Genomic DNA, 42,295 nt, shown 5'->3' on the forward strand with positions numbered 1-42,295 from the left:
AGCACCATAAATAAAAACGCGATGGTTACGTAGTTCGTCACAGGAGCAAAAGGCATTTTAAATGGATGTTGGTCCATCGCCGCTCCTTTTGCTTTTCGAAAACGAATTTGACTGATAAGAATCACAAACCACGGAATCATACCTGGAAGCACGCTCGCACTGTACACGTACACAAAAACGTTTGGCGGTGCAATATAATTTAAGACAACGCCCGCCGCTAAACCAATCATCACCGCAACGGTACTATAAATAGGCACACCGTTTCGAGAAACCTTTGTAAAAAAGGCCGGAGCCTGACCGTTTACACCTAGCGTGTAAAGCATACGTCCTGCACTGAAAATTCCGCTGTTGCACCCAGACATGGCCGCTGTGATGACAACAAAGTTAATAATGCCCGCCGCTGCTGTAATTCCTACTTTAGCAAACGTAGAAACAAACGGACTGCCGAGTGAATCCAGCTCGTTCCACGGATACACCGTTACAATCACAAAGATGGCGCCGATATAAAAAATTAAAATACGCCAAATTAAGCTTTGAATTGCACTTGTTAACGTTTTTTTAGGATCTTTTGCTTCTCCTGCTGTAATTCCAATAAGCTCTACTCCTTGATAGGCAGCAATAACAAGCGACAGCGCAAAGAAAAAGCCTGACCATCCGCCTGTAAAGAAACCGCCGTTTGCCCACAAATTCGACAGGCCAAGCGCTTCGCCGCCGTTTCCAAGACCGAAGAAAATAAGGCCAAGACCGGCAACAATCATGAGAACAATCGTAACAACTTTAATCATTGCAAACCAAAATTCAAACTCTCCAAACGATTTCACCGAGATTAAATTGGCCCCACCGAGAATGACCATGGCGACAATTCCCGGAACCCACGCCGGTAAATGCGGGAACCAGTACTGCATATAAGCTCCGACTGCAATAATCTCTGCCATGCCGACAATCACCCATTGAAACCAGTTGCTCCAAGCCGTGATATAACCCGCTACCGGATGAATATATTTATGACCGAATGTCGCAAACGAACCCGTACTGGGCTCTAAATAAAGCATCTCACCCATTGCACGCATAATAAAGAAAATAAAAACGCCGCAAATAGCATACGCAAGCAGGACGGATGGCCCCGTCCATTTAATGGTGCTTGCTGAGCCCATGAATAACCCTACCCCAATCGTTCCTCCAAGAGCAATCATTTGGATATGACGAGATTCAAGCCCTCTTTTTAACTCTTTGTTTGCCAATTTACTTCCCCCTAGCCCCTCGTGATGATTTTTTCTTCTATTAAGAAATTCTTTTATTCCCCTGTCCAGATAGAGAACTATCAGCTTTTTTCTTTTTCATAAAGAAGTACGAACATACCACAAATACAGCAATCAGCAGCGTGAGATAAAACTGAGTGCGAAGTGAATCAATAAATGCCATCGCAATAAAGATACTTGTGATTGCCGCAATCGTTCCATACGTTAAATAAGGAAACAGCCACATTCTGATTTTTAATGCTTCTGGCTTTTCTTTTTCGTATTTCTTTCTCATGCGAAGCTGTGAAAAAGCAATAACAAGGTACACAAGAAGCGCTACGCCTCCCGATGCGTTTACTAAAAACAAAAAGATTTTATCAGGTGAAAGATAGTTAAAACCAACGCTGATGTAAGAAATCACGGTACATCCTACAATGGCATTAAACGGAATGCCTTTTTTATTCACTTTCAAAAACATGCGCGGCGCGTCTCCTTTTTGCGCCATTGAGTACAGCATACGAGAACTCGTGTATAGACCTGAATTTAAGCAGGACAAAACAGCAGTCAGTACGATAAAGTTCATAATTTGAGCCGCTGCCGGAACGTTTACCAGCTCTAATATCGAAACAAACGGACTTTTCATCAAGCTTGAAGAATCCCACGGAAGAATAGTCACTAAGATTAAAATGGACCCAAGATAAAAAATTAAAATACGATAAATAACGGTATTTGTTGCGATGGTGATCGCTCGCTCAGGCTGAGCCGATTCTCCAGCCGCTGTTGCGACAATTTCTGTTCCCATAAAAGAAAACATGACAATCGCCACTCCTAAAAAGACGGAGCTGATTCCATTTGGAAGAAATCCTCCTCTATGAAGAAGGTTCGACGCTCCTGGAGACTCTACTCCCGGTATTAAACCGAGGATGATCGCTCCTCCTAAAAGTAAAAACAGCACTAAACTAACTACTTTAATAAGCGAAAACCAGTATTCAAATTCACCAAATGATTTAACAGAGTATAAGTTCGTTAACGTTAGTAAAAACGTCAGGATCAGACTCACGCCCCAAGACGGTAAAGACGGAAACCAATATTGAATAATCGTTGAACCCGCAATCGCTTCAACTGCAATAACAATTACCCAGAAAAACCAGTACAGCCAGCCGATTGTGTAGCCGGCCCACGGCCCAAGCGCTTCTCTGGCATATGTGGCGAACGAGCCGCTTGAAGGATTAGCCGTAGACATTTCCCCCAGCATTCGCATAACTAAAATCACCAGCAAACCGGCAAACGCGTACGAAAAAATGGAACCAGGACCCGCTGCGTTAATGAGCGATCCACTTCCAATGAACAAACCGGCACCAATGATTCCCCCTAAAGAAATCATGGTTATGTGTCGAATTTTTAATTCTTTTTTTAACTCAGGCGGTTGATGACTCATGTTAAAATCCTCCTTATAGGAACCGTCATTTAAAGAATTACACGTTCTCCGCATCGCGCGTTAAATATGTAAGCCCTTACAACAATGTGGACAAATAACTGCTGTTTTTCTACCCTCCCTCCATCTGTACATTCAAATGAAGCCTTCACTTGACGAAAAAGATAGCTTCATTCGACAAAAATTACTTTTCGAATTATATGATAATTTATATTGAACAACTTTGTCTATTGTTTTTTTGAAAGGAAAATCATTTTAATTTACTAACGATAAACTCTTTCTTTTATCGTAATTCTTCACTTCAAAACATCTTTTCTTATACTTTACCGACATCCCTTTCTTTGCGTTTTGTTCAAATTCACTATAAAAACCATAGATTCATTGGATGTTTAAACAAAAGTGTTTATTTTTAAATTTTTTTGAACATTTTTGTTAAAAAACTATGTACAAAACTAGAATAAGGTGATTATAATACAGGTATAGGGTGTTGGAATATTAATTATGTTTAAAATTTTCTAAAAAAAGGGGTAATGAAAATGAACACAATGAATATCAACGAAATCAAACAATACAAACACGAGCCTTTCACAGACTTTACGACTGCACAAAACAAAGATGCGTTTGAATCTGCATTAGAACTTGTACAATCAGAGCTTGGAAAGGACTATCCTCTTGTAATTGGCGGAGAATTAATTACAACAGAAGATCAAATTCAGTCAATTAACCCAGCAAATAAAGCAGAAGTTATCGGTCGCGTGTCAAAAGCAGATCAAGACTTAGCAGAAAAAGCAATGCAAGCGGCACTTTCTACGTTTAATACATGGAAAAAAGAAGCACCCGAAGCAAGAGCAGATATCCTTTTCCGCGCAGCAGACATTATTCGAAGCCGCAAACATGAATTTTCAGCTTATCTTGTAAAAGAGGCAGGAAAACCGTGGAAAGAAGCGGATGCTGATACAGCAGAAGCAATCGACTTCCTTGAATACTACGCTCGTCAAATGGTACAGCTAAAAGACGGCGCGCCTGTTGAAAGCCGCGAAGGTGAAGAAAATAAATTTAATTACATTCCGCTTGGTGTCGGCGTTATTATCTCACCATTTAACTTCCCGCTAGCGATTATGGCTGGAACAGCTGCAGCAGCGATCGTAGCAGGAAATACAGTTTTATTAAAACCAGCTAACAACACACCGGTAATCGCAGCAAAATTTGTAGAAGTAATGAAAGAAGCTGGCCTTCCAGACGGCGTATTAAACTACGTACCGGGAAGCGGAAGCGAAATTGGCGACTATTTAGTAGATCATCCAAAAACACGCTTCGTTTCGTTTACAGGTTCTCGTGAAGTAGGCTGCCGCATCTATGAACGAGCAGCAAAAGTACAGCCTGGTCAAATCTGGCTAAAACGCGTTATTGCTGAAATGGGCGGCAAAGACACAGTCGTTGTAGATAAAGATACTGATTTAGATTTAGCTGCTTCTTCTATCGTGTATTCAGCATTTGGCTTCTCTGGACAAAAGTGTTCAGCAGGCTCTCGTGCAGTTGTTCACCAAGACGTATACGATATCGTTCTTGAAAAAGCAGTTGCGCTCACAAAAACATTAACAATGGGAAGTCCTGAAGATGTGAACACGTATATGGGACCTGTTATTGATCAGGCTTCTTTCAACAAAATTACAAAGTACATTGAAATCGGTAAAGAAGAAGGTCGTTTAATGACGGGCGGAGAAGCAGATGATTCAAAAGGCTACTTCATTCAGCCTACGATCATTGCAGATGTAGATGAAAAAGCACGTTTAATGCAAGAAGAAATCTTCGGCCCAGTCGTAGCATTCTGCAAAGCGCGCGACTTCGATCATATGATGGAAATTGCTAATAATACAGACTACGGTTTAACAGGTGCCCTTCTTTCAAATACGCCTGAACACATTGAGCGTGCAAAAGAAGAGTTCCACGTCGGAAACCTTTACTTTAACCGCGGTTGTACAGGTGCCATCGTTGGGTACCAGCCGTTTGGCGGATTTAATATGTCAGGAACAGATTCAAAAGCTGGAGGTCCTGATTACTTGATTCTGCACTTACAAGCAAAAACAACAAGCACAACGCTTTAATACTCAGTAGAGCAGCCCTAGGCTGCTCTATCTTAAAACAACAAGGGATTTTTTCTATAGGGGGAGATATTTATGTTAGCAGAGGTATCTAAAAATGTGTTTCTTCACGCTTCCCAAAATAAAGTGCTAAACAAAGCGGCGAAAAAATGGGGTCTTCGCTTTGGTGCAGCTCAAGTGGTAGCTGGCGACACGATTGAACATGCGATTAAAAAAGTACGGGAACTGAATGAAAAAGGACTTGTTTGCACGCTTGATCATTTAGGAGAATTTGTTTCAAGCAGAGAAGAAGCTATCGAAGCGACTCAATATAACGTCAGAACGCTAGAAGCTATGGGGCAAGCCGGCGTAACATGCAACTTATCTGTCAAAATGACGCAGCTTGGTTTGGATATCGACCGCAATTTTTGCGTTGAGAATATGCGCCGCATTGTTGAAACGGCGAAAAAATACGATAACTTTGTCCGAATCGACATGGAAGACTACGCCCACTGTCAAATGACGCTAGATATTTTACGAGAGCTTCGTGAGACGTATGATAATGTCGGAACAGTTATTCAAGCTTACCTGTTCCGCGCTGAACAAGACGTAAAAGAGTTAAAAGGGGTTCCTCTTCGATTAGTAAAAGGCGCGTATCAAGAATCACCAACCGTGGCATTTCAAGATAAAGCCCAAATTGATGAAAACTATATGCGCATTATCGAAGAACATCTGCTCAGCGGAACATACACGGCGATTGCATCTCACGACCATAATATTATTGCAAAAGTAAAAGAGTTCGCTCACAAAAACAACATTCCGCGCACGCAGTTTGAATTTCAAATGCTGTATGGATTCCGAACAGATATGCAGCTTAGCCTTGCAAAAGAAGGCTATACAATGCGCGTATACGTTCCATTTGGCAACGACTGGTTTGGTTACTTCATGCGCCGCTTAGCGGAAAGACCGCAAAACGTCGCATTTGCTTTAAAAGGATTCTTTTCTAAATAAGCAATCATTTAGTAAGATCCACAATGAAAACGCTATCATTTCTTTGTTCCCTTTGCAGAAGCATCCGCAAAGGGGTTTTTTATACGATTTCTCTTCCCTTTTCGTGTGTATTACGCTAAAATATAAATACGAACAAACGTTCTTTTTTATTCCAAACAAAAAGGAGAGTACATATGAATCCTCTATCAAAATTAGAACTGCCTCCTAAGCTAGAACCTTACCGAAAAGAAATCGAACAAACATGTAAGCCTTATATCCACCTCCATACGGTCATGAACAGTCCAAAATTATATGAAAGCAAGTTCGGCGGCAACCCTTATCTTCCTCTAGAAGCAAGTCATCCTCTAGACTCCGAGGGCAAGCCGATGCTGCTGATGGCACAAATCAATTTTTCTGAAGTTCCTTCCTATGAAAATATGCCCTCTCAAGGCATGCTTCAATTTTTCATTTGCGGAGCTGATAACAAAAACACTGGTGATGTGTATGGTCTGGATTTTGACCACCCTACGACTCAAAAAGACTTTCGCGTCGTTTTTTATGAAGATGTAACAACCGACGAAAACAAATTAACAACGGATTTTACGTATCTTGAAGACATTGACCGAGATATGTTCCCTATTCCTCAAGAAGTAGGCTTACAGTTTGAAATAAGAATCGAACCTGTTTCCCCTACTGACTATCGCTATAACGCTGTAGAACCAGGTTTTTTTGACGATGAAGAAATGGAAGAAATCTACTGGGATGAAGTTACGGGTGAGTATCACAAAATGGGCGGATACGCTTTTTTCACTCAAAGCGATCCCCGAGACTACGATGAAGCGCTGCGGGCATACAACATTCTGCTTCTTCAATTTGCCATGGACGACGACGCTGATATTATGTTTGGTGATGCAGGAGTGGCCAATTTCTTTATTAAAGAACAAGACCTTCGCAACCGTAACTTTAAAGATGTTTTGTACAACTGGGACTGCTGTTAAAAAACACCCTCTTAGAAAAGTATCTAAGAGGGCCTTTTTTATATGGCTTTTACTACTCAGCCTGTTTTCCTTGCAGCATTCAGCATTTCTTTAAACTGCTGTAACGCTTTTACATCTGCAAATGCGCTTGTAGGAATAACATATCCGCTCATTGCACTAACAAGGATAAAGATATGTTCATCGGTTTCTCTAATTTGAGTGATGCTTGACCAAGGAGTCTTCACTTCTCCTTTTGAGCTTTTCTCTACCAAGTCCTCTTCCGTAACCATCATAGTATGCTCACCCGTCAGACTGCTGTTATCTCCTTCATTTATTACCTTTACGATGTTCTTTTTAATACTTCCGTAAAAATATTTCGGATAAAATAAAAACCACAGCACCGCAAGCAGCGCAAACGCTACGAACATACCAAGTAAAAATTCTCCTTCAACCCACGAAACAAGCAAAGGAATAAGAAGAAAAATAAGCGACATCCATCGCTGAACTCTCAGCACTTTTTGTACTCTTTCCGAATGTTGAGCGTGATGCATGTTAAAAGCTACGTAATCATCTTTGGTTAACGTATAGTGATATTCCATATTAATCTCCAATTCTACTAAATAACAACAAAATAAAATATACCTCATTTGGTGTTATATGTATATAAAATTGCACTTTTTCATAAGCTTTTCTTATGAAACACATCAACTTTTTATCATTTATTTACAGATATACTTCACGTAAACTTAACTAGTACTCTACTATTTAAGGAGGAATGTTTATGACGTTTACACTGACGCATATTGATCATATTCAGCTAGCTGCACCCCCGAATTCAGAAAGCGAAGCACGACACTTTTTCGGAACCGTTCTTGACTTAACAGAAGTCGAAAAGCCGGAAAGTCTAAAAAAGCGCGGCGGCGTGTGGTTTGAGTTTGGTTCTTATCAGCTGCATATTGGTGTTGAACCTGCCTTTTCACCCGCAAAAAAAGCGCATCCAGGCTTTTTCGTTAAAAACCTCACTGCGTTAAAAGATCATCTGACTAGCTTCGGTATTTCTTTTATAGAAGACAAAAACATTCCCGGTGTCGAAAGAATTTACGTGGATGATCCTTTTGGCAACCGAATGGAGTTCTTAGAGAAAGTGAATCTTCCTGTTTCTAACTGAGTGTTCGACAAAACAAGAGCTCTTATTTACGAGCTCTTGTTTTCTTTTGGTCCTTCTTTTTGCTTTTCTTTCCAAAGCATGTACAGCAACAGCCCCAGTACACAAAATGCTACGCCAAACATTGTTAAAGGAAATAACAGTGTATTAATAAAATGATGATAAACCCATGAATCGTTCATCTAACCAGCTCCAATATGCACCGTTTTTTTATAGTATGCCCTACTATAACCTTTTTTATATTGTGTTAAATATCATGGTTTCTATCATATTTCTTTTTCTTTTTAATAGAGTAAATAGTAGATACATAACATTCTCCTCTCAGAGCTCTCATCCGCTGATTTCAAAATTTCATTAGAGGAGGTTTATTCTATGAAAAACAAGTTCACCGAAAAGCCTAAAAAGCTTTTTTGGATCCTTTCTTATAAATCATTAATTATCGCTATACTATTTGTTCTGTTAACATCTGCCGCTATTTTTACCGTCACGTATTCAACTCTTCAGCATACGCTGCGCTCGAACGTTGTCTATCAAGCACTATCAAATTATAAAGCTCAAAGCTTGTTCTACTTCATGCATACGGAAAACCATCATTTCTCTCATGCCTATGAAGAAGATTTCTCTCCGCCTCCTCTTTCTTCTGTCGCCCTGCAGCTTGCGACGAATATTCGCGTGGCGGATACAAGAAGTCTCTTTGGATCAGAACTGCCCGGCTTTTCTATTTTTGATTCTCATATTCTGTTAGCCGGTGAAGGAACGGATTATACCACGATTCCTCATGAATCAGCTCCTCCGCTCGAAAGCATTTCTGGGGAGCGTGATTTGGATCCTGCTGAAAGCAAAACGTACGAAGAAAGTAAAAAACAGTCTCAAACACAGGCCGAGCAAAGTACGGGAGACAAAAAAGTTGTGTACATCTACCACACGCACAGCTGGGAATCTTATTTTCCTTTACTTGGTATGCAAGGTGAAGCGAACGAAAATAAAGCAGTTGATAACAAAACCAACATCACGCTCGTTGGTCAAATGCTAGGAATGGAATTAAAAGCAGACGGAATCGGCTCGGAAGTAGATACAACTAACATGACGCAAAAGCTGAATGAAAAAGGCTGGGGTACGGGACGAGCCTATGCGATGTCTCGCAGCGTGGTGGAAACGGCTCTTCAGCAAAACAAAGACGTCGATTATTTAATTGATATTCATCGTGATTCACTGCGCCAAGAAAAAACAACGACTGCTATTAACGGAAAATCGTACGCTAAAATGATGATTGTATTAGGTGAAGCAAACCCGAAATTTGATGAAAATGTTAAAATGGCCAAAGCGATTCATGAAAAGCTAGAGGAAAAATATCCAGGCCTTAGCCGCGGAGTATTAAGCAAAAAGAAAACAAGCGGCAATAACGGGCTATATAATCAGGACTTATCCGACCGCTCCATTTTAATTGAAGTAGGCGGCGTCGATAACAATATGGAAGAACTCACAAATACCGTCAAAGCTTTTTCTGATGTGTTCAGCGAGTATTACTGGCAAGCTGAAAAAGTGAATGCGCAGTAAACAAAAACTAGCTACCCCAGGTAGCTAGTTTTTGTTTTTATGAGAGTCACGCTTCTCCTCTTCTTCACACGCAAAGCACATAAGCTTCCCTTCAACAACCACACCGTTTAAAAATCCCTCTAAACAGTACACGTTCTTTTGACATACCGTACAGACTCCAACGTATTCTTTCACGACTTTATCAATCCTTATATCATATTAAAATTCAAAAAAAGAAGCTCTATTAAAGAGCTTCTTTCCGTACATATGATTTTCCTTCAATTCAACAAGCGTCTCATTTCTTCAGGAGAAAGCGGCTTATCAAATATATAGCCTTGACCGATATGACAGCCTTGTTCCATCACAAACTGCAGCTGTTCTTCGTTTTCGATTCCTTCTGCAGTTAGATCAAAATTAAGTTTTTTCCCCATTTGAATAATCGTTTCCACCAGCACTTTTCCAACTTCATCTAAGTCGTCAATAAATGATTTATCAATTTTTAACGTATTAATCGGCAAGTGTTTAAGATAGCTAAGAGAAGAGTAGCACGTTCCAAAATCATCCATTGCCACTTTTATCCCTAGACTCCGCAGGCGGTTTAACACTTTTTTCGATTCTTGACTGTTTTGAATAACGCTTTCGGTGATTTCAAGTTCGAGAAAGTGCGGCTCAAGACCTGTTTTTTGCAAGATTTGTTCAATATCCACTACGAATCGCGAGGACTTCAGCTGAATAGGTGACACGTTCACTCCTATTTTACTCGCTTTTGAATTCAGCTCCGTCCATGCTTTCATCTGCTTACACGCTTCTGCCAACACCCATTTGCCAACGGGCACAATCAGACCTACTTCTTCTAAAATAGGCAAAAATTCATTAGGATAGACGGTACCAAATTTTGCGCTATTCCAGCGGATAAGCGCTTCTGCCCCTATGACATCAGACGTTTTTAAATCGATTAACGGCTGATAAACGAGCTGAAACTCATGTCTTTCGAGCGCATACTTTAACTCATTTTCCATGCTGATTGTTTTAATTATTCGTTCATTAGATGAAGACGAACTCATTTCATATGTGTTTCGTCCATTTCGTTTTGCTACATACATTGCAATATCTGCTTGCTTAATTAACCTGTCAATTAGTTCATCTGCGTCTTTTGGGACAATATGCTGCTGACATTCCTTTGAAAATAGGCTAATACCAACGCTTGTAGAGGTTAGCACTTTATCACCATCTATATAAAAAGGAAGCGACATTTCCTTTACGATCTGCTCGGTCATTTCTTCAATTTCCTCAACAGTTTTTAGTGTATGCAGCACTAAAATAAACTCATCGCCCCCGTGCCGCGAGATAAAATCAGAGGACGGAATACATTTTTTTAATCTTTCTGCTACGCGCCTAAGCAGCACATCGCCGTGATGATGGCCAAGCGTATCATTTATTGATTTAAAGCGGTCTAAATCTAAAAATAAAATAGCCAGCAGTTCTGGAGATTCTTCATCTAAAAACAGTTTTTTCAGCTGTTTGTTTAACCAGTAGCGGTTAGGTAAATTGGTTAACGGATCATAATAAGCCATTTGCTTAATTTTTTCTTCATATGCTTTTCGTTTTGTAATATCATTACGAATCGATACGTACTGATACGGCTTGCCCTGCTCATCTAAAAAAGGAACAATGGTTGTATCCACCCAGTAGTACGAACCGTCTTTTGCCTTGTTTTTTATTTCTCCGTGCCATACCTTACCGGATCTGATCGTGCTCCATAACTCCTTAAAAAACAAGCTTGAATGATGTTTCGAATTAATAATGCGATGATCTTGTCCGAGGAGCTCATGTCTTTCATACTTAGAAATTTCACAGAATTTATCGTTCACGTGATTGATGAATCCGCGGCTATCCGTAATCGCTACAATCGATGATTCGTTTAACGCAAGTTCAATATCATTTAGTTTTTTCAGCGCTTCTTTAAATTTATATTCAAAATGCCTGTTTTCCATAGCCTATACACCTTTATCAAAATTTTAACGATAAAACAAAACCCATGACGAAATGATAGAGAGGAATCGTGAATAATGAATATAAATTAACCAGCAACGGACAGCGGATTGGCTTGTCCGATTACCTTACATTATTAAAATAGTAAGCGTAGGATTGCTTCTTTTCCTCTTTTCACCTTTACAAACTTCTCACACGCAGTTTGTAAAAGAATTGATAGATAGTTTCGTTTATCCATGTCTTTTATCACAACTTTTCTATGGTACCATTAAAATGATTTTTATAGAAATGAAAGTATACTTTCTTCACGTAATTGACATACCTTTTGATGGTAAAAAGAAAAAAGAGGCTGGGACATAACAAAATAAATCCAATCGAAAGACGAACAAATGAGATACATGAGCTGGACTGCTTATGACACCGCAATTGATTTCCGTGCAAGGCTTCGCTTTCCGCGGGCGGCCGCTGAGCCTCCTCGTCGCTTGCGCTCCTGCGGGGTCTCACCTGTTCCGCTGTTCCCGCAGGAGTCTTCGCCTTGCCCTCCAATCAACTGCTAGAAGGAGCGAAACAAATAAAACGATATGCACCATCACAAAAAAAACGAACCATTCATCAAACAGGTTGATGAATGGTTCGTTTTCACTTGGGCTCAACTACTTTTGTCCCAGCCTCTTTTTCACTTTCTTCTTACGAGCTTGTCCGCGTCAACCATGGAAGAATAAGGTTTTGAAAGGTTTTGTTGTACACAACCATCCGGTTAAGATAGTACGGGTCGTTGTCTTTTGTAATAACGTGAGGGGCTAAAATAGCTGCCTGGTGAAAACCGGCATTTTTCACAATTTTAGCTACGTCATCATTTGTATTGCCATATGGATACGCAAAGTAAACAGGGTCTACTCCTAAATGTCGCTTAATCGTTTCTTTGCTTTTTCGTAAATCACGAGCAAACGCGCTGTATTTAGCAGGCGTCAGAAATAAAGGCTTGTCTTCTTCCAAGCGGTGCATGTCATATGTATGCGAACCAATGGTCGCAAGGCCGCTGTCTTTCATTTCTTTTAGCTGACTCCACGAAGCCATGTTTAAATTTTGAAAATCAGTTGCCCCCACTTGTCCTGCGATTACATATAGCGTAAACTGAATGTTTTCCTTTTTTAAAATTGGAAACGCGTTTTGATAAACAGTACGGTCAATATCATCAAATGAAATCCATACGCAGCGTTTTGGAAACGTACCTTTTTGCTGATACGTTTCAATATCTTTTGGCGTAACGAACGTAGCGTCAAGTTCCTTCAGCTTTTTCAACTGATGTTCGAAATCATTGCTGTAGACGCTGTACTCTGTCAGTTCGTCAGACTTTGTAACTGAGCTGACAACTCGATTAAACCAATTATGCTTGCGCACGCGATGATAATTTAAACCTAAGCATCCGTTCGTCTCAAGCGCTGGCTCCACGGTCGTTGTGGCTTTCGCCTTGTCTTCCCAGTTCACTGCTTTTAAAAAAACAAAAGTAACTACCGTTGCCGCTATCAAAAGAAAGAATACATATTTCTTCATGCGTGCTTCCTCTCCTTAGTATGTTTTAAAGGATTAACATCAAACTCGATGTAATGCGCACGCTGAAGTTCTTGAATTTGCTCCTTAGATAAAAGCTCAAGTCGCTCTAAATCTTTTATACTCGTATACGCCGGCTCTTTTCGTCGGTTTAAGCTTCCAAATCTCTTTTTGTTATAGGATCTCCATAAAAAGAGAGCTAGGAAAAAGAAACAAAAAATAACGAGTCCAATCATTAAAAACGTTCGAATTTCACCGTTCGACGTTTTGAACGCAATTTTTAATACCCCGCTGTAACGATCATTTACTCCCATAACAGCTGAAAGGAAAAACCAAAGAACAACAGCACAATACAGCCAAAAAACAGATGAAATAATGATGCTTATTACCAATCGAGCAAGAGGCTGTTTGGCTTGAATCATGATTTGCTCTTCGTTAAGCCGCGGTCTGGACTGCTCCATGTAGCATAGCCTCCTTTCACTCTAGATTTGATAGCACGAGGAAATGCGCCCACTACTACAATCGTATTCACAATCCAGTAAAGCGCTGGGTACCATGCAGCCCATACGTAATACCGCTTCACATTGTCGTATTTTGAATCAATTTTCAGTGCAATAAACAGCTGAATTAAGCTTGTAAATACAAGGGAAAATGACGTAAACGTAAACCAAAACAGCATGTCTTGAGGGCTGCTCGCCGTAACAAGCAGCATGATAGTCACAAACAGCCATGCCAATGACCAAAAGGTACTGATCCACTGCTCTAGGTAGACAATCCAAATTCTGCGCTGCTTCCATTTCAATAATACTTTCCAGTGGCGAAGCATTACCTCTTGTCCGCCTTGAGCCCAGCGTACTCGTTGCTTCCAAATGCCTTTTAAGGTTTCGGGCACAAGCATCCAGCACAATGCCCGCGGTTCATAGCGGATATCCCAAAAGCGCTGCTGCAGCTTCCAGCTCACGGCGATATCTTCCGTAATCATGTCACGATCCCACAGCCCGACGTCCACAAGTGCTTTCTTTCGAAAAGCTACTACTACGCCTGAGACCGTCATTACTTTTCCTAAAATTCGCTGTGTTCGTTTAATAGAACCGATAATAGAAGAATACTCAACTAGCTGAATGCGACTCAGCAGCGTATTACGGTTTCGAATGCGCGGATTTCCGGTAACGGCTCCCAGCCGTTCCCCTTTATGAAGAAAATGATGGATTAGATAATATGGAGCGTCTTGATCTAAAATAGCGTCAGAATCTAAGCAGATTAAAAACTCAGCTTTAGATGCGTGCGCACCTAAATGTAACGCGTTGGCTTTTCCTTTATTTTCATAAAGCTGAATCACACGAACTTCAGGGTGATTTCTGCTGATTTCCTTTAAAATATCAGCTGTTCCATCCGTACTGCCATCGTTAATAAGGATGATTTCTTTAGACGGATATTCTAACGCCAAAAGGTGCTTAAGCGTTTCTTCAATCGTCTCTTCTTCGTTATAGCAAGGCACTAAAAAGCTCACTAACGGCCATTCAATTGTTGAAAAATCAACTTTAGGATCTCGGTCGCGATAGCGTATGTAAATAAGCGTGCCTGCAATCCAAAATAAAGACATAATAAATGGATACCAGAATACAAAGCTCGCAAGCTTTTCAAATCCAGGTATTAATACGTGTTGCATATTCATTCTTCTGACTCCTTCACACCAATTAAAATTGCACAGAGTGACAATTTTATCACTAAATTGGTTAAATAGAACATAGTAATTTTAACCATCTAAAAAAGAGTCTTTTAAACTACTTTTATTCCTATATTATACAACCTTTATATGTAAGCAAGAAGCACCAATAAAGGATGGGCAAGTTACCTACTTAAAGAATTGACATATAGTATCTGTGTAGATTAAAAGCGTGATGATTGCAGGTAGTATACGAAAGAAACCCTTTCCCTAAGGAGGAATAACAACTATGAACGAACAAATTCAAAAGCTGCTCAATAACTTAATTCAACTTGAACACGTCTCTTCGACTTTATACCTAGCTATGTCTAACTATATGAATCGATTAAACTATAAAGGAATGGGCAGCTGGCTGCGTCTGCAGTCTGAAGAAGAGCGCACTCATATGCTAAAACTCATTGACTACTTAGTTGACCGCGGCGGAACGGTAGAATTAAGCTCTTTGCCTGCTCAGCCAAGTGAGTTTGGGACACCGTTAGAAACGTTTCAAAAAGTATTGGAGCATGAGAAGTTCGTCACGAATTCTTATCGTCAAGCGTTTCAATTTATCAGCCAAGCGAATGACCCTCAAACGTTAGTCATCGTGCAGGACTTTTTACGAGAACAAGTCGACGAAGAAGCTCAAGCTCAAACGATTGTAGACCGTTTAAAAATCGCCCAAAATAACCCTGCAGCTATCTTTATACTCGATCAAGAACTAGGACAGCGAAAAGCTGCACCAGCGGGTGGAGCAGCTGCGCAAGGTTAAAAGCGCAGAAGAGTGTAGAACAATGTGCAGAACCAATAACACGACGCCCCTTTCCTTGTTTCGAGTTGGTATTCATCACGGCTATTATGGATATCCTCCCAATGTGTATGACGCCATTCAAAGGCTTATGAATCAATATATACATCAGCTTCACCATCATCGGCCTCAATACGTTCACGTCTACTACGTGCATCCTTCTCTTATTCACTACTACCTTCACTAAGTTAAGGAAAATAGAGAATTTTGCTTCATGAAAAAATTCACCGTTTCTCCACCCTAATTCAGGAATTCCAATCAAAAATTTGGATATTTATGCTAATATAGATTTTGTTACTCATATAAAGAAACAATTATTAGCGGGGCGTCATATGGATAATCAATACGTTGTAGGATGGGGAACGCTGGCTTTAATTAATGCCGGATTAGCGCAAGGTAAAAATCGAACGGGTCTGAACTGGTTCTTATTATCTCTTGCTTTAGGACCGCTTGCTACCTTCATCTTACTGCTGGTTGAAAAACGATAAAAATTGGTTCAAAGCTCATTGCTTTGAGCTTTTTTCTTTATTTTCCAACTATGACTGCTCTCCAAAACAAGTGAAAAAAGCAACGCTTGAAATTTTTTTCTAGACTTAATATGCATAAATCTATTCATCATTTAGCGTAAATCCGGCTGCATTTTGTTAATAAAAAACCTACTCTTTAGAAAAGGAAGGAAGCTCCTTTTTAAATCTTTGTTTCTGACAATAAAATCAAAAGAAAGAAAAACGCTTTTATTCTATGCTTTTCTAATTAACAGATTAACTGTTTTCTTCAGATAATTACCTTTCACATGGGACAGCTGTGCATCTACTGAATGAGGTCAAACTTCCTGTATTTCTCAATCTGTAGGATGAATAAATACTCATTTGCTTCATTTGACAAAGAAATAAATGCTGTGTAGTTTAAGTAACATACCCCATCTAAAATGTTTTTAGAAAGGATTAAGTAGCAAGATGCGTACAAAAAAAGAAGAGTGTATAATTGACGAAATGGGAAGAGTATCCCTTCCTTCTTTGTTTATGCAACTAACAAAACTCGAGACGAACGACAAAGTTTTTTTACGGAGCTGTGATGATTGGATTATTATCGATCATCATGATGAAAATGTCCCGGTTCCTTCTCATATCTTCATTCGAACAATTGACCACATGGGTAGAATAGTCATTCCAAGATCCCTGCGAGATGACTATGAACTTAAGCCCTTTGATTATGTAGAACTATACGTGGTAGAACAGCAAATTGTTATGAAAAAAAGAGACGAAAAATCGATAGCGCTTTCACAAAAACCTGCGGCGTCTCCTCCTTATTATGCAACATTAACCGGCCGGCAGATTCAGCTCACTGCTGAACTTTTAACGTCCGTCGAATTGGATGCAAACATGGAGGTTCAATTTTTTATTAACAAAGAAAATAACATCGTGATTCAAAAATATGAAATGAGTTTTGGGAAGAAAACGACTTTAACATTTACGGCTCAATCTCGAAAAATTGATGACCGTTTTCGACTTACTATTCCTAAAAAGCTGCGAGATGATTTCTCCATCCACTCAGGTACGATGTTAAAAATTAAAACAGGTAATAAGCAGCTCATTTTAGAAAAAGTGGAGAATGAAAAAGAGATTAGCAGCGTATTATCTCAGCAAATAGACGCAGCAATTGTTGAAAAATTACCGAAATAAGAACGACGCCAAAAACAAATGGTTTCCTACCACTTCAAAGCAAAAGCTAAGAGTTATGCATAGACTGACCCTTTCTATACTCAACTCTTAGCTTTTAGACTTATCTTCCGTAAACGTGTACAAGCCGGTTACTCCACATAATAGCACTACTTCCAAAATAAAAAACTATTTCCAGATCCATCAAAATTATTGTAAATAATTTGAATATATGAGTATAATAAGGTACTTTGCATAGAGGAGGCTGATTTAGTTGAAGATCTCAACAGGAGCTGAATTTTACGATAATGACGAGACGTTTTTGGCCTATACAAAACGCCGGCAGCAAAAAGAAAATGCCAACGATACGATTGAAAAACCGGCTATTTTACAGCTTCTAGGTGATGTTACAGATGCAGACGTTTTAGATTTAGGGTGCGGAAACGCTGGATTTGGCGTGGAGCTTCTTGAACAGGGATGTTTCTCTTATACCGGAGTAGACGGCTCGATCAATATGATAAACGCGGCTCAGCAACAGGTTTTAAACTAGCCAAATGCAAGAGTGCTCCATGAATCGATGGAGCATTATACTCCACCACGCACCGAATACAATTTGGTTACTGCAAGACTGTCTCTCCACTACATGGAAGACTTAGCTTCCATTTTCACTAAAGTGAATCAAGCACTCAAACCTGAAGGAAGATTTATTTTTTCTGTGGAACACCCAGTCATTACGTCTACTCTTCAGCCTTCCGCTCTCCGCACAAACTGGACGGTGGACAACTATTTCTTCATGGGATTCCGTCAGCAGCACTGGATGGGCGGATACGTTCAAAAGTATCATCGCACGCTTGAAGAGTACTTTTCTTTGATGCAGCAAAGCGGATTCACCGTTACAAATTTAAAAGAAGCATGTCCTCAAAAAGAACATTTTGACAGCGCTGAAACTTACGAGCGGCGAATGCGTATTCCTTTGTTTTTACTGATGAGCGGCGTCAAGAACAGATAAGCGCCTAGATGAAAAGAGCATCAAAGCCTTTATTAAGGAAACAAAGCCTTTGATGCTCTTTTACACTTACTCTTCACAACAGCAACATCCGCTATGTCTCTGTTGTTTGGCGTCACTAAATCCCTCTTTCTTTCAAAAAACTATTTTAGTTAATCGTCTAACTTTTTATCAAAAACAAAAGTAGTCATCGCGACATCTTCTTCAATGTTAATGTCTGAAAAAACTCTTATAATTTTTGCATGGACAAGTTTTTCAAACTTATCTCTGAACAATCATAAATTTTTTTCACTAGTTCCGTGCGTGCCTCATGAACCATCCTTTTGCCTTCAGAAGAAGTTATCATAAACTTTTCTACATTCGTAAGATTGCCTTTCATTTCGCTAACAGCCCACGTATCTATAAAACGAGTAGTGATTTCCCTCGGTCCGTTTCCAACCTGCTCTTTACGGATTTCGCGCACCAAGTTACTAAATTCATGCTCTCTATTTCTACTCATGTTCAAATTCTCCTTTCATTATCTTCTAATCTTTTTTTCGTTAACATTAAGTAACTAATCGTTAAAGCGATAATTCCTAAAGATAAAAATAAACTTCCGATTTGATAATTGTTATTTACAATAATAAATCGTATTGTGGCAGTAATTCCAATATATAAGAGATAACTTAATGGGAAATGACAGCTTTCCTTAAAGTAAGTCATAATCATCGAAACAAAAGCAAAATATAAAAAGAAAACAAGTACTTTTCCAAGGATTTTATGAACGTTATTATTTCCTGTTAAGGCATCATTCATAATATAAAAAAGCTCTCTCAATAAAAAATAAACGAGTATAAATCCAAGGATAATCAGCGAGACATTTAAAATAAATTGATATGTCGTAATTAGATACTGCCTTTTTTTACGTAAAAATAGTTCCAACACCTTTGTATCCCTTCCTTTTATCTAACTTCCTTACATTAATTCTATTCATGTTAGCAAAACGCTCAAAAACTATTAGCCTGTTTTAGAGCTTGCTGCTTTATTAGTTGTCTCCAACATATCCACTCCTCCACAAAAAAACCCATCATAAAGAGATTTGTGCATAGCTGTACAAATTTCTTTATGATGGGTTAACGACTCAGCATTTTTCAATACTTGTTATCCAGCCCTTCATATATCTACATATAGTCAAGTCACCAAAGATAAAAAAACATATATGATGAATTTCTATCAATAAGCTTCTTTACAATTAATTATAGCGCAATACGTCAAAACTTCAAATAAAGATTTACTTAGCGTTTACACTGATATAGTTTTTAACTACTTCTTCATTTAACATTGATTGGCAGCGGAGCATAAGAAGCTACAAGCTGCTGTTCACGCATTTCTTCCCAGAAGGCTGCCGGAATTACTGTATTTAATGCCGCTTTGTCTTCAGCAATACGCTCTGGACGACTGGCGCCAGGAATAACAGCAGCAACCGCTGGATTAGCCAGTGAAAATTGGACAGCAGCGGCTTTAATGCTGATCTGATGACGATCTGCAATCGCTTTGATTTTTTCTACTTTTGTCATAATTTCTGAAGATGCTTTTTGATATTCAAAGTGCGTACCTCCAGCAAGAACGCCTGAGCTGTATGGTCCGCCGACAACAATGTCCATATTATGCTTTACGGCTTCGGGCATCACTCGCTGCAGCGCACGTTCATGATCTAACAGCGTGTATCGGCCCGCTAGCAATGATACATCCGGCTTTGCTTCTTCTAACTCCAGCATGATTTCAATTGGTTCTACTCGGTTTACTCCAAGTCCCCATCCTTTAATAACTCCTTCTTCACGCAAGCGCGTAAGCACACGAAATGCGCCCGTTCGAGCAGACTCAAATTGTCCTACCCACTCATCTCCATAAAAATCTTGCGCAACATCATGAATATACACAAAGTCCAAGCGATCTGTTTTCAAACGGTTTAAACTTTGCTCGATCGAACGAAGAGTTGCATCTGCACTGTAGTCATTGATAATTTTATTTTTACGGCCGAATTCAAAAAGTCCTCCTTTTTCTCCCATATCACGTGAAGATGTGTCTTCTAGTTCATCTGAAATGACGCGACCTACTTTTGTACTTAGCACATACTCATCGCGGTTTCTTTTTGATAGTGCTTCACCAAGGCGCATTTCTGCTAAGCCAGCTCCGTAAAGAGGGGCTGCGTCAAAGTAACGGATGCCGCTTTCCCAAGCAGCATCAACCGTTGCTATGGCCTCTTCTTCTGGAATATTACGATACATATTGCCCAGTGGTGCTGTTCCAAATCCTAGTTTCCCCTGCAGTATTTCTCTCATATTCATAAAACCTCCTGAAATTTTTATACCTCTATTTTAGAAATTAATTAGTATGAAGGCGAATCCAACGACCAATCGATTCATTAAATGTCTTGTTATCTCTGACAAAATTCATTATGAGGCATGGAAACAAGAAAAAAAAGTACGCACTTTAAAGTAATATGGGAACTAAAAAGTAACCTACTAAGGAGCAAATGAGTTTTTCAGACTCTTCTTTTATTTATGTACTTTCTACTTCTTACTCATGCAAACAAACATTGTGCATACAATAAGCAGAAAGCTACTTTATAAATGAGGTGAGAATTTTGAGAGATGAATACTTCAAAAAAATTGAAGATAAGCTCGATAAGCTTGATGAAATGGACCACTCATCAATGAAAGAGGACGAAAAAGATGAATATTTTCAAAGTTTGCTAGATGATATGGATGATTTGTTGAAAGACATGCGCCAGCGAGAAAAAGACTCGAATCATCTTGTCAGTGGACATATGAAGAAGGTTAATGACATTTTTGATAACGCAATCAAAAATTTTAAAAAAGACCGAAGCTAGCATGTAACACTTCTACTTCATTTAAATATACTGACTTTTCTGTTTTTTAAGTATAAAAATATAGTATTTCATATGTGAAAATGGTATTTTCAGTATACGCAAAAAGTAGGAGTGAAAAAAGGAATGGAAAACAGTCACTTTAAAGAACAAGTAAAAACGAAGGAAGAGCTTCGCGGTATAATCGGGGCGCCTAACAAATTGGCACATCAAAAAATAATTTCTTGTCTAGATCGACACTGCCGGGAATTTATTAAACATTCCCCTTTTGTCATCATTGCTACAGCTGATCATAAAGGAATTTGCGACAGTTCTCCGCGGGGTGATCATGCTGGTTTTGTACAAGTCGTTGATGAGAAAAGGCTATTGATTCCAGAGAGGAGTGGCAATCAAAAAGTAGATTCATTGGAAAATATTTTATCTAATCCTCAAATAGGGCTGCTTTTTTTGATTCCAGGCATAGAAGAAACGCTGAGGGTGAACGGCAAAGCTTGTATTGTCAAAGACAAAACGATGCTTGAAACAATGACGGTTCACAATAAAACTCCGCTGCTTGCTATCAGCGTCGAAGTACAAGAATGCTTTCTCCATTGCAGCAAAGCGTTCAAGCGATCAAAACTGTGGAATCCAGAATCTTGGGAAAGAGTCGAAACGCTTCCTTCCGCAGCTAAAATAGTCGCGGAACACGCAGGCTTTTCCAACCTAGAAAGCCGTACCAATCCCGAAGAAAGCAAAACTCAGCACCTCTATGAAAAAAAGCCGCTATAATGCGGCTTTTGTCATTTTACCATCAAAAAAAGTATACCTCCGGCAATGATCAGAATTGGTAACAAAGCAAGAAGCACGCCTTTTTTTGAACTTCCTATGTATTCATGATCACCATAAGCGCGGCCTGTTCTGAAATCGACTTTCACCTGAGATTCTTCTTTTTTACGTTCTTTTTTCATTCACTTCGCCTCCTAGCAGCAGTTGAGCGTCAATTTGCTTAATATGATGCTCTAAATGAGCGATATAATCTTTAGCCAACCACTGGAGCGAAACGAACTTTCCATCTTCTAATTCAAATTGATACATATGCTTTTCTGTTGGTATATGAGAAAGAACGGAAGCAATTTGCTTATTTAAACTGCGCCATAGGGCAACTATTTCTTCCATGGATATATCTTGATAGTGCTGCAGTTCTACCCATTCATTTTGTTTATAAGACGTCAGGGCCAAAGATGTTTTTTCATGCTGCACATTGATAAACAGCTGCAAATTGTGAATGGCTGAGTCACATAAGTGCCCCACAATTTCTTTTGGTGACCATTTCTTAGGAGCAGGACGGTTTGATACCGCTGCTTCAGAGAATACTTCAAGCTTTTTAGGAAGCTTTATCACCCATTCATTTAACTGAACAATCGTCGTTTCCATGTTCATTTCTTCTTTAAGCACGTTTTTATCAAAAACCTTCCCCATATAGTATTCATCGGCTAAATCTCCGTCTACAACGAGTGAACATACTTTTTTCCCTTCTATTTCAAAACCCATCTTTTTATACAGCGAAATGGCCGGTTCATTGTGTGTCATCACCGTTAACTCCACTCGTTTAATGCCGCTCTGCGCTGCCCATCTCTCCATTTCTTTAAACAACGAAGTCCCGATGCCCCGGTTTCCGTAAGATTGAAGCACGCCAACAGCTAAGTATGCGCTGTGTTTTTTTCGGTTAACGCTTCCGCCAATCACAGATAAGTGACCAACAAGCCGTCCGTCTTGTTCCGCCACTAAAATGGTCGAGTTCGGCATCTTCAAAAAAGTGGTAATCATTTTTTTCTGCTGTTCAAGTGTAGTTGCACGCTCATTTTCTTCGTACAGCATATATGCTGTTTCTTTATCAAGCTCTTTATTTAACGCTAAAAAAGCAGCTGCATCGGAAGCTAAAATTTCTCGAATCACGTTTCCCCCTACTTTCGTCAATAGTAGTTAACTAGAAAAGAACGTTAATAAACAGATGATATCCTTACACACGCGCTGAACGTTTTCCAAGAAACGCAGTGAAGATAAAACATATACTAAAAGCGACGGCGGAAACAAAAAAGCCAAGCATCCACCCTAAAGCTCGCATAAACGTATCTTCATTGGGATACAGAGGCTTAACGCTTAGCCACTGGATTACCATAATTAATGCCATTATTAAATAAAAGCTGCTTCCTGTTAAAGCCATTTTAAGACGGTTTTCAAATGACCCTGTCCCCTTTACTTAACCTTTTACAGTAAGTTTCTTATTGTCTACTTTTTATTACGGACAAACTGTATAAAAGTTCCATATTTTTTCAAATAAACGAAAAGTAATTTGATAAAACGTTCAGCTATCGATTATCATATACCTTAAAGTAAGTTTTACGATTCATAAGTGGGAGTGAACTATCTTGTCTTATAGCATGAAGGAAATGAATGAAAAAACCGGGCTTTCCGCACCGACTTTACGCTACTATGAAAAAGAAGGCATTCTTCCTTTTGTAGAGCGTGATGAAAATGGAAAGCGCCTCTATAATGATACGAATATTGAATGGATTCGTTTTATCTTAGCTCTGCGTTCAACGGGCATGCCGCTTGCAGAAATCAAGCGCTATGTAGAGCTCTATAAACAAGGCGAAAGCACGATTAAAGAACGAAAAAACATGATGCTTCAGCACAAAGAAGCAGTGGAAGAAGAAATGGCCAAAACTTTTAAATACCTTGAACAAATTAACTATAAGCTCGCTTTGTACGACTCACTAGAAGCAAAATTAACGCAAAAAGAAATTAAAATTTAAACATAAAAGTCCGCAGGTGCACCTGCGGACTTTTTATTAATACAGTGAATTTACGGTATTCAACAGCTCTTCTGGCCATGTCCAATCGCTAATTTCAACCGCATCTGTTACGTGATACAATTTACTAGCCCCGATAATGCTTGATGTTACAGCCGGTTGATTTAGCACCCATGAAAGAGCAAACTGAGACAAGCTTACTTCATTTTTTTCTGCTAACTTGCGATACTGCTCCACCAGCTGAAAGTTTCGATCTGTAAAGTAGTTTCGCAGCAGCTTTTCACCATGCGCAGCGCGGCTTTCTGGCGGCACGTCATTTGATGTTTTATATTTTCCTGAAAGCATGCCGCGCGCTAACGGACTGTATACCATAACGCCTACACCTTCAGATTGACTAAACGGCAGCAGCTCTTGTTCAATTTCACGAGAGAGAAGATTGTACTGAGGCTGAACGGAAATAAATTTTTCAAGATTCATTTTGTCACTAATATGATGAGACTTTGTGATTTGCCACGCGGCATAATTGGAGCAGCCAATATAACGAACTTTGCCTTGACGAACTAAATCATCTAGCGTGCGAAGCGTTTCTTCCATAGGTGTATGGTGATCAAAAAGATGAACTTGATAAAGATCAATATAATCCGTCTGCAGTCGTCGCAGCTGATTATCCACTTCTCTCATAATATGAGTGCGTGAAAGACCTTTATCATTTTTTCCTTTTCCTACGGCAATGCCGACTTTTGTCGCAAGCACAACATCGTCTCTTTTTCCTTTTAACGCACGTCCAATAATTTCTTCAGATTCCCCAGTGCCATATCTAAACTCTTCGTCTTGCCCTTTTCCGTAATAGTTGGCTGTGTCAATAAAGTTAATGCCGTTTTCAATGGCGCTATGTAAAATAGCCGCCGACGCTTTTTCATCAATCCATCGTCCAAACGCCATCGTACCTAGACATAAATTTGATACTTCCAAACCTGTTGTTCCAAGCTTTCGATATTGCATCGATATCCTCTCCTTTTTATGGCTGTCTTTACTCTCTCTTATCATACACCTTAACGTTCACTTTAAGACAAGCCTTAAGCGTGCGTGCATATACAAAAAACGGCTAGGAACAGGCAGTGCTTCTAGCCGTTTTCGGGTTCATTTTCCGCTTATTTTTTTGTAATTCGCTTCTTTAGTATACATAATATGGTAAGATAAATCATAGCTTACTTGTCACCGAAACTATATTAAGCTGCCGCTGTTAAAATAACGGCAATTCCATTAAGACAAGCGTGAATGATCATACTCGGAAGCAGCGACTTTGTTTTTTCGTACACCCATGCAAACACGAGACCTGATAAAAAGTTAACGGGCAAGGTATTGTACGTTGGAATATGCACTAGCATAAAGATAAACGAACTTCCCACTAATCCAAACACAATCCCTCCTTTACGTTTCAGCCACGTATAAAAAAATCCTCGGTAGATAATCTCTTCATAAAAAGGTGAGATTACAGCAGCTGAAACAAAAGCAAGTATAAATGAAAACAGCGACAGGTCATGCTGTAAACTGGCTTGTTTTTTTATTTTCATACGTCATACCAAACCATTCCATTAGCACAACAATTGCCACGCTTCCTAAAATCAGCACAAAAAGCCAAAAAAGAATGCGCGGCCAGTGCCGTTTTGAAAACGATTGAAAACCAATTTTTCTATCATCAGCCTGAACCATCAGCCCGTACAGAGCTGATAAAAACACAGCTGCCATAACAAACCCAGTAGCTGTTCCAGCATAAAGGTCATTTTTAAACAGGGAATGTAAAGCATCCTGCAATATGCCTTCAATTAAGATAGGCACACCAACAAACGTGACGACCAGCATAATTACGAATGATTTTATTGTCCATAATCCTTGATTTTTTTGTTTCAATTTACTTCGCCTCCCTTTTACATATATTCAGTGTAAAAGGTGACGTGACGTTACCTGCAAGCATTTTTTTGGAGGGGTTAAAAATGATTTATTTTTCTACTGGGCAAGCCGCTAAAAAATTAGGCCTCACGGTCCGTACGCTTCGTTACTACGATCAAATTGGCTTGCTTCATCCAACGACAAAATCAGAAAATGGAAAACGCTCCTACTCAGAAACGGATTTAGTCACACTAGAGAAAATTACTTTGTTAAAAAACTTAGCCGTTTCTTTGCGAGATATTGAACTTATTCTTCACAAAGTGAGTATCGATGAACTTCTAGCCATTCATCAGCAAAAACTTCAGCAAAAAGCGATGGAAATTCGACAAGCTTTAGAACACACCCACACTCTTCGCAACAGTATAAAAATAGAAGGTGAATTAAACTGGAAGCAGCTCCTTCCTTTAGTTCACAATCAGCCTACTACACAAAGCAGCTGGACTGATCTGCTTTCGCTTTCAATAGAAGAAAGAGAGATTCTGCAGCATGATTTGCCTAAAATGGAGAATGCGAGTGCCGATAAATGGATTAACATCATAAAACGAGTTCAGCTTTGCTTAAAGCATCAGCGTGTACCTCAATCTGAAGATGGACAGCTGCTTGCAGCAGATATTCTGCTTTTATCAGCTGAACTATTTGGGCAGCATACCGCTTTAGAAGAAACTTTTTGGGATATTCGCAAATCTCCTGAGGCATCTAGTTCACTTAATCTCTACCCTATTGACAGCGAAGTCCTTCAATTTATTGAAGATGCGATTATTTTTTACGAACAACATATAAAGGAATGAAGGTATTGAAAAAAGAAAAGCTGTTTGCTAATTCTTCTTAATAAAAAATTATTTATTTCAAGTACTGCGGCAAGCTTCGGAGATTTATTTGATATGTTTGCGGTGATGACGCTTTTTACATACGTGTGGCACGCAAATTCCCTCTGGATTACGCTTATTCCTGTCGCGTACGCTTTGCCTAGCATCCTGCTAAGTCAACCAGCAGGAAATTTAGCGGACCGCTACGATAAAGTACAGCTGATGTTTCTGTCTGAACTAGTCCGTCTTCTGTTCACATGTCTTTTATTTTTCACAAATGAACCGCTTTTGGCACTTGGGGTGCTGACGCTGCGCTCTATGAGTTCTGTTATGAAAGTGCCCGCACAGCTGGCTTACGTTCGAGAAGTGGTCAAAGAAGATCAGCTGCTGCAGGCCTCTACTTTACAAAACATTATGTTTCAAATTGCCAAAGTTGTGGGGCCGTTTCTCGGAGCCGCCGCGCTGACGATTACAACGCCAAAAGCATGCATTTTAGTTAATGCCGCAGCTTGTATGATTTCTATTGGCGTGCTGTTTTCACTTAAAAAAGCAGGTAAGAACATTCAAGGGCAAGCTGCTCGTTCTTCCCATCAAGCGAAAGAAACGTACTCAAATGGCTGGAAAATCGTTTTTCAGCACTCAATCCTTTTACGCGTCATTATGTTGTTTCACCTTTCGTATTTTGTAGTCATGCTTGTTGACGCTCAAATTAGCATCTTCCTTCGAGATGTGCTGCCTCACCATCCGGAAACGCTCGGCTGGCTGCTTTCTGGAATCGGGCTGGGAGCGCTAATAACAGGAGTATATCTTAATAGAAAAAAACAGGTTCACCATCCATTTAGACTTTTATCACTTGGACTGCTTCTATTTGGAAGTTCTTTATTTTTTATTAGCAGCTTTAACCCAGCCGTTATGTCGCGCTATTTTATCTTGATTGCTGCACCTATCGGGGGCGCCGGAGTTGGGCTTAATTTGCTGCTGTTTAACTATATCGTTCAAAAGTACAGCGACAAAGAACACCTAGGAAAAGTGTACGGATTCATTAATACCTTAACGAGTGCCGTTTTACTTACTGCTCCTCTTCTTGGAGGCATGGTCGTAAAGCTTGCAGGTGCTCAGACGACTTTTTTAACGGCGGCAATCATCGTAGTAGTCGTTGGCTTTGTGAGTATGGTAATGCCGCTGCGTGATAAACCGAAAAGAAACGTTCAGATTGACGCATAAAAAATATCTTTCCTTATTCCCTTGCAGCTGGCTGGATTTTAGGGACAATGATTTTGCTAGGAAACTCTTTTTATACGAGAAGATACTTACATAGAAGAACAGTCAAAAAGTAAATATCAGTCTGGAGCCGTATATACAAACCTTCATTCGGTTATGGTAAAATAGATAAGCAAAAACTGGATGTAAGGAGATTTTTAGTTTGAAAACGGGATTAATATCTGGCATTATATCTTTAATTATTGTAATTATCATTTCTATTACAGCAGGCAACTGGCAGTATATTTACTATATTTCAGGCCCTCTTGGCATATTACTTACGGCAATTGCACTCGTAACCTTACTGGATACATTTCGATTTGAAACGAGAGGACCTTACTTTACCCCGGTCCGGCAGCGAGAGGATACAGAATGGATGAAACGTTTTATTATTGCAGCCGTTCCTCATTTAGTTGCTTCTTGTATTTGTATTTTATTTTTATAGAGCTCAAAAAAGGTTAAAACATAACGAAATGAAGCTAACCTAAAGACGAATAAATGAGATACATGAGCTGAACCGCTTGTTACACCGCAGTTGATTTCCGTGCAAGGCTTCGCTTTCCGCGGGCGGCTGCTGAGCCTCCTCGTCGCTTGGCTCCTGCGGGGTCTCACCTCTTCCGCTTGTCCCGCAGGAGTCTTCGCCTTGCCCTCCAATCAACTGCTAGAAGGAACGAAACAGATAAAACTATATTCACCATCGTAAAAAAAACGAACCACTAATCAAACATGTTAATTAGTGGTTCGTTTTTCACTTGCGCTAAAGTACTTTTGTCACAGCTTCTTTTCTCATTTACGAAATGCCGCGCGACATACCGTAATAATCAATGCGGTAATCCACAGCTCCTTCTGCAAATACATTTACAGCTGATTTGGAATCTTTTTTCGGGAATACCCGGGAAGTGAAGACAATTTTGCCGCCGTTTATATAAATTTCGACGATGCTTTTGTCGACAAATACGCGAACATCGACTTCGTTTGACGCCGTCCATTTTTCAGAGCGAACCACACCGTATTCCGTTGCATATTGATGGTGGAATGAAGAACGGTCGAGTCTGACTTCTTGCTTTTCTGTATCAAACACGAGGCGAAGCTCTTCTTCTTTACTATTAAACAGCTCTAAACCAAACTGTTTGGCCCCTATCTCGCGGAACTTCATATTGATTTCATAGGCATTGTTTGTTGCTTCATCAATGATCACTTCTTCATTTTTTAGCGTTCCTCTAAAATGAACCGCTTGATCTCGAAGCTTATTTAACTCTTCTACAGGCTTTTGAACAAGTTCATTTCCTTCAAGCGAAAGCTCACGAGGAAGCGTTAATGCATGAGCCCATCCGTATTCGTCTGACGGATAGTCAACGTCCGGGTTTCCAATCCATGCGAATAGCAAGCGACGTCCGCTTTCATCTTGGAACGTTTGCGGTGCATAAAAGTCAAACCCTTTATCAATTTCCCGGTAATACTCCATTTCAAACGTTAAACTCTCCACATCAAATGTTCCCACCGCGTAAATCACATTATAAATATTATGAAAATCGTGGCCATCCGCTTTGATTCCCTGCGGTGAAAAGACAAACACATCTTTACCGTCCAGTTTAAAATAATCCGGGCACTCCCACATATATCCAAAGCCAGGAAGCGATGTTTTAACTTCGCCTTTAAATGACCACTGAAGCGCATCGCTTGATTCATATACAATTAATGCGCCCGTTTCGTTTTCACGCTGAGCGCCTAGCAGCATATAATATGTATCATTTTCTTTCCATACTTTCGGATCGCGCACATGTCCTGTATACCCATCAGGAACGCCTCGTACCGCTGGGTTATGCATGTACTTTTCCACGCTTCCATCTTCTTTTAGTATCGCGATACATTGATTAGCTGAACGCGAGCCGTCTTCGTATTTGACATTACCCGTATAAAACAGCAGCCCTTGACCATCTTTTTCGATCGCGCCGCCTGAGTATGCGCCGTGCGATTCATATTCTTCCGTTGGCGTTAACGCAACCGGAAGGCGCTCCCACGTTACTAAATCCGTAGATTTCACATGAGCCCAGTGCTTCATTCCATGCATCGCACCGTACGGATACCATTGATAGAACACGTGATATTCACCGTTTAATTGAATCAATCCGTTTGGATCATTCATCAGCCCGTACTGTGGATGAATATGATAAATCGGCTGCCAATTGTCTTTAATTGCTTTGTCTTTTAATGCTTCTAACTCTCCAGATTTTGCTTCTAAAATCGTTCTGTACTTCGATTCACCCATTTCTTCAATCCCTCCAGCATCTAAAAAAAAAGAGAACGTATTCTCCTTGCACTCTATGATATAAAATTTCAAGTGAAAATGCTACCGAAGAACGAATGTTGTCGTTTTCTTGTGTCGGATTTTATAGATAAGTTTTTTTCTGTTTTTATAGCAGAAAAGAAGGTTTTTCTGTCAGGTGGTTGAATACTATATACAATCAAATTTCACCAGCCTGTACGAGCGTCCGACGGCACTTGCAGATTTTTTTAGCGAATCATTTGCGTTTTACAGGAAGTATTCAACAAAATGGTAAACCCTTCATATTACATATTATAAAAGGAGGAAATGTCATGACAAAAGAAAACGTAAAAGAAACAGTAGGTAAAGAAACAAAAGGTGGAAGCAAAGAGTTATTAGTCGGCACGCTAGTAGGTAGCGTAGTGGGTGTAACAACAGCTTTACTAGTAGCGCCAAAGTCAGGAAAAGAGCTGCGTGCTTCTATTCAAGACGGAGCGAATCAAGCACTTGCTAAAACAGGTCAAGTGAAAGAAACGGTATATGCAAAAGGCCAAGACCTCAAACAGCGCACGGCTCGTCTTTCACAAAAAGTCTCCGAACAGTCTTCGCAAGTTGTCAACAAAGTGAAATCTCTGCGCACTGCTAAAGAACAGCCGCTTGCAGAAACGGCTGCAGCAGAAGAGCTTGAAACGACAGAAATCGTTCAAGATCCTGTTCTTGAAGCTGAAGCGGTGCAAGAAGAATTAAATACAATTACGCAAGAAGTAAGTGACTTAGAACAATCTGTCGATGAAACAAGACGTTAACAACAAGCTGTAGAGATATCTCTACAGCTTTTATGTATATTCGCTACCCTTCCTTCCACCCTTCAAAAAAATAGCCTCCGTACGGACACGGCTCTGATTCCGGCAGTTCTTCATAATGCTGTCCGCTGTAATACTTCGCCAGCACGATCTTAGGCTTAAAAGCCGCTACCCCTTCACTGTCTTCTTTTTCCGCTCCCCTTTCTCTCATCAAACAAAAAATATCCATTCCCGCAAACTCTCCGTACCCTTGATAGCACGACTCATAATAAACTTTACCAGGTGTCACCAAATAACACTCCCGCTGCCACGACGGCTGCTTACTGTAAACACTCGCAATACTTATTCCACTCACTGCACACTTCCAGCTGCAAATTCCAACCATACAACGCCTCCAACGACTTGATAGTCTATTCATCTACAACTTTTGATAAAATCAAACATTCTTTAAAATGGAAAGAATTCTCTTTTCCGCCTAAAAAATCACACTACCAGATACCCTGTCTCCTTGGCTGCTTTTTAGCCAAGGAGACAGAGATACATCGATAGAAATAAAAAAGGTCTGATAAATCGACCATTTATGGTGATTATCAGACCTCAAGTTTTTCTGCATTTGAGCGGCTTATTTGCTGTTCAAGCGATTTAGCCAGCAGTACAATTTCATGATCTACATATTTTGTTTTGATTTCTTCAATTTCCATTAATGTTTTAGAAAAACTTTCTGCGTTATTTCCCTGTCTGTGTTGCACATCTTTAAAGAAATCAAGCAGTGCCTCGTTAGACTGCATTGGACGGCTAAAATCAATCGTGTACATTTTGTACCCCAGTGTTAAATTTGTTGTAGTTGTCATAATTATTTCCCCCATTCTTCCTATAGTGATATATCTTCTACTCTTTACCCTTTAATTCCTTCTTTTTAACCTAAATTAATTAATTTTTTTAAAAAAACTTCCCATTATAAGAAAAAACACCCTTATAACAAGGATGTTAGAGTATTCTTCCCTTCGGTACAATTCCAGATGCAAAGTCATCTTTGAACTTAAAGCTAGCAGAATTGTTTTCCTCTAGAAAATGTATTTCCCATTTAAAGACGGGATATTCAGGCTTGTACATTTTGACTTTCTGATCGGGATTTTCTTCTAATCTTGCAATTACTCGCTTGAATCCTTCATAAGCAATCCACCAGTCGCTCCCGGTTTCATCAGTAATAAAACAAATGGAACCGTCAATTAAATGAAGGTTTTGCTGGATATCATCAGCATTGGTAAAATACGCATTTCCAAAGGTTTGAAGACAGCGATTGCAATACCCTTCTTTGCCTCCGCCTTTATAAATCCAGTGCGCGATTGGCTCACTGCAGTCTTTACACATATTCGTCACTTCTTGAAGAAATGTCTTGCCGCTCCACTGCTCTTTTTCATTTTCAAACACGTTCCAGACTAAATAATTCTCCGTTTGTTCTGAAATAAAAAGGCGAAACGGCTCGTCTCGATGCCAAAAGTGAATATTTTGTTCGTCTGATTCTTCAAAGTCAATGACAAAATTATCTCGTTCTAATATATGTCGAATAACGTTGGTTAAAAAGGTAACATCCATATAAAGGCCTCCCGTACTAAGCGTGGCTTCTAGTAAAAATAGCGTTTATGAGTTAAAACATATCACGAGCGCTGAAATAACGTCAACGATTACCTCTTGCTTTCTCTGAAAACTGGAAAAGAAATGGGCAAACGCGCTATAATGGTATTCATGTAGAAACGGAAAGGAGATTTTATGAAGTTTACCGTTCAATCAGCTGCACTTTTTCTTCTCTTTTTTATTTTTTTAAGCGGTTGTTCTGATAACGCCGAGCAGTCAAAAAAACCAGCCGGCTATTTAGTTCAAGGGCGAGTTTTAGAAGTGAAACAGAATGAAATTCTCATTGCAAACGTCATTCCCCGAGATACCGCGCTTGACTATACAACCAAAGAAATACTTGGCTCTAGCGATGTACAGCCTATGTATGTAAAAGTTTCGGATGATCAAACATACAAAAAAGGACAGCTCGTTAAAGCATGGCTCAAAAAAGACAAAAGCGTTCAATATTCCGTTCCGGCAAAAGGCGAGGCTGTTGAAGTCAATATTTTAAAACAGCCGTAGAAAAGCTCCTGTTATGGGAGCTTTCTTCGCGTCAGCGGACGTTCGTTCCGATTCATTTTATGCTGTTCAAAATCCCATTTTTCTAAAAAGCGCTTGGCGGATGTATAACCAGATTCATATAAAAACTCAATTTCTTCTTCTTTTAATGCAAAATCCGTTGCCGTAATCACACCCGTTGGAATTTGTACGGTTCGTTCTTTGGTCTCCGCGTTCAAATACCGCAGATCGTGCGCTTGCAGCATCGTTGTAAACATGCTTTTAAATAAATGGACAGGTGTTGGAATAATAGCAGCTGTATCAATTTCTTCTTTTACAAATCGAAAACCAAACGTTGGGAAACGCGGATGCTCCGTATCAAACAGCCAAATCGGAAAATTGCTTAAAAGCGCTCCATCGACAATGTATGACCTCTTGAACCCTTTGGATTTCCAAATGACGGGACGAAAGAAAAAAGGAATGGACGCACTCATCATCACAGCTTGTGAAATCTTCATATCGCTTGGCTGCATTCCGTATCGGAGCAAATCGTCAGGGAGCACAAGCATCTGTCCGTTCGAAATATCTGAGGCAATAATTTTCAGCTTATCTGCCGGCAAATCTGCAAACGTTTCGATTCCTTTTTCACGCAGCAGACGGTACACCCATTTTTCCAAATAATCATTTTTATAAAAACCTAAATGAACCATCAGTTCAATCAAGTTGCCAATGAGAGGAATTCGGTTAATGATCGTTTTTCCGCGAAACTTGGCATAGTCCATGTTTTGAAGCTCCTTGCGAATTTCCCCGCTTTTATAGCCGCTCGCCAAAAGTGCCGCAATCAACGCTCCGGCTGACGTACCTGCTAGACGCTGCCATTCTACGTTGCTTTCTTCCATGGCTTCAATCGCACCCGTAAATGCAATTCCTCGAACGCCTCCCCCTTCAAACACAGCATCTGCTTTCACATCTTTCCCCTCCTATACAACTCTCTAGTTTTTATATACCCTTTTTTTATATTCAGGGTTTCATTACTCCATACCTTTTATTTTTCAAGCTAAAAGAATGTTTCATTTTCCATTAACATAAGGATATAACGACTAAAATTCTACAAAATAATGACAATATCGTTAATAAGTAATCTTTAAACTCCATTAAATGCTCATTTTTTGTTACTATAGTATATAAGATGAAAACTTAAACTAATTTGACATGTGGATATGTAAAAAGGAGCTAGTTATCAATGAGTGTACCCAACAAATTACGCGACGACGCAATGCTGATGTTAAAAGAGACAAGCCGAACATTTTTTATTCCAATTAGCCACTTGCCGGCAGAATTGCAAGATGCAGTAGGATCTGCTTATTTATGTATGAGGGCAATTGATGAAATTGAAGATCACCCTGAGCTAGAAGCCGGTGTAAAAAGCCGCTTGCTTTACGCCATCAGTGACCTGTTAAAAAAGCCTTTTAACGAAGACGAGTACATTGCATTAGTAGGTCCTTATCAAGCTGATTTACCTGACGTAACGCTTCAGCTCGGCAACTGGATTGCGTTTTGTCCCACTGGTGTTGTAGATCAAGTATTGGATTCAACTTCCATTATGGCTAAAGGGATGGCCGATTGGGTAGAAAAAGACTGGCATATTCAAAATGAAGCGGATTTAGACGACTATACGTTCTACGTAGCTGGTCTAGTAGGTGTGATGCTTAATGACATTTGGAAATGGTATGACGGTACGGAGACAGACAAAGAATTAGCCATTGCGTTTGGACGCGGCTTACAGTCTGTGAATATCCTGCGCAATACTTCGGAAGATTCAGAGCGCGGAGTCAGCTTCTTTCCAAAAAACTGGACCAGAGAAGATATGTTTGCCTACGCTCGCCGCAATCTTTCACTAGGAAAGAAATATTTAGAAGACGTCAAATCACTTCCGATTCTTCATTTCTGTAAAATTCCTTTGGCGCTTGCTGACGGAACGTTAAATGCCTTGATGAAAGGAAAAGAAAAAATGACGCGTGACGATGTAAATAAAACGGTAAGTGAAGTTGTCGATATGTAAAAACAAAAGCACGGAGCCCCTTGGTTCCGTGCTTTTTATATTTCTACCTGCAGACTTTCATATAAAGCGGTTATTTCCCCTTGAATAATAGGGTAGCGTTTCAGGCTCGGAACACTTGAAAGCTTTGGCGCTCGCTTTTGCTCAGCAGCTGCGGCTAGCTGAGCAAACGTTTCTTGAAGCTCTCGCTTTTCCGTTTCTGACAGCTCATATCCTTCATATGACGCAAGAAGCATATAACCTAACTGCTGCGTAGCGACTACCGCAGGCCACAGTCCTTCAAGTTTAACGGCCGTTTTAGAATATTCTCCAATTACATTATCATAAAGCGCCCGAAGGTTAACAAGTTCCCCTTGAAGCTTATTTCTTTCTTGTTTAATTCTTTCTTCATCTTGTTCGGTGCTTAGCATTTCTAAAAATTGTCCTTCTTTTCGAATGACATCTCCAAGCAAATACGGCAGACGAAGCGAAGAAGCTCGTTTAAAAACTAATACCGTACCGACCACTCCAATAACAGAACCAATAACAATATCAATCACCCGAGCGGACGTAAAGTAGCTAATCGCTTTGTCCGGATGACCGCTTTCAGCAATTAAAAGAGCATTCGGTGTGATAAAAAGCGTACCGAGCGCGTAGTTTTTAACAATCACAATCTCGATCGTCGACTGAAGCACAAAGACAATGAGCGCAATGACGATTCCCGTTGGCTCAAGCATCAGAATTCCAGTTCCAATTAAAATACCTAAAATGGTTCCGACAGAGCGCTGAATACCTCGCTGAACCGTTGCACGCACGGTTGCCCCAAGCATCACTCCTGCGCATGTAAGCGGAATCCAGTAAGACCTTGGAATATTTGTCGTGTAGGCAACCGCTGCGGCAACAATCATAATAATTCCGTAGCGCAAAGCGTTTTTAAGCACATACGAACGTTTGTGAAAGGCAGCTTTTAACCGTGATTTTATCGTGCCGTGCGAGAACTGAATGTACTCCGTTTCTTTTAATTCCTTCATTTGAAGAACGGCATTTACATCTAATAATAATGTGCGCAGCTCTTCTTTGATGGACAGCTCTTCAATCTCTTCTCTTACATCTCGAATTTTTTTATGCTTTTTTAATGTGGCCATTTCGGATGCAAACGTTTCAATCACCGCTTGTGCTTTTTTAGAAACAGCCGGATTAAAATCGTTTGCAGCGGCCATCACAAAGATAAACAGCCCTTCGGCTTTTTGATTTAATAAAAACAGCCGGTGCGCAAACGATGATTTCTTTCGATTAATTTTCGCTTGTTTCATCGCTGTTTCCGCTGCCCGGAGCTCTACAACCGTTTTATGCTGTTCCGCGTGAAACGATTCTGTACTGAGCGACCCGACAAATGAAGCTAGCTGCCTGTACGCTTTCGCCACAGCAGCAGTTTCAGGTCCGCGCGGGTTAATAAGCCAGCCGCTCATGCTAATACACCAAGACAGTGCTCCTCCCAAAAAAACGAGTCCGGCGTGTAAAAAAACAGCCTGCAAGTTCGGAGCGGGAATGCTCGTGCTCACAGCAAATGAAAGAACAAAAAACATGGCAGAAGGTCCCGGGATTTTTAACGCTCCAAAGATATAAACTGACACGGCTCCAATCACACCAAATAAAATGGTTTTCATCCAAGCCAAGTCAGCAAATAACGAGCCGAGTGTAAAACAGAGCGTAACGCCCAGCAAAGCTAAAAATAACTTAACGGCACGCTGCGCGTAAGGTTCATCTTTTGTATACAAATATGTAAAGCCGCCAATGCTTGCAATGAGTCCGTACTGCAAATGACCAAACAAAATTCCTATTAAAATCGGCAAACTTGAAGACAATCCTGAACTGATTCCTCTTACCCAAGGAGAAGAAGCATGGTTAAAGCGAAAAGCAGCTTTGATTCCCGGCGCTTTTGGAGAAGCCTCAATTTTATGATGAATTTCCGTATGATTATATGTTGGTGACTTTTTGTCATCACTCACCTTGACCTCCTCCTTTCTCTTCATATATCTTTCCTGTTCTTAAAACGAGATAAACCTCAAAAAGCGCTGTTCCTATCCGTATTGTGTTTAGGAACAGCGCTTTTTATCCTTATGAGCAGCGTACAGTAAAAACAAAAAGCAGATGAAACGAATGTCTCATCTGCTTTTTACTAACAGCTCTACTGCTTCTTTTACTAAGTTTTCCGTATTCTCGCCTTTTTCAATGCTTTCTCTTACACATTGCTCAAGATTGGTGCTGACAATAACACCCATTGTGCGATCAATTGCGCTTCTGGCTGCTGAGAGCTGTGTCACGATGTCACGGCAGTCTTTTCCTTGTTCCATCATATTTAAGACGCCTTTTAACTGACCTTCAATACGTTTCAACCGATTTTTAACTTGCTTATCATATTCCATCATACTACTACCTCCGCTCATGCATGATTGCGTTTCTTGCTTTTAAGCTGTATGCAAGAAGTAAATGTATACACAACTTTATACCTATTAGGGTATGATGTCAAGTAAAGGAAGTTTAACATAATTGTTAATACTTGTTTACACCGTATTTATTGTCCTGTAATCTAAACTTAGCAATCTGAGAGTATAGTTAAGCTGTAAAAACGACTACACTGGAGGTTTGAGATGGCTGCATACGGGAAAAAGTTAATGGCAAGTCTATTCGCTATATTTCACCTTCTGATAACCGCGGAGCCGGCTCATGGGTTGGAAATCAATTAGAACAATACTCAGATGGTACGCGCGTACAATTTATCGTGCAATAATAGCTGAACAAGCTTTACTTTGAAGAGGTGAAACAATGAAAACAAAATGGAAAGAACAAGAGCTAACCATGTCTTATCATCAGTTTACGCTGTTTCAAAAAGGACAGCCAAAGCCCCATCACGACTGGAGTGATGAAGATATTCAAAAAGGATATGTCGCAGACGATAAAGCCATTTCGTTTGAAGCCGTATCAAATACAAAAGCCATTATTGAAGTGTGGGTAAACGAAATTCCAGACGCATCACGTGCTGAAAAGACGACCCGTCTTCCTTTTCACATCGAAAGCAATGGGATCGAAATCAAAAGCGTCCTATCTGAAACCTTAAGCTATGACATTCCAAACGGGTATTATTACGTCACATGCCTGACCATTCCTCTTCAAGAAAAAACAAACTCAGGCCTTTATTTAGTGAAGTATTTACTGCATTTTGAAAGTCGATAAAAAACGACGGCCTACTGTAAGCAGTTCAAATGGTATACAACATCATTACACAGTAAATAATTTACAAAAATAGACTGTGATAAAAGTATTTTAATCGAAGTTAAATACGAGCTACCGATCAAAACCTTTGATTGGTAGCTCGTATTTTTTGTTGTTGCAGTGAAGATAGGTTTCATGCGTTCAGTTGGTTCTAGCTGTTGATTGGAATAGTTTCTTTATGCTCCACCCTCTTTTAGCGCAAGATGCTAAAATATCCATCCGTTAAAAACCATACCTAAATTAACAATAAAATGAAAAACTATGGCTGGGTATATGCTTTTCGTCTTTAAAACGACAAATGCATAGAAAAGTCCACCAAAAGAAAAAAGTAAACTTATTACCACGGGAATTCCTATTGATATGTGCAAGAGACCAAATCCAATACTCGTAATAAAAACAGCGTAAAAAGTCGATAGACTGCTTTTTAATTGAGATAACATGATCCCTCTCCAAAGCACCTCTTCTAAAATAGCATTTATGATTGAGAATACTATACCGTATATGACGAATGTTTTTGTATAGCTAATATCTTCAGCGAACAGTAAAGGTACAAAAATCGTGGCGGAACCAATCAGACCGAACATTAAAAAATACGTTAGCTTAATTGAATGATGTGGCATAACTATACGTTTCTGCCAGTCTGGTAATGATGCAAAAAGAAATACCTTTTGCTTGGACAATAAAATTGAAAGCAATAGTCCACCTACGATAAACAAAAGTAAAACTCTGTTTACAATGATTTTCATCTTTTTAGATAGATCCCATTCAATGAAATAATTGCTTCCTACTTGAAACATGCATGTCCCTACTAAAAAAAATAGAAACAGAGAAACAGTTGAACGATATTTAGAGGTTAAAGCGTAGATAAAAAGCAAGCCTATGATGGTCAGCATTCCCGCAGCAAATAACTTATAAGAAAAAAGAATAATACCCGAGAAAAATAAACTTATCGAAGAGATAAGTAATACATTTATTCGTAAATATTGGATATAAAAATCCTCCTTTCACTGTCTTTCTAATTCGTTTTATAATAGCGGAAACTCAACCAAACAATTTTTATTTCGGTAATGGACAGGAGCTGAATCCATATAAATAAAAAATCGAGGGTAAAACCTTTGCGATTTCACCCTCGATTTCCTGTACTCATCCTACTGTTACTTTCTCAAATACTCAAGCCACTGACTGTTCTCTTTTTATTGTGCTTGGTATTCATAAGTTTCTTTATTCGATACAAACGGGCTGATTTCACCAAGTGAGAACAAGTGCAGCTCATGCATCGCTCTTGTACATGCCGTATAAAATAAATTTCGCTCATATTCATCCTGGTAACATTCACTCGACGCATTGTAAATGATGACTGCATCAAACTCAATTCCTTTTGCTAAGTAAGCTGGCAGGACAAGCATGCCTTTTTCAAATGAACTTGTTTCTTTTGTCAGCAGTCTTGCAGACATCACTCCAGGCAGTGCTTGGAATGCTTGACGGCTTTCTTCAGCTGTTTTGGCAATAACAGCAATTGTTTTATAGTTTTGCTGCTTCAATTCATTAATTTTGTGTATAATTGCCTCATGCAACTTTTGCACGTCGCCTGTAGCCGTCACGGTCGGTTTCGCTCCGTCTCGATTAAACGGCTCGATTAAATGGCCGTTTGGGATCATATCCCTTGAAAACTCGACAATTTGACGTGTTGAGCGGTAGCTTCTCGTAAGAGTCAGCGTTTCTGCTTCTTTCTCTTCATACAGCTCGCTTGAAAGAATGGTCGGTGCGTTCAAGGCGTGCGCATAGATCGCTTGATTCAAGTCTCCAAGCAGCGTCATTCTGGCATGCGGAAACAGCTCTTTTAAAAACGCTAGCTGAAACGGTGAATAATCTTGTGCTTCATCAATAAACAAATAGCGAATGACAGGATTAGCTTTGCGCCCTTCAATTTGATCTTTTATATACAAGTAAGGCGTTACATCTTCATAAGACAGCTTCATGTTCATGACTCTTTCCACCGTGTTTTTAGCTGTTTCGTCCCACCCTTCTACGTGTGAAAAAAGGTGATGTCTTTCAAACAGCTGCATATAGATACGGCGAATATCGATAAATTTAAGCTGCTTAATGGCCTGCTTAATAAATTTCATTTTCTTAGCTACAACGGCTTTGGCTAGATACGCTTGTTCCCGGTCAAAGTCATCGAATGAACTTTCCGTATAGCCTTCCTTTTTCTGCAGATGCTGATAGGCCTCCACATAATCTTCTTTTTCTAAAAGCTGAATTTCTTCTTGAACCCAATCTTTTTTACGCTCAAGTTTTTCAAGCTGGTTGATGAGCTTAAGCGCCCACTCCGCTACGAGCTGCATTCTGTTAGGAATGGAAATCCCCGTATCAAGTGAGTAGAAATAAGACAGCAAACGCCGAGCAGATAACACGATTTCGCCGCGAAACTTAATGTTTTTAAAAATGATGTCTTTAGTAGACAGCTCTTCGATATACGCATCTACCTGCTTTTTAAATTCACGGCTTGCTTTGTAGCGGATTTCCTGCATTTTTTGTTTTTTTGTCGCGATATCTTTCTCCGTTAGTAAATATTCGATTTGAACAAACAAATCCTCCACTTCAAACTCGTTTCCTAACCGTCCATCGGCGTATTGCTGAAACGTTGTTTGTTTCATATTGTCTTCTCCAAGCTCCGGAAGAACGGTTGAGACGTAGCTGTTAAAAAGCGGATTTGGTGAAAACAGCATCATGTTTTCTGCAGTCAGCTGCTTTCGGTGATGATAGAGAAGATAAGCCACGCGCTGAAGAGCCGCAGACGTTTTACCGCTCCCTGCTACTCCTTGAACAATCAGCACTTTATTTTTTTCATTTCGAATAATTTGGTTTTGTTCTTTTTGAATGGTTGCTACAATACTTTTCATTTGACTGCTTGCATTGTGTCCGAGCACTTCTTGAAGCAGTTCGTCTCGAATGGTAATTCCTGTATCAAACATGCTTTTAATTACGCTATTTTCGATAATAAACTGACGCTTTAGCTTCATCTCGCCTTTAATCGCTTCACCTGGCGTTTCGTACTGCGCTTTTCCCGGTGAATAATCATAATAAAGACTCGAAATAGGCGCACGCCAATCATAAATTAAAAACTCTTCATCTTTTTGATCCATTAAAGAGCCCACGCCCACATAAATAGCTTCCGCTTCTTTTTCACCATTTTCTATAAAATCAAAACGTCCAAAATAAGGGGATTGCGTTAGCTTTTTTAATGTTTTTAATTGATCATACGCTTGTCTATGGGTAATTTCGCGTTCAGCTAAAAGTTCTGCCTGCTGCTTAATGCTCGTAAATGTCTCAATCACGTCATCCGGCTCATCCATATTAACCGTGACGTCGTCCCAAAACGTGCTTCGCAAATCAACAATTTCGCCTTTTACGCTTCCTACGCTTTTGCCTATTTTTTCAGCTTTTTGGCTGATTTCTTCGACTACCCAATCAACTCGCTGCTGTTCTTCTGTTAAATTTTTGTCTTTCACTTATCCACACCCCTTACACACGTTACCCGATAACAAAACTTGTTACCGGGTAAAAGCGATCGTTGTTTATTTTTTTCAGAGTCTACATACTTCCCTACTGAATTCGTAAATCCCTGCTATGTAACCATATTATGTCTTAATTTCCATCGTTAGTATACTGAAAAATAATGAACTCCACAACAAAAAGGGCTGAGAAAGTCTCAAGCCCCTTATCTTTATAGGCCGTTCCTCTACTTATTAGCTATTACTGTTTCCAAAAAGTTAGCAGATGAATGATGGCTGACACCACTTCTACCCCTTGAAACGCCAGTAAACCTGCTGCTGCCGCTGTAAACAATCCGACTACCGCTTCTTTAAAAATGAATGGCATTGATACCAGCTCCTTTGCTTATTTAAAATAAGTAGATTTGTTATCATTCTACTACTTTTTTCAGAATTTTCAATACCTTTTTATCAACAAAATAAAATAAAAACG

48 protein-coding genes and 4 pseudogenes (1 of these 52 cut by a window edge) are annotated in these 42,295 nt (G+C 39.7%); 21 read left to right on the forward strand and 31 right to left on the reverse strand.

Annotated features, from left to right (window positions below):
* Nucleotides 1-1,241: the 5' portion of an amino acid permease gene (locus N178_RS16770; RefSeq protein ID WP_045293663.1), read on the reverse strand. Its footprint begins 148 nt before the window's first position; only the first 1,241 of its 1,389 coding nucleotides appear in the window; the start codon lies at nucleotides 1,239-1,241; its stop codon lies off the left edge, out of view.
* Between the two features lie 40 nt (nucleotides 1,242-1,281).
* Nucleotides 1,282-2,676, reverse strand: coding sequence for an amino acid permease (locus N178_RS16775; RefSeq protein WP_045293665.1), 1,395 nt, complete (start codon nucleotides 2,674-2,676; stop codon nucleotides 1,282-1,284).
* Between the two features lie 533 nt (nucleotides 2,677-3,209).
* Here N178_RS16775 and pruA point away from each other — a divergent pair.
* The 3 genes from pruA (at nucleotide 3,210) to N178_RS16790 (ending at nucleotide 6,742) form a co-directional block, all read left to right on the forward strand.
* Nucleotides 3,210-4,778 carry an L-glutamate gamma-semialdehyde dehydrogenase gene (pruA, locus tag N178_RS16780; RefSeq protein ID WP_045293667.1) on the forward strand — a complete coding sequence of 523 codons (1,569 nt, stop codon included), beginning with the start codon at nucleotides 3,210-3,212 and terminating at the stop codon, nucleotides 4,776-4,778.
* A gap of 72 nt (nucleotides 4,779-4,850) precedes the next feature.
* A complete protein-coding gene (locus tag N178_RS16785; protein ID WP_045293669.1) occupies nucleotides 4,851-5,765 on the forward strand; it encodes a proline dehydrogenase family protein in 915 nt (304 codons plus the stop codon).
* A 173-nt stretch (nucleotides 5,766-5,938) separates the two neighbouring features.
* A complete protein-coding gene (locus N178_RS16790) occupies nucleotides 5,939-6,742 on the forward strand; it encodes a YwqG family protein (RefSeq protein WP_045293671.1) in 804 nt (267 codons plus the stop codon).
* A 56-nt stretch (nucleotides 6,743-6,798) separates the two neighbouring features.
* Here the strand turns inward: N178_RS16790 and N178_RS16795 are convergent, their stop codons facing one another.
* The gene (locus tag N178_RS16795; RefSeq protein ID WP_045293673.1) at nucleotides 6,799-7,320 is read right to left on the reverse strand and encodes a YcxB family protein; all 522 of its coding nucleotides are present in this window, start codon (nucleotides 7,318-7,320) and stop codon (nucleotides 6,799-6,801) included.
* Between the two features lie 182 nt (nucleotides 7,321-7,502).
* Between N178_RS16795 and N178_RS16800 the strand changes: the two genes are divergently transcribed.
* Entirely contained in the window at nucleotides 7,503-7,889 is a 387-nt protein-coding gene (locus N178_RS16800; protein ID WP_045293675.1) for a VOC family protein, read from the forward strand.
* A gap of 26 nt (nucleotides 7,890-7,915) precedes the next feature.
* Here the strand turns inward: N178_RS16800 and N178_RS27135 are convergent, their stop codons facing one another.
* Nucleotides 7,916-8,068, reverse strand: coding sequence for a hypothetical protein (locus N178_RS27135; RefSeq protein ID WP_169746682.1), 153 nt, complete (start codon nucleotides 8,066-8,068; stop codon nucleotides 7,916-7,918).
* 190 nt (nucleotides 8,069-8,258) lie between these two features.
* Here N178_RS27135 and spoIIP point away from each other — a divergent pair, with 190 nt between their 5' ends.
* Nucleotides 8,259-9,443 (forward strand): stage II sporulation protein P, encoded by a 1,185-nt coding sequence (spoIIP, locus tag N178_RS16805; RefSeq protein ID WP_045293677.1) that lies wholly within the window; start codon nucleotides 8,259-8,261, stop codon nucleotides 9,441-9,443.
* Between the two features lie 257 nt (nucleotides 9,444-9,700).
* Here the strand turns inward: spoIIP and N178_RS16810 are convergent, their stop codons facing one another.
* From N178_RS16810 to pgaC, 5 genes are all read right to left on the reverse strand, one after another.
* Nucleotides 9,701-11,416: a putative bifunctional diguanylate cyclase/phosphodiesterase gene (locus N178_RS16810; RefSeq protein ID WP_045293679.1), complete on the reverse strand. Its 1,716-nt coding sequence runs from the start codon at nucleotides 11,414-11,416 to the stop codon at nucleotides 9,701-9,703.
* Nucleotides 11,417-11,826: 410 nt separating this feature from the next.
* Nucleotides 11,827-11,964 (reverse strand): hypothetical protein, encoded by a 138-nt coding sequence (locus N178_RS26780; RefSeq protein WP_160297362.1) that lies wholly within the window; start codon nucleotides 11,962-11,964, stop codon nucleotides 11,827-11,829.
* Between the two features lie 137 nt (nucleotides 11,965-12,101).
* Nucleotides 12,102-12,968, reverse strand: coding sequence for a polysaccharide deacetylase family protein (locus N178_RS16815; protein WP_045293681.1), 867 nt, complete (start codon nucleotides 12,966-12,968; stop codon nucleotides 12,102-12,104).
* Nucleotides 12,965-13,426 carry a poly-beta-1,6-N-acetyl-D-glucosamine biosynthesis protein PgaD gene (pgaD, locus tag N178_RS16820; protein WP_045293683.1) on the reverse strand — a complete coding sequence of 154 codons (462 nt, stop codon included), beginning with the start codon at nucleotides 13,424-13,426 and terminating at the stop codon, nucleotides 12,965-12,967. Before pgaD ends, N178_RS16815 begins: the two co-directional genes overlap by 4 nt.
* Complete coding sequence (gene pgaC, locus N178_RS16825) at nucleotides 13,384-14,640, reverse strand: poly-beta-1,6-N-acetyl-D-glucosamine synthase (RefSeq protein WP_045293685.1); 1,257 nt, start codon at nucleotides 14,638-14,640, stop codon at nucleotides 13,384-13,386. The genes pgaD and pgaC overlap by 43 nt, the downstream gene beginning before the upstream one ends.
* A gap of 280 nt (nucleotides 14,641-14,920) precedes the next feature.
* Here pgaC and N178_RS16830 point away from each other — a divergent pair, with 280 nt between their 5' ends.
* From N178_RS16830 to N178_RS16840, 5 genes and pseudogenes are all read left to right on the forward strand, one after another.
* Nucleotides 14,921-15,439: a ferritin gene (locus tag N178_RS16830; RefSeq protein WP_028409787.1), complete on the forward strand. Its 519-nt coding sequence runs from the start codon at nucleotides 14,921-14,923 to the stop codon at nucleotides 15,437-15,439.
* Nucleotides 15,440-15,461: 22 nt separating this feature from the next.
* A complete protein-coding gene (locus N178_RS26620) occupies nucleotides 15,462-15,662 on the forward strand; it encodes a hypothetical protein (protein ID WP_152640857.1) in 201 nt (66 codons plus the stop codon).
* 145 nt (nucleotides 15,663-15,807) lie between these two features.
* A complete protein-coding gene (locus tag N178_RS27140; protein WP_014458731.1) occupies nucleotides 15,808-15,963 on the forward strand; it encodes a hypothetical protein in 156 nt (51 codons plus the stop codon).
* A 468-nt stretch (nucleotides 15,964-16,431) separates the two neighbouring features.
* Nucleotides 16,432-17,157 carry an AbrB/MazE/SpoVT family DNA-binding domain-containing protein gene (locus N178_RS16835; RefSeq protein WP_045293687.1) on the forward strand — a complete coding sequence of 242 codons (726 nt, stop codon included), beginning with the start codon at nucleotides 16,432-16,434 and terminating at the stop codon, nucleotides 17,155-17,157.
* A 250-nt stretch (nucleotides 17,158-17,407) separates the two neighbouring features.
* Nucleotides 17,408-18,142 (forward strand): annotated as a pseudogene (locus tag N178_RS16840) (class I SAM-dependent DNA methyltransferase).
* Nucleotides 18,143-18,291: 149 nt separating this feature from the next.
* Here N178_RS16840 and N178_RS16845 read toward each other — a convergent pair.
* The 4 genes and pseudogenes from N178_RS16845 to N178_RS16855 form a co-directional block, all read right to left on the reverse strand.
* Nucleotides 18,292-18,638: pseudogene (locus N178_RS16845) on the reverse strand (Na-translocating system protein MpsC family protein).
* Nucleotides 18,639-18,640: 2 nt separating this feature from the next.
* On the reverse strand, nucleotides 18,641-19,063 hold the full coding sequence (locus N178_RS16850) for a phosphate-starvation-inducible protein PsiE (protein WP_045293689.1): 423 nt from the start codon (nucleotides 19,061-19,063) through the stop codon (nucleotides 18,641-18,643).
* Between the two features lie 72 nt (nucleotides 19,064-19,135).
* Nucleotides 19,136-19,273, reverse strand: coding sequence for a hypothetical protein (locus N178_RS26785; protein WP_160297363.1), 138 nt, complete (start codon nucleotides 19,271-19,273; stop codon nucleotides 19,136-19,138).
* Nucleotides 19,274-19,449: 176 nt separating this feature from the next.
* Nucleotides 19,450-20,460, reverse strand: a complete 1,011-nt coding sequence (locus N178_RS16855; RefSeq protein ID WP_045293690.1) for an aldo/keto reductase — start codon at nucleotides 20,458-20,460, stop codon at nucleotides 19,450-19,452.
* Nucleotides 20,461-20,756: 296 nt separating this feature from the next.
* On the opposite strand from N178_RS16855, the gene N178_RS16860 reads away from it, so the two are divergent.
* Complete coding sequence (locus N178_RS16860) at nucleotides 20,757-21,011, forward strand: hypothetical protein (protein ID WP_237758505.1); 255 nt, start codon at nucleotides 20,757-20,759, stop codon at nucleotides 21,009-21,011.
* 123 nt (nucleotides 21,012-21,134) lie between these two features.
* Entirely contained in the window at nucleotides 21,135-21,776 is a 642-nt protein-coding gene (locus N178_RS16865; protein ID WP_045293694.1) for an MSMEG_1061 family FMN-dependent PPOX-type flavoprotein, read from the forward strand.
* Nucleotides 21,777-21,787: 11 nt separating this feature from the next.
* Here N178_RS16865 and N178_RS27145 read toward each other — a convergent pair whose 3' ends face one another.
* The 4 genes and pseudogenes from N178_RS27145 to N178_RS16880 form a co-directional block, all read right to left on the reverse strand.
* The gene (locus tag N178_RS27145; RefSeq protein WP_169746683.1) at nucleotides 21,788-21,955 is read right to left on the reverse strand and encodes a hypothetical protein; all 168 of its coding nucleotides are present in this window, start codon (nucleotides 21,953-21,955) and stop codon (nucleotides 21,788-21,790) included.
* Nucleotides 21,939-22,466 (reverse strand): DinB family protein, encoded by a 528-nt coding sequence (locus tag N178_RS16870; protein ID WP_337588889.1) that lies wholly within the window; start codon nucleotides 22,464-22,466, stop codon nucleotides 21,939-21,941. Before N178_RS16870 ends, N178_RS27145 begins: the two co-directional genes overlap by 17 nt.
* Nucleotides 22,452-22,943: pseudogene (locus N178_RS16875) on the reverse strand (N-acetyltransferase family protein); the annotation flags it as partial. The gene N178_RS16870 and the pseudogene N178_RS16875, both read right to left, overlap by 15 nt.
* 64 nt (nucleotides 22,944-23,007) lie before the next feature.
* On the reverse strand, nucleotides 23,008-23,178 hold the full coding sequence (locus tag N178_RS16880) for a hypothetical protein (protein WP_237758506.1): 171 nt from the start codon (nucleotides 23,176-23,178) through the stop codon (nucleotides 23,008-23,010).
* Nucleotides 23,179-23,416: 238 nt separating this feature from the next.
* Between N178_RS16880 and N178_RS16885 the strand changes: the two genes are divergently transcribed.
* A complete protein-coding gene (locus N178_RS16885; RefSeq protein ID WP_013084526.1) occupies nucleotides 23,417-23,803 on the forward strand; it encodes a MerR family transcriptional regulator in 387 nt (128 codons plus the stop codon).
* Between the two features lie 36 nt (nucleotides 23,804-23,839).
* Here N178_RS16885 and N178_RS16890 read toward each other — a convergent pair whose 3' ends face one another.
* The 3 genes from N178_RS16890 to N178_RS27610 all read right to left on the reverse strand — a co-directional run bounded on the left by N178_RS16890 (nucleotide 23,840) and on the right by N178_RS27610 (nucleotide 25,711).
* The gene (locus N178_RS16890) at nucleotides 23,840-24,802 is read right to left on the reverse strand and encodes an aldo/keto reductase (RefSeq protein WP_045293695.1); all 963 of its coding nucleotides are present in this window, start codon (nucleotides 24,800-24,802) and stop codon (nucleotides 23,840-23,842) included.
* Between the two features lie 227 nt (nucleotides 24,803-25,029).
* Nucleotides 25,030-25,374: a CPBP family intramembrane glutamic endopeptidase gene (locus N178_RS27605; RefSeq protein ID WP_237758507.1), complete on the reverse strand. Its 345-nt coding sequence runs from the start codon at nucleotides 25,372-25,374 to the stop codon at nucleotides 25,030-25,032.
* Nucleotides 25,340-25,711, reverse strand: coding sequence for a hypothetical protein (locus tag N178_RS27610; RefSeq protein WP_237758508.1), 372 nt, complete (start codon nucleotides 25,709-25,711; stop codon nucleotides 25,340-25,342). Before N178_RS27610 ends, N178_RS27605 begins: the two co-directional genes overlap by 35 nt.
* An 83-nt stretch (nucleotides 25,712-25,794) precedes the next feature.
* Here N178_RS27610 and N178_RS16900 point away from each other — a divergent pair, with 83 nt between their 5' ends.
* The 3 genes from N178_RS16900 to N178_RS16910 all read left to right on the forward strand — a co-directional run bounded on the left by N178_RS16900 (nucleotide 25,795) and on the right by N178_RS16910 (nucleotide 28,261).
* Nucleotides 25,795-26,538, forward strand: a complete 744-nt coding sequence (locus N178_RS16900) for a MerR family transcriptional regulator (protein ID WP_045293697.1) — start codon at nucleotides 25,795-25,797, stop codon at nucleotides 26,536-26,538.
* 93 nt (nucleotides 26,539-26,631) lie between these two features.
* Complete coding sequence (locus N178_RS16905; protein ID WP_237758509.1) at nucleotides 26,632-27,780, forward strand: MFS transporter; 1,149 nt, start codon at nucleotides 26,632-26,634, stop codon at nucleotides 27,778-27,780.
* A 199-nt stretch (nucleotides 27,781-27,979) separates the two neighbouring features.
* Complete coding sequence (locus N178_RS16910; RefSeq protein ID WP_028414975.1) at nucleotides 27,980-28,261, forward strand: hypothetical protein; 282 nt, start codon at nucleotides 27,980-27,982, stop codon at nucleotides 28,259-28,261.
* A 39-nt stretch (nucleotides 28,262-28,300) separates the two neighbouring features.
* Here the strand turns inward: N178_RS16910 and N178_RS27150 are convergent, their stop codons facing one another.
* Together N178_RS27150 and N178_RS16915 are read right to left on the reverse strand one after the other, a co-directional pair.
* On the reverse strand, nucleotides 28,301-28,474 hold the full coding sequence (locus N178_RS27150) for a hypothetical protein (RefSeq protein ID WP_165573632.1): 174 nt from the start codon (nucleotides 28,472-28,474) through the stop codon (nucleotides 28,301-28,303).
* 132 nt (nucleotides 28,475-28,606) lie between these two features.
* Nucleotides 28,607-30,085: a glycoside hydrolase family 32 protein gene (locus N178_RS16915; protein ID WP_045293698.1), complete on the reverse strand. Its 1,479-nt coding sequence runs from the start codon at nucleotides 30,083-30,085 to the stop codon at nucleotides 28,607-28,609.
* Between the two features lie 329 nt (nucleotides 30,086-30,414).
* Here N178_RS16915 and N178_RS16920 point away from each other — a divergent pair, with 329 nt between their 5' ends.
* A complete protein-coding gene (locus N178_RS16920; protein WP_013058548.1) occupies nucleotides 30,415-30,888 on the forward strand; it encodes a YtxH domain-containing protein in 474 nt (157 codons plus the stop codon).
* Between the two features lie 43 nt (nucleotides 30,889-30,931).
* On the opposite strand, the gene N178_RS16925 is transcribed toward N178_RS16920, so the two are convergent.
* The 3 genes from N178_RS16925 to N178_RS16935 all read right to left on the reverse strand — a co-directional run bounded on the left by N178_RS16925 (nucleotide 30,932) and on the right by N178_RS16935 (nucleotide 32,481).
* The gene (locus tag N178_RS16925) at nucleotides 30,932-31,270 is read right to left on the reverse strand and encodes a hypothetical protein (protein WP_045293700.1); all 339 of its coding nucleotides are present in this window, start codon (nucleotides 31,268-31,270) and stop codon (nucleotides 30,932-30,934) included.
* A gap of 205 nt (nucleotides 31,271-31,475) precedes the next feature.
* A complete protein-coding gene (locus N178_RS16930; RefSeq protein WP_045293702.1) occupies nucleotides 31,476-31,736 on the reverse strand; it encodes a hypothetical protein in 261 nt (86 codons plus the stop codon).
* Between the two features lie 136 nt (nucleotides 31,737-31,872).
* Entirely contained in the window at nucleotides 31,873-32,481 is a 609-nt protein-coding gene (locus N178_RS16935) for a hypothetical protein (protein WP_045293704.1), read from the reverse strand.
* Nucleotides 32,482-32,655: 174 nt separating this feature from the next.
* On the opposite strand from N178_RS16935, the gene N178_RS16940 reads away from it, so the two are divergent.
* Nucleotides 32,656-33,021: a DUF3221 domain-containing protein gene (locus N178_RS16940; protein WP_045293706.1), complete on the forward strand. Its 366-nt coding sequence runs from the start codon at nucleotides 32,656-32,658 to the stop codon at nucleotides 33,019-33,021.
* An 11-nt stretch (nucleotides 33,022-33,032) separates the two neighbouring features.
* Here N178_RS16940 and N178_RS16945 read toward each other — a convergent pair whose 3' ends face one another.
* Entirely contained in the window at nucleotides 33,033-33,965 is a 933-nt protein-coding gene (locus tag N178_RS16945) for a patatin-like phospholipase family protein (RefSeq protein ID WP_045293708.1), read from the reverse strand.
* Nucleotides 33,966-34,240: 275 nt separating this feature from the next.
* Here N178_RS16945 and N178_RS16950 point away from each other — a divergent pair, with 275 nt between their 5' ends.
* Entirely contained in the window at nucleotides 34,241-35,059 is an 819-nt protein-coding gene (locus N178_RS16950; RefSeq protein WP_045293710.1) for a squalene/phytoene synthase family protein, read from the forward strand.
* Nucleotides 35,060-35,094: 35 nt separating this feature from the next.
* Here the strand turns inward: N178_RS16950 and N178_RS16955 are convergent, their stop codons facing one another.
* Nucleotides 35,095-37,044 (reverse strand): FUSC family protein, encoded by a 1,950-nt coding sequence (locus N178_RS16955; protein WP_045293712.1) that lies wholly within the window; start codon nucleotides 37,042-37,044, stop codon nucleotides 35,095-35,097.
* A gap of 156 nt (nucleotides 37,045-37,200) precedes the next feature.
* Nucleotides 37,201-37,461, reverse strand: coding sequence for a metal-sensitive transcriptional regulator (locus N178_RS16960; protein ID WP_013058561.1), 261 nt, complete (start codon nucleotides 37,459-37,461; stop codon nucleotides 37,201-37,203).
* A 251-nt stretch (nucleotides 37,462-37,712) separates the two neighbouring features.
* Here N178_RS16960 and N178_RS27330 point away from each other — a divergent pair.
* A pseudogene (locus tag N178_RS27330) lies at nucleotides 37,713-37,826 on the forward strand (NucA/NucB deoxyribonuclease domain-containing protein); the annotation flags it as partial.
* Nucleotides 37,827-37,861: 35 nt separating this feature from the next.
* Nucleotides 37,862-38,269, forward strand: a complete 408-nt coding sequence (comJ, locus tag N178_RS16965; protein WP_045293714.1) for a competence protein ComJ — start codon at nucleotides 37,862-37,864, stop codon at nucleotides 38,267-38,269.
* Nucleotides 38,270-38,514: 245 nt separating this feature from the next.
* Here the strand turns inward: comJ and N178_RS16970 are convergent, their stop codons facing one another.
* From N178_RS16970 to N178_RS27880, 3 genes are all read right to left on the reverse strand, one after another.
* On the reverse strand, nucleotides 38,515-39,105 hold the full coding sequence (locus N178_RS16970; protein ID WP_045293716.1) for a CPBP family intramembrane glutamic endopeptidase: 591 nt from the start codon (nucleotides 39,103-39,105) through the stop codon (nucleotides 38,515-38,517).
* Nucleotides 39,106-39,501: 396 nt separating this feature from the next.
* Entirely contained in the window at nucleotides 39,502-41,820 is a 2,319-nt protein-coding gene (helD, locus tag N178_RS16975) for an RNA polymerase recycling motor HelD (protein WP_045293718.1), read from the reverse strand.
* A 244-nt stretch (nucleotides 41,821-42,064) separates the two neighbouring features.
* On the reverse strand, nucleotides 42,065-42,190 hold the full coding sequence (locus N178_RS27880) for a hypothetical protein (RefSeq protein ID WP_016765178.1): 126 nt from the start codon (nucleotides 42,188-42,190) through the stop codon (nucleotides 42,065-42,067).
* Nucleotides 42,191-42,295 lie beyond the last annotated feature (105 nt).

Origin of the sequence: Priestia aryabhattai B8W22 (assembly GCF_000956595.1) — a bacterium.
Taxonomy (GTDB): domain Bacteria; phylum Bacillota; class Bacilli; order Bacillales; family Bacillaceae_H; genus Priestia; species Priestia aryabhattai.

Coding starts and splice junctions, on each gene's coding strand:
- N178_RS16775 (WP_045293665.1), bottom strand. CDS start 2,676: ATGAGTCATCAACCGCCTGAGTTAAAAAAAGAATTAAAAATTCGACAC.
- pruA (WP_045293667.1), top strand. CDS start 3,210: ATGAACACAATGAATATCAACGAAATCAAACAATACAAACACGAGCCT.
- N178_RS16785 (WP_045293669.1), top strand. CDS start 4,851: ATGTTAGCAGAGGTATCTAAAAATGTGTTTCTTCACGCTTCCCAAAAT.
- N178_RS16790 (WP_045293671.1), top strand. CDS start 5,939: ATGAATCCTCTATCAAAATTAGAACTGCCTCCTAAGCTAGAACCTTAC.
- N178_RS16795 (WP_045293673.1), bottom strand. CDS start 7,320: ATGGAATATCACTATACGTTAACCAAAGATGATTACGTAGCTTTTAAC.
- N178_RS16800 (WP_045293675.1), top strand. CDS start 7,503: ATGACGTTTACACTGACGCATATTGATCATATTCAGCTAGCTGCACCC.
- N178_RS27135 (WP_169746682.1), bottom strand. CDS start 8,068: ATGAACGATTCATGGGTTTATCATCATTTTATTAATACACTGTTATTT.
- spoIIP (WP_045293677.1), top strand. CDS start 8,259: ATGAAAAACAAGTTCACCGAAAAGCCTAAAAAGCTTTTTTGGATCCTT.
- N178_RS16810 (WP_045293679.1), bottom strand. CDS start 11,416: ATGGAAAACAGGCATTTTGAATATAAATTTAAAGAAGCGCTGAAAAAA.
- N178_RS16815 (WP_045293681.1), bottom strand. CDS start 12,968: ATGAAGAAATATGTATTCTTTCTTTTGATAGCGGCAACGGTAGTTACT.
- pgaD (WP_045293683.1), bottom strand. CDS start 13,426: ATGGAGCAGTCCAGACCGCGGCTTAACGAAGAGCAAATCATGATTCAA.
- pgaC (WP_045293685.1), bottom strand. CDS start 14,640: ATGAATATGCAACACGTATTAATACCTGGATTTGAAAAGCTTGCGAGC.
- N178_RS16830 (WP_028409787.1), top strand. CDS start 14,921: ATGAACGAACAAATTCAAAAGCTGCTCAATAACTTAATTCAACTTGAA.
- N178_RS26620 (WP_152640857.1), top strand. CDS start 15,462: ATGTGCAGAACCAATAACACGACGCCCCTTTCCTTGTTTCGAGTTGGT.
- N178_RS27140 (WP_014458731.1), top strand. CDS start 15,808: ATGGATAATCAATACGTTGTAGGATGGGGAACGCTGGCTTTAATTAAT.
- N178_RS16835 (WP_045293687.1), top strand. CDS start 16,432: ATGCGTACAAAAAAAGAAGAGTGTATAATTGACGAAATGGGAAGAGTA.
- N178_RS16855 (WP_045293690.1), bottom strand. CDS start 20,460: ATGAGAGAAATACTGCAGGGGAAACTAGGATTTGGAACAGCACCACTG.
- N178_RS16865 (WP_045293694.1), top strand. CDS start 21,135: ATGGAAAACAGTCACTTTAAAGAACAAGTAAAAACGAAGGAAGAGCTT.
- N178_RS27145 (WP_169746683.1), bottom strand. CDS start 21,955: ATGAAAAAAGAACGTAAAAAAGAAGAATCTCAGGTGAAAGTCGATTTC.
- N178_RS16870 (WP_337588889.1), bottom strand. CDS start 22,466: ATGGGGAAGGTTTTTGATAAAAACGTGCTTAAAGAAGAAATGAACATG.
- N178_RS16880 (WP_237758506.1), bottom strand. CDS start 23,178: ATGGCATTAATTATGGTAATCCAGTGGCTAAGCGTTAAGCCTCTGTAT.
- N178_RS16890 (WP_045293695.1), bottom strand. CDS start 24,802: ATGCAATATCGAAAGCTTGGAACAACAGGTTTGGAAGTATCAAATTTA.
- N178_RS27605 (WP_237758507.1), bottom strand. CDS start 25,374: ATGAAAATAAAAAAACAAGCCAGTTTACAGCATGACCTGTCGCTGTTT.
- N178_RS16900 (WP_045293697.1), top strand. CDS start 25,795: ATGATTTATTTTTCTACTGGGCAAGCCGCTAAAAAATTAGGCCTCACG.
- N178_RS16905 (WP_237758509.1), top strand. CDS start 26,632: ATGTTTGCGGTGATGACGCTTTTTACATACGTGTGGCACGCAAATTCC.
- N178_RS16915 (WP_045293698.1), bottom strand. CDS start 30,085: ATGGGTGAATCGAAGTACAGAACGATTTTAGAAGCAAAATCTGGAGAG.
- N178_RS16920 (WP_013058548.1), top strand. CDS start 30,415: ATGACAAAAGAAAACGTAAAAGAAACAGTAGGTAAAGAAACAAAAGGT.
- N178_RS16925 (WP_045293700.1), bottom strand. CDS start 31,270: ATGGTTGGAATTTGCAGCTGGAAGTGTGCAGTGAGTGGAATAAGTATT.
- N178_RS16930 (WP_045293702.1), bottom strand. CDS start 31,736: ATGACAACTACAACAAATTTAACACTGGGGTACAAAATGTACACGATT.
- N178_RS16935 (WP_045293704.1), bottom strand. CDS start 32,481: ATGGATGTTACCTTTTTAACCAACGTTATTCGACATATATTAGAACGA.
- N178_RS16940 (WP_045293706.1), top strand. CDS start 32,656: ATGAAGTTTACCGTTCAATCAGCTGCACTTTTTCTTCTCTTTTTTATT.
- N178_RS16950 (WP_045293710.1), top strand. CDS start 34,241: ATGAGTGTACCCAACAAATTACGCGACGACGCAATGCTGATGTTAAAA.
- N178_RS16960 (WP_013058561.1), bottom strand. CDS start 37,461: ATGGAATATGATAAGCAAGTTAAAAATCGGTTGAAACGTATTGAAGGT.
- comJ (WP_045293714.1), top strand. CDS start 37,862: ATGAAAACAAAATGGAAAGAACAAGAGCTAACCATGTCTTATCATCAG.
- N178_RS16970 (WP_045293716.1), bottom strand. CDS start 39,105: ATGTTTCAAGTAGGAAGCAATTATTTCATTGAATGGGATCTATCTAAA.
- N178_RS27880 (WP_016765178.1), bottom strand. CDS start 42,190: ATGCCATTCATTTTTAAAGAAGCGGTAGTCGGATTGTTTACAGCGGCA.